The sequence below is a fragment of the Xanthomonas albilineans genome, from assembly GCF_002939705.1.
GTDB classification, from domain to species: domain Bacteria; phylum Pseudomonadota; class Gammaproteobacteria; order Xanthomonadales; family Xanthomonadaceae; genus Xanthomonas_A; species Xanthomonas_A albilineans.
Genome location: NZ_MDCB01000004.1, coordinates 53981 through 111651, shown reverse-complemented (window position 1 = coordinate 111651; position 57671 = coordinate 53981). Strand labels below are relative to the sequence as shown.

The following is a 57671-nucleotide window of genomic DNA, read 5'->3' as shown; positions in this document are numbered from 1 at the left end:
TCACCGAACACGGTCTCCAGCGCGCGCTGGGCCTCGACCAGGATGCGATCGAGTGGAGAATGCTGGCGGCTGTCCGTCATGCGGGAGGCCCTGAAGCAGTGGAAGTGTCGATTCTCGCCTTCGGGCTGGCGCACTGCCAAGCATGACGGGTCATTCGGCCGCTAGCGCTGGGAAGAACTTGCACGCAACCCAAGTCGCGCGTAGAATTCCGCCTCTTGTGTTTTTGCAATATCACAACGCGTGGCAAAGTTCCGGCGGCTCGCCGCAGGAATCCGCCCGACCAACCGAGTCTTTCAATGAGCACCTTCACTGCTAAGTCCGAGACCGTCCAGCGCGACTGGTATCTCGTCGACGCCGCCGGCAAAACGCTGGGTCGGCTTTCCACCGAACTGGCTCGCCGTCTGCGCGGCAAGCACAAGCCGGTCTACACCCCGCACGTCGATACTGGCGATTACCTGGTGGTGATCAACGCCGAGAAGATCGTCGTCACCGGCAACAAGCTAAAGGACAAGAAGTATCACCGCTTCACCGGCTACATCGGCAATTTGAAGACCGAGAGCCTGGAGCAGGCGTTGGAGCGCCATCCGGAGCGTGTGATCGAGATCGCGGTCAAGGGCATGTTGCCCAAGGGGCCGCTGGGCCGTGCGATGTACCGCAAGCTCAAGGTTTATTCCGGTGCGCAACATCCGCACGCCGCTCAGCAGCCGCAGGTTCTGGATATCTAAATCATGGCTATCACGCAAAACTACGGCACTGGCCGCCGCAAGTCCTCCACCGCTCGCGTGTTCCTGCGCAAGGGCACTGGCAATATCTCTGTCAACGGTCGTCCGCTGGACGAGTTCTTCGGCCGCGAGACTGCGCGCATGATCGTGCGTCAGCCATTGGAGTTGACCAAGAACACCGAGAGCTTCGACATTGTTGTCACCGCCTCTGGTGGCGGCACCACCGGCCAAGCCGGTGCGATCCGCCTAGGGATTGCCCGTGCGCTGGTCGAGTACGATGAAACGCTGAAGTCCGAGTTGCGCAAGGCTGGCTTTATGACCCGCGACGCCCGCGAGGTCGAGCGTAAGAAGGTCGGTCTGCACAAGGCGCGTCGCGCCACCCAGTTCTCCAAGCGCTGATACCATCGCCCCTGGCGTGGAATCCTGCGGATTCCACTGGGGTGTACAAAAGCCCGGCTCCGGCCGGGCTTTTGTCGTGTTGGGGCTTTGCTCTGCGCTTTGCTGAGCGATGACGATTGCGGGGTATGGATGCGCGTGATCGCAGCGGTTTTGGGTTGCGCGCGTTTGACGCAGTGCCGCGTGTGGTTCGTTCATGCTGGTTCGAGGCGAGGCGCCGACTGTGTATCAATGTGTGCTGAAAAGTCCCCTGGAGTTCAAGGGTGCTGCGTGGTGGAAGGTGTTGGGCTCGCATCTTGTGCGCGGTGTGGAGCTCAGGCGCAACGGGCCCGTCGCAAACTAAACGCTGGTCAAATAAAAAGCCGATCTCTCGATCGGCTTTCTTTTTTATTTGGCTGCCCCGGATGGATTCGAACCACCGAATGCCTGAGTCAGAGTCAGGTGCCTTACCGCTTGGCGACGGGGCAATGCGAAGCAAAATTATTGCACGCCTTCAGCGTGGATACCATGGTGGCTATGGGTGGACTCGAACCACCGACCCCAGCATTATGAGTGCTGTGCTCTAACCGGCTGAGCTACATAGCCTCGGTGAACCGTCAATTCTTATAGAGAATGGGGGGACTGTCAACGGATTTCTGCCCCGCTTGTGGCTTGACCGCCACCATGGCAGAGTCGGAGCCAGTAGATTTTTCAGGAGTCCGCATCGTGATCGATCCGGACGGCTATCGACCGAACGTAGGCATCGTGCTGATGCGGCCAGATGGTCAGGTGTTCTGGGCACGCCGGGTGCGCCGGGACGGCTGGCAGTTCCCGCAAGGTGGCATGAACACCGACGAAACCCCGGTCGAGGCTATGTACCGCGAGTTGCGCGAAGAAACCGGGTTGTTGCCCGAGCATGTGGAAGTGCTCGGCGCCACGCCCGGTTGGCTGCGCTATCGTTTGCCCAGCCGGGCCATTCGCCGCAATGAGCGCCAGGTCTGTATCGGCCAGAAACAGGTCTGGTTCCTGCTACGCATGCAATGCGACGAGAGCCAGCTGAATCTGGAGTTGACCGAGACACCGGAGTTCGACCACTGGCGCTGGGTCGATTTCTGGTATCCGGTCGAGCATGTGGTGCTTTTCAAACGTGGTGTGTACGCGCGTGCATTGCGGCATCTGGCGCCCTTGGCCCAGAACATCGCCGGCAGTGGCATCCGCGCCATGCCGGCGCTGGCGCAGGAGGCCTGGTTACCGGGTAACACCGCTGGTCACGAGCGCCCGCGCAAGCGGCCGCGCAAGCGTGGCGGGCCATGGGCGGCACGGGTGAATCACGATTAACGGGTGGAATTGACAACCATTCTCACTTCAGGTTGAATGATCCCGGGCGTAGTCCGCGCCGTCCACAGCCAATCTTGCCGTGTACGTCTGCATCTGCAACGGGGTCACCGATCGCCAGATCCGCGAAGCCGTCGAGGCTGGCTGTTGCAACGTGTCCGAATTGACCATGCGCACGGGCTGCGGTGCCACCTGCGGCTCCTGTCTGGAGATGGCCGCCGATCTGCTGGAACGTTCGCTCACGCGTGAACTGCCGCTCCCGGTGCTGGTCGGTCTAGCCCGCGCTGCCTGAGTCCTGCGCCGTCATGCGGCTGGATGATCACGATTCGCGTTCCCTCACGGTGGCGCTCGATTCGCTAGAGTCTGCACTTTCCATCTTCCGCGAGCGATGCGATGAAGGGTGACAGCAAGGTCATCGAGTTCCTCAACAAGGTCCTCTACAACGAACTGACCGCAATCAATCAGTATTTTTTGCATGCCAAGATGCTGAAGAACTGGGGCCTGAAGGAACTGGCCGAGCACGAGTACAAGGAATCCATCGACGAGATGAAGCACGCCGACAAGTTAGCGGACCGTATCCTGTTCCTTGAGGGGCTGCCCAATTTCCAGGCGTTGGGTAAGTTGCGCATCGGCGAAAACCCGAAGGAAATTCTCGAATGCGATTTGGCTCTGGAGCAGGACGGCACCGCCACCTTGCGCGAGGGCATCGCCTACGCCGAGTCGATCCAGGACTATGTCAGCCGTCAGTTGCTCGCCGACATCCTTGAGTCTGAGGAAGAGCACATCGACTGGCTGGAAACCCAGTTGGATCTGATCGCACGCATCGGCGAGCCGAACTACCTGCTGACCAAGCTCGAGGACTGAGTCGCGTCGCTGACCGCCACATGGCGCGGCCTTGCGCCTGTGCGGCGGCCGATGTTCCGAGGAAGCACGCTGCGCTTCTTTTTTCGTCACATCCCTGATCTGTGGTGGATCGGCATGGCCCAGAGGCGTTGATCTGTTGCACAACGGTCCGCCTACCCCGCTGCGACGAAGCACCCACGATGTCAGAGTGCGATGGCTTAAGCGTTGCGCAAAGTGGTGAGGTAGCCCTTCAAGGCCAATCGCGCTTGTGCGAACTCGGCGATGACCTGGCTGACCTCGACGGTGGGATGCTCCAGCGTCCCGGCCCGCACGCCGGCTTCGATGCGTCGGGCTGCCGCCGACAGGGCCTGGGCACCGACGTTGGCGGCCGATGATTTCAGGGTATGTGCGGCATCGCGCAGCAGTGCGTCCTGGGTGGTTGCGACGGCTTGTTCCATGCGCTGGATCAACTGTGGCGCATCGCCCAGAAAGGTGTCGACGATCTGCGCAGTGTTGGCGTTGCCAACGACGTCGCGTAGTTCGTCCAGCACCTCGATCTCCAGCACTTGCTGCGCCAATGCCAGGGGCTTGGTGCTCTCCGTAGCTGCCGATGCTGGCGTCGGCGTGGCCGCGATGGTGGCGGTCGGCTGTTTCGTGGGAGGTGGCTGCGTGCTGCTGCTGGCGTTGTGAACAGCACTCGAATCGTCCATGGCTGCGCCCATGCCAGGGACCATTGTTGTAGGTACGTGCGCCTGCGCGCTCATGGAAGGACGGGTCGGCAGCCAGCGTTGCAGGCAGGCTTTTAGCCGAGTTTGGTCGATTGGCTTGGATAGGTAATCGTCCATGCCGGCATCCAAGCAGCGCTGGCGGTCGCCGGCCATGGCATTGGCGGTCATCGCCACGATCGGCAGACGCGCCTGCGTCGCATTGGCTTCGGACTGACGCCATTGGCGGGTTGCGGCGTAACCATCCAGTACCGGCATCTGGCAATCCATCAACACCAGGTCGTAAGCCTGTTGAGCCAATTGTGTCAACGCCGCTGCCCCGTTTTCGACAGTGTCGGCACGATACCCCAGGGCCTCGAGCAACCGTTGCGCTACCATCATATTGACGGGGTTGTCTTCAACCAGCAGCAGACGGTATTGGCTGGGCGTGGTCTGTAGGTTCGATTTGCTGGTCATGGCGTCCGTGCGAGGCGTGTTGTCCGGTGTACCGCGGCCCTTGGCACGCTCGCTTTCGATCTCCGTTTTGGTGTCCGTGGCAGGCAGTGTATCGACGGCGGTGTATTCTTTCGGCATCCCCGCGTTCACGGCCGTCGCAGGTGGGTCCAGGGCGAGCATGCTGCGCAGATCCAGGTCGGCCGCCTGCCGCGACAGCAGTGCGCCGTGCGCGCGGATTTCCTCGGGAATCTCCATGTCGCCGTAAAGCCAGATCAGGCGTGTGGTCTGCGGCGCCGGCAGCCGCGCTACCGCGCGCTGCAGCGCGCGGGCGCTGTGGCGCATGCCGTCAAGATCGCCGATCACCAGGTCGTAGGTCGAACGTGCGCTGTTGCCATTGCGTAGCCGCTCCAGCGCTTCCTGGGTGCAATCGACCTTGCTGACCTGTACTCCCCAGTTCGGCAGCAGCCGATTCAGTCGTTGGTACAAGCGCGGGTCCGCGCTGACCAGCAGGGCATGCAGGCACGGCATCTGACCGTTGCCCTGCGATAGGTCGCCGATCACCTTGAGCAGTGGAATCTCGAACCAGAAGATAGCGCCATGATCGAGCTTGGATTCCAGGCCGATGCGTCCGCCCATCAGCTCGACGATGCGCTTGCAGATCGCCAGGCCCAAGCCGGTGCCGCCGTAAAGGCGGGTCGTGGATGCGTCGGCTTGGGTGAAGGCTTGGAATAGCCGTTCCTGGCGCTCGGCGCTGATGCCGATACCGGTATCGCGCACTTCGAAGCGCAGCACGTGTTGCGCCGGACTCTCGCCGAGACGACGCACATGCAGGTCGATGCCCCCGCGTGCGGTGAATTTGATCGCGTTGCCCAGTAGATTGCTCAGCACCTGGCGTAGTCGCACCGGATCGCCGCGTACCGGCAAGCGCACTGCCCGGTCCAGTTGCAGTGCCATGCGCAGGCCCTTGGCCTCCGCGGCGCGCTGCATCAGTTGCAATACGTCGTCGAGCAGTTCGCGCAGATTGAAGGCGGTGGTCTCCAACTCCAGCCGGTTCGCTTCAAGCTTGGAGTAGTCGAGGATGTCGTCGACGATACGCAGCAATTGCAGCGAGGAGGTGTTGGCTGCACGCAGCATCTCGCGCTGGTCCAGGTCGAGTGGACTGTGTGCGATCAGTTCCAGCATCGGGATGATGCCGTTGAGTGGCGTGCGGATTTCGTGGCTCATCGTAGCCAGGAACTCGCCCTTGGCGAGCACGGCGGCCTCGGCCGCCTGCTTGGCCTGGACCAGCTCGCGCTCCAGTCGTTCGCGCAGGTGTACATCGCGCTGTAGCGCGTTACGTTCGGATTCGGCTAGGTCGGCGCGGGTCAGGGCCGCGTCGAGCTCGCGGATTTGTTGCTGTGCGCGCCAGCCGGCGGTCGCGGCCAGTATGGCCGCGGCGATCATGCACGCTGGCGCCAGCCAATGCCATGGTGCCGGCAGCGCCATCGGTGGCAGCGCTAGGATCGCACTACCGATGGCGCTGCCTGTGCCCAGCACAGCCAGCCATGGTAGGGGCTGGCGTTTTTGTGCGGACATGGGCTACAGCACCGCGTTTTGGAAGTCGAAGTTCAATTGGTCGCCTGCCGATTGCACCAGATTGCCCTGGATGAAGTCGACCCCGCCCATCCACATGGCCGCGGCTGCCTGTGCCTGCTCGATTTGTTGGCCGATGATGAGCAGACCGGCGCGGTGCGCCAAGTCGATCGCGGTGCGTAGTTGGTCGCGCAATTGAGGGTTGCCGTGGGCATTGGCGAAGCGCGCGGATAGTCGCAGATACCCCAGTGGCAACTGTGCGATCAGTGCTTCGGCTTCGGCGCCGGGTTCGAACTGGCTGATACAGAACTGCACGCCCAGCGGCATCAGGCGTGCGCAGAACTGCTGCAGTGTCGCAGTGTGAATCAGTGCATCGTCCAGACGCAGGTCGATCACCAGCGAGGTGCCGGTGACGCCACGTTGCGCGATGGCGTCGATCAGCCAGTCGGTGAAGGCGCTGCGGGCCAGGGTGCGGCTCGACTGCGAGACGAATAGGCGCAGCGGCGGCGTGGCGTTCTGGTAAAGCTGCAGTAGGCCAAGTGCGTGGTCCAACACCTGCTGGTCGAGATCGGCGATGAGTCCACCGGCTTCGGCCGCCGGCAATAGTTTGCCGGCGGAGATCAGGGTGCCGTCGCGTTGGCGCACGCGCAGCAGCACCTGGTATTGCGCGATGTCGCCGCCGGCGACGGCGACGATCGGCTGGTAGGCGGGTTCTAGCTGGCCTTCCAGCATCGCGATGCGGGCCAGGTCCTCTTCCGTGCGGGTGGGGACGTATGCGACCACGCTTTGCGGATGCAGGCGTGCCTGCAGTGCAGTGCGCTCCACTGCTTCGAGTGTGGCGCCGGCGTCCTCGAAGCCCTGCATCAGATCGGCATATCCGACCGCGCAGCGCAGATGCAACGTTTCGTCATCGCGCAACGGGAAGCCGTGGCCTGTCAGGGTGTCGCGCAGCGCCTGTGCGCGCTGCAGTTGTGCGTCGGCGTCGCTATCCTCGGTCAGCAGCAGGAAGCTGTTGTCGTTAAGCCGTGCCAGTGGCAGCGGTGCGTTGGCCCCGGCCAGGCGTTGTCCGGCTTGGGTGACCAGACGTTCGAACGCGGCGTAGCCGTAGCGCTCGCGCAAGCCAAGCGCGCTGGCGATCTCGATGAAAAACAGGCTGCCGGGGCGGCGTGCGTGTAACGCTGTTTCAAGCAAATGCAGCAGGTACGCGCTGGTCGGCAAGCCGGTCTCGGGATTGTTCAACGGTATCTGTTCGGCGCTGCCCTGCTGACTCTGTTGGGTTTGCTGGGCTTGCTGACGCGCGCGGCGGATACGGTTGGACACGGCGGCGATCAGATGTCGCGGCCGGATCGGTTTGGTTAGGAAATCGTCGGCCCCACTGTCGAGTACTTCATACGGTAATTCCGGATTTGCATCGCCGGACAAGAACACAATCGGCAGTAGCTGATGTTGCGGTTGTTGACGGATCAGCGTGGTCAGACGCATGCCGTCGAGTCCGGGCATGTGCAGGTCCATCAGGATCAGATCTGGTTGGTACTCGGCGATCGTCTGCTGCACCTCTTCTGCCTGCAACTGCACCTTTGCGTCCATGCCTGCACCGTGGAGGACGCTCTGCGCAAATAGAGCCTGCGAGCGGTCGTCCTCGACGATCAGGATGCGGTAGGCGTTGTCTTGTCGCTGTGGCGAGGTGTCATGTGCGGCATCAGCCCCGACGGCGTCGGCTTCGGGCGTGCTGGCTGCCGTTCCGCTCAGGCTGTCGGCAGTGCCGTCGCTGGCGAGCGGTCCAGGCGCTAGGTCCGCCGTGGGCGGTTCGGCCACGGTATCGGCGGCCCAGCGCTGCCAATAGTGGGGCGGCGGGGTCTCGGCACGGACATCGTGCGTGCGCGGTTGCTCGTGATCTGGAAATGGAGTGGTGTCTCTGGTCGCCATCGCGTCTTGTTCCTGGTGCGCGCCCCATTATGCGTTGAAGTGAGCAATGGCAGGGAAACGGTCTCAGCTGGCTCAGCGATGACGTTGCCTGCTGGCGCCTGATGAAGCGGTGCATGTGACGTTATAGCAAGCGCCACGTCCGCAGTGTGCCTGAGCTTGCGGCCAGTAGCGGCGATAGAGGGTGGCGCTCAGGAAGATCCCGACGCGGGTATCAGGGTCATGGGGCGCGGTCCCAGGCCGAATCCAAGTAGGGCCACTGGATTGTCGGCGAGGAACTCGGCCAACGCCAGTGCGCTGGTGCTGCCGAGCCCGGACCAGGACTGGCGTGTCTGCAGACTCGGCGGTTCGGTCAATCCTAGCGGCCACGCCCGTGGCGATGGTCAGCTGGCGTGGGCGATACCGGCAGCAATCCGCCGTCGATCATGGGTCTGGATTACAATTTGAAAAACCAAGCAGGCCGACTACCCAGAATCGACGTCGGCGCCGCTCCGGTGGCGCCGTTGCATGCATGAACCGACCCGTTCCCCGTTTCCAGATCGTGCCCAATGGCGTCGCGCTACGTCGTGGCCGTGCAGTCTGGCTGTTGTTCGCTGTGCTATGGCTGCTGTCGATGGGTCTGACCTGGTGGTTCGCCAGCCGTCAGGCAGCGCCGCGGCTGGGCGCGGTCAGCGCGCAATTGCGTGAAGCCGAACACAAGCTGCTGTCACAACAGCAGCAGATCCAGGCGCTACATCAGCATCAGGCCACCCTGGCCCGTTCCGACCAGATCAGCCGCGCCGCCAACAATGAAGTGCAGAGTTCGCTTGCCGAGCGCGAGGAGGAGATCGCCAGCTTGCGCGCGGATGTCGCGTTCTACGAGCGTTTGGTCGGTGCCACCAGTCAGCGCAAGGGCTTGAGCGTGCACTCGGTGGAGTTCTCGGCCGAAGTCGGCGGCACCTGGCGCTACAACGTGGTGCTGACCCAAAACCTCAACCGTGGCGCGATCAGCCAGGGACAGATGCGCCTGACCGTGGAAGGGGTGCGCGGTGGCAAGCTCGCCAGCGTGGGCTGGGACGAATTGCATCAGAAGACAGGCATGCCGGGACAGGACTATTCGTTCCGATATTTCCAACAGTTGGATGGCAGCGTAATACTGCCCAAGGGATTCACCCCGCAGCGGGTGCGCGTCTGGTTGAGCGGTGGTGGGGCACCGGTCAACCAGACCTTCGATTGGGCATTGGCCGGCAACAGCAACGGCAAAGGGGAGTAGAGCGATGTTCGGAAACAAGAGCGGCCGCAGCGGTCAGACCGTGGTGGACACCCTGATCGGCGCCCAGGTGGTGATCCGTGGCGACTTGGTATTCAGCGGTGGGCTCTACGTGGAAGGGCGCATTCTCGGCAAGGTGATGGCCGAGGAGGGCGTGCCGGCGATGCTGACCCTGTCCGAACACGGCACCATCGAAGGCGAGGTGCGTGCCCCGGTGGTGGTCATCAATGGCCAACTGATCGGCGACGTACACGCCACCGAGCGGGTGGAACTGGCGCCGAAGGCGCGGGTGCAGGGGAATGTGCATTACCAAGTGGTGGAGATGAACGCCGGCGCGCAACTCACCGGGCGTTTGATCCATGCCGGCAGCATCGCCGCGCTGGCGCCGCCGCAGGTGCCCAACGCCATCGCCTTGGGCGACCGCGAGTCGCCGCCGCCTGCGCTGACGGTGGACCAGGCTTGATTCGGCGCCCGTCCGTCCCCATGCTGCTTGCATGAGTACCCTCGTCTCCCTTCCCGGCGCTGCGCCGACGCCCGACTACCAGTCGCTGGAGCGGCCGCTGAACTTCACCTCGGCCGCCGCGGCCAAGGTCCGCGAGTTGATCCGCGAGGAAGGCAACGACGCGCTGGCGTTGCGCGTGTACATCCAGGGGGGGGGCTGCTCCGGCTTCCAGTACGGCTTCGAGTTCGACGAAAACCGTGCCGAGGACGATCTGGCGGTGCAGACCGACGCGGTCACCCTGCTGGTCGATCCACTCAGCCTGCAGTACCTGATGGGTGCCGAAGTTGACTACAGCGAAGGTTTACACGGTGCGCAGTTCGTGATCCGCAATCCCAACGCCAAGACCACCTGCGGGTGCGGTAGCAGTTTCAGCGTATAGACACGCTGCGGCTTGCGGTACGCCCGGTTTGCCTGCACCCTGCGGCGCATGCCCGAACCGATGCCGATGCCCGTTTCTTTCGCTTTCGCCACAAGCACGCTCGACCGTGCCGATGCTCTACGCAACGATCCGGCCGCGCTGCGTCGTGCCTGGGAACAGGCGCGGGTGTTGGTCTTGGATGCCGATGGCCATGCATATGCCGACGTCCAAGGGTGTCTGTGCGTCTATGCCAGCGCGATGTTGGGCGATGCGCTGGAGCGTGCGGTGTTTCTCGGCCTGGACGATGGGCAGGCGTGGTTCGCGCTGATCGCCGATGTGCTGCCGCACGATCTCGCACCGGCGCAGCGCCTGGACTTGCGCCGTGCCGCTGCCGAGTGGCCAGTGGCTGTCGCTGGCGTGTTCGCCTATGCCCGCGCCATGCTTCATTGGCAATCGCGGACCCGCTTCTGCGGCGTGTGCGGTGGCGTGATCAAGTTTCTGCGCGGTGGTTTTCTCGGCCAGTGCACCCAGTGCGGCATCGAACATTACCCACGCGTGGACCCGGCGGTGATCGTCGCGGTCAGCGATGGCCAGCGCCTGCTGCTCGGGCGCCAGGCCAGTTGGCCGGCGCGACGCTACTCGCTGATCGCCGGTTTCGTCGAACCAGGCGAGTCGCTGGAACAGACCGTGGTCCGCGAAGTGGCCGAGGAAACCCGGGTGCGGGTGCAGCCGGGCAGTTGCCGTTATTATGCCGCGCAGCCATGGCCCTTTCCTGGCGCGCTGATGCTCGGTTTCACCGCGCTGGCGATGCCGGATGTGCCGCAGGTGGATGGTGAACTGGAAGACGCGCGCTGGTTCGACCGCGAGGACATCGGCGCTGCCCTGGAGCGTGCAACGGCACAGGGCGACAGCGCCGACGATGGCCATGGACTCCGCCTGCCGCCGCGCATCTCCATTGCGCGTGCGTTGATCGAGGACTGGCACCGGCGCGGCTAGCCGCGGCTCTGCCGGTCAAGCGCATCCGTTTCAGAACGGTCCCGGAGGACCTGCATGTTTACGACCCTCGTCGCTGTGATCGTTACGCTGGTGCTGAGCCATGTCGCGCCTGGCATGGTGGCGTCCTTGCGTCGCTTCGACGCCTTCGGCGACTGGCTGTCATGGTTAGACGCGCATGCCGGCGATGGCAGTGTGTGGCGCGGCCGCGATGGCATGCTGCTGGCGTTGCTGCCGGTTTTGCTGCTGGTGGGCTTGGTGCAGTGGCTGTTGGCGGTGCCGTATCTTGGCTTGTTCGCTTTGTTGTTCGGGATCGCAGTGTTGGTCTTCAGTTGGGGGCCGCGTGACCTGGACCGCGATGTGGAAGCGGTGATCGAGGCCGACGACGCAGCGACGCGACGCTTGGCGGTGGCGCAATTGCGGGCCGATGGTGGGCCGCTGCGCGAGGACCCGGCGGGCCTGGTCCAGACGGTGGCGGTCGCGGCGCTGCGGCGTTGGTTCGCGGTGCTGTTTTGGTTTCTGCTGCTCGGGCCATTCGGTGCGCTGGGTTACCGTCTGCTGGCGCTGTCCGTGGCCGGCCCGTATGCGGCGCGGCTACCGCCTGCCACCGCTGCCGGTGCGCGCCTGCTGCTGGGGGCGCTGGAATGGCCGGTGGCCCATCTGATGGCATTTTCGTTGGCGTTGGTCGGCAATTTCGAGGCGGTGTTCGGCGTCTGGCGTGCGCTCGGTGGTGGCCGTTGGCGTCTGGACAGCGGTTTCATCGGGCCAGTGGCTTGCGCCAGTGTGCGAGGCGAACTCGATGCCGAGGCGCACGACTACAGCGACGCGGGCATGCTTGTACCTGCGTTGCGACCGCTGCCGGAATTGCGCGATGCGATGAGCCAGATGTGGCGGGTCTTGCTGCTGTGGTTACTGCTGCTGGCAATGTTGGTGATCGCCGGCTGGGTCGGCTGAGCCGACGCGCCGCGATTGCATGGGGCGCGAGCAAGATTAAAAAAGCCAGGCCTGTTATGCACGGGCGGCTGCCGTGCCCGGCTCACTGTTCTCGATCCTTGATGCATGGACGCCATGGTGCTTATGCGGACAGAGCGGAGTTGCGCCCAGCGTGCTTGCCTGTACGCATCGCCCCGAAGCCATCCATGCTGGCTTGACTGCGTTTATGCGGCTTCGCCACGCAGTCGTCGCACCTGTGCTTCCAGCACCTCGGCGCTGGCCTGGCTGCCGGCAATCGGTGTGTCGGCGATCACCTCGATCGGAGCGCGGAAGCGTCGCGGTACACGCATGCGTCCCAGCCGCGAATCGCGCCTGCTCCACATGCTGCTCCACATGTTGCGCAGGGCCATCGGCACGACCGGCACCGCGCGGCGGGCGAGGATTTTCTCCACCCCGGACTTGAATGCGCCGATTTGCCCGTCCTTGGTCAGCGTGCCCTCGGGGAAGATGCATACCAGCTCGCCCTCGGCCAGTGCCGCATCGATAGCGTCGAAAGCACGCTCCAGCAGCATCGGATCCTCGCGCGCGCCAGCGATCGGAATCGCCTTGGCGGTGCGAAAAATCCAACGCATCACGGGCAGATTGAAGATGCGGTAGTACATGACGAAGCGCACCGGTCGTGGGAGCGAGGCGGCCAGCACCAGCGCGTCCATGTAGCTGACGTGGTTGCATACGATCAGCGCCGCGCCCTCGTCGGGTACGTGTCGCTCGATACCGTGCACGCGCAGCCGGTACAGCGCCTGCACCATCACCCAGCTGAGGAAGCGCATCAGGAATTCTGGGACGATGCTGAAGATCCACAGCGCGACCAGCGCATTGGCGATGGCCAGCGCCAGGAAGACCTGCGGGATGTTCAGCTCAGGCATCGGGACGCGCAGGCCGAACAAGCTCAGGTGCGGCAACTGTAATGCGATGCCTATCGCTGCGGCGAGGACAATGAACAGCGCGTTCTGGATATTGAGTCCGGCGATGACCCGCGATATTTCCGCCTTCGGCGTGCGGCTTTGGATCAGCGCAAACAGCGGCACTACGAACAAGCCACTGCACAGACCGATGCCGATCAGATCGAGCATGAGCCGCCAGCTTCCAGACTGGTGGACGAACCCGCCGATCTCCAGGCCGGTGTGCAACGCTGCGCCAGGCCGGGCGAAGTACAAGTCGAGCATGAAGCCGCTGATACCGAACGCGCCCAGCGGCACCAGGCCGATTTCCACGGTGTGTCCGGACAGTTTTTCGCACAGCAGTGCGCCGGTGCAGGTGCCGATCGAAAACAGCGCCAGCGCGAAGATGTAAAGCTCCTGCGTGCCACCGAGGTTGACCTCGGCATAGGTAGGCAACTGCGCGGTGAGCACGGTGCCGAGGAACCAGAACCACGACACGCCCAGCACGGCGTTGCGCACCGCCAGTTGTCTACGGGTCAGGCGCATGATCGCCAGCGACTGCGGCAGTGGGTTCCAATGGATTTTCAGTTGCGGTGCGCCGGCATCGACCTTGGGCATGCGGCGTGCGACCAAGTTACCGGTGAGCGCCAGTGCGATCACCGCGGTGGCGGCGGCGACTGGACCGTGGTTGCCGGCGATCTGGAAGATCAACCCGCCCACGATCATGCCGCACAGGATCGCCAGCGACGTGCCCATCTCGACCAGGCCGTTGCCGCCGGTCAGTTCCTCCGGCTTGAGCACCGATGGCAGGATCGAATACTTCACCGGACCGAACAACGTGGCTTGCAGGCCGCTGCAGAACAGCGCCAGCAGCAGCAGTGTGATGTGCTCGGTCATGAAGCCGACCGCCGCCAGCGACATGATCGCGATCTCCATCGTGGTGGTGATGACGACCAGACGCGATTTCTCAAGCTTCTCGGCGATCTGCCCGGCGAGCGAGGAAAACAGGAAGAACGGCAGAATGAACAGCGCGGGCGCCAAGTTGGTGTACAGCGTGCGCTGTTGCGGGGTGACACCGAGATAAAACAGCAGGCCGATGATCGCTTGTCGGTACACGTTGTCGTTGAACGCGCCGAGCGCCTGGACCACGAAGAACGGCAGAAAGCGGCGTTGCCGCAGCAGGGCGAACTGGTTGTGGGCAGACATGCAGACTCCTTTGCGGACGCCGGCAGCCTAGCAGCTTCGATGCGGATCAAGGTTGCTGGGGAGCATCAGTTCGTGCAGGACGAGCTTGTCGCGTGCGGCGAAGCAATCCCCTGGCGCGGTTGATCGAGCTGGCAACGCATGTCAGCCTGCGTTTGGCACGGTAAGCGCGGATGCTGATGCCGACGTCGCCATATCAGTAACCGCCCGCGCCGCTTCGCGTAGTTTGGGCAATAAGCGCAGGGTCAGTGCGAGTTGGTTGCGCACCAGTCGGCGCTTGCTGTCGTCGATGCCATCCTCGCGTTCCAGCGCATCGGCCAGCGCGATCTCGGCCGTGGTGTCGGCCATGGGCAGGTCACGTCGCTGACTCAGCGCGTCGGCCAACGCACCCAGTGTCTCCTGTAGGTAGGCGCCGGCACGGTCGATGTCCGGATCGGCTTCGCCTGCCAGTGCGGCGCGGTGCGCGCCCAGCGCCGACAGATAACCGAGCAGGGTGTTGGACAGTGCCAGGAAGCGGAAACCCGCGTCCAGGTTACGGCGGTAGCGGCCTGGTTCGCGCAGCATGTTGGATAACGCCACCGACAGGGCCGCGTCGGCGTTGTGCATGTCGCGCCGGGCGATGCGGTACGGCAGGTCGTCGCGCATGCCGCTGCGATATTGCTCCAGCACCTGCGCCAGGTAGCGTGCGCAACTGGTCAGCACCGTCGCCATCACCTGATTGAGGCGGCGGCCCTGCCAGTCCGGCAGGATCAGGAACGCGGCGGCGGCGGCGATTGCGCAGCCGATCAGCGTATCGAGCAGGCGCGGCCAGATCAGCACGAAGCCGTCGCCGATCAGGTTGAAGCAGAACAGCGCCATCACCGTGATCGCCGCGGTGGCGAGCATGTAGCGGTCGGTGCGGGTGACGAAGAACAGTAGCGTGGCCAGCAGGGCGAACAGCAACTGTACTTCGGTGCTGGGAAAAAGTTGCATCAGCGCCCAGGCCGCGCCCAGCCCGATCAGTGTGCCAGCGATGCGCTCGGCCAGGCGCAGTCGGGTGGCGCCGTAGTTGGGCCGGCAGACGAAAGCGGTGGTCAGCAGCACCCAGTAGCCATTGCGGGTATGCATGGCCTGGATGATCGCGTAGCCGATTGTCAGCGCGATTGCCATGCGCAACCCGTGTCGGAATAGCACCGAGCCGGGGGTGAGTTGTTGGCCGATGCGTACCAACATCTCGCGCAGGGTATGCGGCGAAGCGTCGCGCAGGCGAGTATCCAGGGTGTCGCTGTTGGCGTCCGATCGCGCGGCCTCGGCTAGGCGCCGCTCGATGCTTTGCAGATTGGTCACCAGCAACTCTAAAGAGCCGAGCAGGCGCGTCTGCTGCGGATCGGCGTGGGCATGCAGAAAATCCAGCGATTGGCGCAGATCGGTGGTGGCCTGCTGGGTCTGCTCGCCGTAGTCGAACGGCTTGCTTAGTCGGATCGCTTCGCCCAGCGCCGCACAGGCCTTACCCTGCAACGCCAGTAGGCGCTGGCAGCGGTACAGCACGTCGCTGTGGAAGAAGGCGTCGGTCAGCGCCTCGTATGGATAGTGCGAGGAGCTGGCGCGCTCGTGGAAGTCCTGCGCCATGTAGTACAGGCGGAAGTACAGGCCGGACTGCACGCCGGGCCGGCCGGAACGGCCGAAGCGGCTCATGATCGCGGTCTTGGCTGCGTTCAACGCCGCCACCACTTGCGCGTTCTGTTCGGCCAGTGCGAGCCGCCGCGCATGCAGGTCGCTTTGCCGGATCGGCTCGAACAGCGCGGCTTTGAGCCGTAGGTAGCGGCCGAGTTCGACGAACAGCCGCGACAGCCGTTCGCGCACCGGGCGGTTGGCGAACAGCACGGTCCATAGCACCGACAGCACGCCGTACCAGCTGGCGCCGAGCAGCAACAGCGCCACGCCATGCCAGGCGCTGGCACCGAGATGGCCGCTCGGGTTGCCATGTTCGATGCCGATCATCGCGTAAATCGCCAGCGCCACCGTGCCTTGGGCGATGGACGCATAGCGCTCGCCGAGCGCGCCGAGTAGGGTCAAGGCGAAGGTGGACAGCGCCAGACCGGCAGCGAACGCCAGCGGATACGGGAATAGCACCACCACGCCGGCGGCGGCCGCGGCGAAGCACAGTAGCGACAGCAGCACCGACTTGATCCGTCCCAGCCAGTTGTCGTCGGTTTCGGCGATGGCGCTGGCGATGGTGCCGAGGAAAATCGCCGGCAGCGCATCCAACTGCTGGCGATGCCAGCACAGACCCATCGCCGCGGCCAGCGCGATGAACACGCGCAGGCCGTAGCTGGCCTTTTCATGGGCCCAGAGGCGGCTGAGGTGGGATTCGAGCGAGGCTGTGTGCACCGCAACAAGATAGCGCACCCGTGGTTGGCGCGACGCGATCACCGTCACCGGGTGCGGCAGTGAATGGGAGGCATTGGCGTGGCGATCCAGCGCCTGATTTTTTGAGCTGCCTACACGGCAGTGAACACATTCGTCCGTTTCTTGAGCTTGCGCCAGCGTTTCTGAGCTGCCTACACGGCAGTGAACTTCCGCGCCCTCGATGACATAGCGCTTGCCGATTTCTGAGCTGCCTACACGGCCGCTAGGCGCCGCGTTCGCGCGCGATGGCGCGCCAGCCGATGTCGTGGCGGTGGAAAGCGCTGGCCCAGTGGATCCGGGCCACGCCGGCATAGGCGCGGCGCTGCGCATCGGCCACGCTATCGCCCAGCGCGGCGACGCACAGCACGCGGCCGCCGGCGCTGACCACGCGCCCCTGCGCATCCAGCGCGGTGCCAGCATGGAACACTTTGGCATCGGCGGGCACCGCCTCCAGGCCGGTGATCGGCTCGCCGGTGACGGGTGTGTCCGGATATGGTGCGGCGGCCAGCACCACCCCCAGCGATGGGCGCGGGTCCCACTGCGCTTGGGTCGCATGCAGATGCCCATCCAGCGCTGCCTCGACCAGATCGAGCAGGTCCGATTGCAGGCGCAGCATCACCGGTTGCGTTTCCGGGTCGCCGAAGCGCACGTTGAATTCGATCACCTTCGGCGCGCCACTGGCGTCGATCATCAGCCCTGCGTAGAGGAAGCCGGTGAACGGCACGCCGTCGGCCTGCATGCCGCGCACGGTCGGTTCCACCACCTCGCGCATCACCCGCGCATGCACCTCGGCGGTGACCACCGGGGCTGGCGAGTAGGCGCCCATGCCGCCGGTGTTGGGGCCGGTGTCGCCGTCGCCGACGCGCTTGTGGTCCTGGCTGGTGGCCATCGGCAGCGCGCTGACGCCGTCGACCATGGAGATGAAGCTGGCCTCCTCGCCGTCGAGGAATTCCTCGATCACCACGCGCGCGCCGGCGTCGCCGAAGGCGTTGCCGGAGAGCATGTCGCGCACGGCGGCCTCGGCCTCGGCCAGGGTCATGGCCACGATCACGCCCTTGCCGGCGGCCAGGCCATCGGCCTTGATGACGATCGGCGCACCTTTCTCGTACACGTAGGCTAGCGCGGCATCCACTTCGGTGTGCACGGCGTAGAACGCGGTCGGAATGCCGTGGCGGTGGAGGAAATCCTTGGCGTAGGCTTTGCTACCTTCCAACTGTGCGGCCGCGGCGGTGGGGCCGAAGATGCGCAGGCCGGCGGCGCGGAAGCGGTCCACCACGCCCAGCACCAGCGGTACTTCCGGGCCGACCACGGTCAGCGCCACGCCTTCGGTCTGCGCCAGCGTCAGCAGCCCGTCGAGGTCGGTGACCTTGATCGCCACGTTGCGGCATTTGGCTTCGCCGGCGGTGCCGGCGTTACCGGGCGCGACCAGCACCTCGCTGACACGGGAGGATTGGGCCAGTTTCCAGGCCAAGGCGTGTTCGCGGCCGCCGGCGCCGATGACGAGGAGTTTCATGGGGTCGAGTTATCCATACGAATCGGGAGGAAGGCCAAGCAGAGCCGCCATGTGATAAAGCCGAGCCAGATTTTGCATCTGTGAATCTGCTCGGCCGTTTCAGTGCGGTTGCCACGATGGTCAGTACAACGCAGCGTGCGATTTGTTGTCATGGTCAGTTCCTGCAATGGCTCTGACCGGACAAACGAAACAGCTTCCATGCGCGATCAACGGGCGGACGTTGCAAAATTCCGCCCGCAGCGGCCGTGCCAGGAGCAACGCGCCTCAATGCCGGAAATGCCGCACGCCGGTGAACACCATGGCGATGCCGTGTTCGTCGGCCGCGGCGATGACCTCGGCGTCGCGCATCGAACCGCCGGGCTGGATCACCGCCTTGATGCCGGCGGCGGCGGCGGCGTCGATGCCATCGCGGAACGGGAAGAACGCGTCGGAGGCCATCACCGCGCCTTCCACTGTCAGGCCCGCGTCGGTGGCCTTGATACCGGCGATGCGCGCCGAGTACACCCGACTCATCTGCCCGGCGCCCACGCCGATGGTGTGCTGATCCCTGGCGTAGACGATGGCGTTGGACTTGACGTACTTGGCGACTTGCCACGCGAACAGCAGGTCGGCGAACTGCGCCTCGCTCGGCGCCAGTCGGGTGACCACCTTGAGCGCGTCGCGGGTCACCACGTGATCGTCGGCGGTCTGCATCAGCAGGCCCGAGCCGATGCGCTTGGTGTCGATGAAGCCATGGCAGGCCGGTGCCAGCGGGATGCGCAGCACGCGCACGTTGGCCTTCTTCTTGGCGTATTTCAGCGCGGCGTCTTCGTAGTCCGGGGCGATCAGCACCTCGACGAATTGGCGATCCAGGATGAGCTTGGCCGTGGCCGCATCCAGCGTGCGATTGAAGGCAAGGATGCCGCCGAAGGCGCTGGTCGGATCGGTCGCATAGGCCAGTTCGTAGGTGTCGCCGCAGCCCGTGCCCACCGCCACGCCGCAGGGGTTGGCGTGCTTGACGATAACGCAGGCCGGCGCGTCGAACTGGCGCACGCATTCCCAGGCCGCGTCGCTGTCGGCGATGTTGTTGTAGCTCAGCTCCTTGCCCTGCAGTTGCTCGAACGTCGCCAGCGAGCCCGGGGCCGGGGACAGGTCGCGATAGAACGCGGCTTGCTGGTGCGGGTTCTCGCCGTAGCGCAGGTCCATTACCTTGACGAAGCTGCTGTTGCTCTGCGCGGGAAACGCGCTGCGGCACACGCCGGCCTTGGTGGGTTCGACCACCGCCGACAGATAATTGCTGATCGCCGCGTCGTACTGGGCCACGCGGTTGAACGCGGCCACCGCCAGGGCGAAGCGCTTGGCCGCCGACAGCGCGCCGGCGTTGGCATCCAGCTCGGCCAGCAGGTCGGCGTATTGCGCCGGATCGGTGGCCACCGCCACGCGGGCGAAATTCTTTGCCGCCGAGCGCAGCATTGCCGGGCCGCCGATGTCGATGTTTTCCACCGCCACGTCCAGGGTGCAGGCCGCATCGGCGGTGACCTGTTCGAACGGATACAGATTCAGCACCAGCAGGTCGATCGGCGCGATGCCATGTTCGGCCATCACCGCATCGTCGGTGCCGGCACGGCCCAGCAGGCCGCCGTGTACCCGTGGGTGCAGGGTCTTGACCCGTCCGTCCATCATTTCCGGGAAGCCGGTCAGTTCGGAGACGTCCTGCACTGTCAGCCCGGCCTCGCGCAGCGCCTTGGCGGTGCCGCCGGTGGACAGCAGTTCCACCTGACGCGCGGCCAGCGCACGGGCCAGGTCGATCAGGCCGGTCTTGTCGGAAACGGACAGCAGCGCCCGGCGCACGGGCAGGAAATCGGAAGACATGAGGGCAAGGCACACATCGAAGCGAGGGAGCGATATTGTAGGCTGCGCCGTCGCCGGCATGGACCTTGGCGCCGCGCGATGGCATGGATCTACGCGATCATTGGTCGCTGCCAGGATCGGTTGCGCTCGGCGGAGTGGATCCTGCCTCGGTGTCACCGCCATCGGGTCTGCATTGCTCAGGATTCACTAGGTTTCTCACGGCCATGAAACCCCCTCCATCCGCGGCTCAGGTCAACGACGGGCCGTTGATGTCGAGCCCGGCGCTGCCACGGATCAATGGGATTGAAGCCATGGTGAGGACAGCGACCAAAAGATGATGTGCGCTCCCAGGTAGTCCGTCGCGAAAGTGGACTGCTCAACCTTGCCCACGACTTGACCGGTACGCGGATCGCGATAGTCGAGATCGGGTTCCTGAACGGCCATCGCGACCAGATCCAGCCGTCCCTTGTATGCGTGGAAGAACGGATAGGCGTTATGCATTTGGGCATTTTTGTTGGGCAGCACGTCTGGTCCGCCGATGCCGATGTGATGTGCTACAGCGAAATCGAAGGCGCGCTGCATGTAGCGATGGTCGTTGTTCCATTCGCAGGGCCAGAAGTTGATGTATTGGACGACAGCGCTGTGCTTGAAAACTGCCCGCGCATATGCAGCGTTTTCCAAGGTGGCTTGAAAGTAGCCGTCGCAGCTGAAACCTCCAGCGGAGTCTTTGGGCTTGTCCAGATCAATCGCCGATTCGGGCAAGTTGATGCCACGGATGCGGCCGTCGAAGCGCTCGGCCAGTGCCTTGAGCAGCGCCTGATAGCGTTCACGCACATGGGAATTCCATTGCATGGACACCCAGCCTTCGCCGCTGGTGCTATCGCCCTGTTTCGCCAGACCTCCGCCGTAGATGGGATCTTTCAACAGATACTCGGGGATGCGGCGGGCGTCGGCGGAGAAAAAGCGGTCCTGCAATTGCACGAAGAGCGGTTTGTGCACCGATTGCAGATAGGCCAGGTCATGTTCGATCGCCGTAAAATCGTAGATGCCCTTCGACTTTTCCAGCATGCGCCAGGGATAAATAACCTGAGCGCCCTTGATGTCGCTGCGCGCTAGAAGCGGTTTGGCCTTGGCGAAATCTCCGGTGGAAAGATAGAGGTAGTCATCTGCAGTTTTGGCATGTTTCGCGAATGCAGGAAGTGCAAGAGCCAGTAGGCAAAGCAACATGGTCTTGTTCATTTTTGCGCATTTCATTGTCAACAACACAGCGCAGGCGCTGAGCGTGTGTTGTCCAATCGATGGATGGTGCGTCGGTCATAGTGACCGGCCAGGCGATGCGGCTGGCTTGCGCCGATCCAAGCCGTCAGGCAATCGCGAAAGTATCACTCTACGAATCGACTTTACACCCCATCGATATGCCTGTGATCGAGAGTGCATCGGCCTGGTGAATTGCAAAGACGTTCCCTAAAAGCGCTGTGGCAAAAAGCGATTGCCCCTGGAGCTGGTGTTGCGGTGTTTGGGCGCCACGGCGGGCATCGCATTGGGCGAGGAGGACGTGTCTTCGGCGCGCATGTTGCGTGCGCCGTATTCTTCAGGCCAGCCCGTATTCCTTCAGTTTCTTCCGCAGCGTGGCGCGATGAATGCCCAGCAGCGCCGCAGCGCGGCTCTGGTTGCCTTCGCAGTAGTTGAGCACTTCCACGAACAACGGAATTTCCATCTCGCGCAGCACGATCTCGTATACGTCGTCGGCGTCGCAACCGTCGAGGTCGCGCAGGTAGCGGCGCACAGATTGCGCCACGTGTTCGCGTAGCGGTGGCTTCGGTGCGCCGCGACTGGAGTCAAGACGTGTGGTGGCGGCGTTCAAGTTCGATGGATCCCGGTAAGACGACCGCGCCGGGAGACTGAGTGGCGCGGAGCGATGAGTCTAGCGCGTGGCCCGCGTCGCTGTCATGGCGACAGGCGGTAATCAGTGCGGTTTTAGTAGAAATCGAAGCTGAATGCTGCTGTTTCCGCCGTTGGTTCGCGGACCTGGAAGGCGATTTGTGCGCTTTGTCCAGGCTCTAGTGTGTCGTTGTCTGGACGGGTACTGCCCAGGTAGTCCATCGGGCGCAACACGCGGCTGCCGATGGTGCGTCCATCGGCGTCGGCCAGCGATAGCTGCAGCAGCGGCCAGGCTTGCGCCCAGCGTGCATCGTTGCGAAACGTGGCGTGTACCAGGAGGATGCCGTCGCTGCCAGGCAGCGGCCGTACCTCGCGGCTGAGCATGGTGAATGCGTGCGGTTCGCGCCACGCCGGCACGCTGCAGTGCAGCACTTTGCAGATTCCGGTGACCCATGGCCGCCAGTGCGCGTCCGCACTCAGTTGTTGGCGGTCGGCGATCAGAGTCTGCATCGCCAAGAGGGCGCTCAACCCGAGTAGGGCGATCCATTGCCAGGGTCTGGAGCGCAACACCGGGCGTCTCAAGAAACTCGGCGCGGCGTTGGCTGCTGTCTCTAGCGTGTGCGCCGCCGCGTCGGTGATTGCCTCCGGCATGTCCGGTGTAGTGTCGGCCGTATCGGGTTCGGTCTGGAGCGTTGATGCGCCATGTGCGGGTACATCCGCTACGGCGCCGGGCTCGGACGTGGCCGCGGCATCGGTGTGTGTGGCCGACCGATCCGGTTGACGTAACAGGGTCGCGAGGCTGGGACGTGGTGGTGTGGGATCGGACATGCGCAAACGTAGCGACGGCGAGTACGCTATTCAAGCATGCGCGGAGAGGTTGTGCAGCGCGACACTTCTGCTGCGCGCTTGGCGCGCCCGTTCTTACAGTTTGTTGCTCACGTTTATTTTGCGCAGAAGGCGGCCGGCAGGACGGATGGCGCGTTGCGCTATCCGGGTCCTGATGCCATCGCTATGCTATGCGCTGCCTGTGCAGTGCGCGTGGTGGGGAGGGGGAGGCGAAGTGGTCATCGTCGAGCACACCGTCCATCTAGGAGGCGATGGCAGCGGATTCAGGTGCGGCGCACGCCGTCGATGCGTATCCAGTCGCTGTCCTGCTCGGTACGCAATTGTTCGAACCATGCTGCATAACGCTGCAATAGGTCCTGCTCCTGGCCGTGCAGGATTCCGGAGAGCGCGATGCGTCCGCCCGGCGCGACGCGGGCTGCCAGAGTCGGCGCCAGCGCGTCCAGCGCCGAGGCGAGGATGTTGGCGACGACCACTGGATAGGTCGCGGTTGGTTCGTCGGCGGGCAAGTACACCGCCAGCCGGGCGCCGACGGCGTTGCGCTCGGCGTTGTCGTGGCTTGCCAGCAGCGCTTGCGGGTCGTTGTCCACGCCGACGGCTGCCGCTGCGCCCAGCTTCAGCGCTGCCAGCGCCAGGATGCCCGAGCCGCAGCCGAAGTCGAGCACCCGTGCCTGCGCCAGCGCGCCGTCGCTGGCCAGTGCGTCCAGCCAGCGCAGGCACAGCGCGGTGGTCGGGTGGGTGCCGGAGCCGAATGCCAGGCCGGGGTCCAGACGCACCACCGCGGCGTCGGCGCCGCTGGCCTCCTCCGGCAGCACGTGGTTCCACGGCACGATGAAGGTGCGCGCGCCGAAGCGCATCGGCTGGAATTGATCCAACCAGGCGCGTTCCCAGTCCTGGTCGTCGACCTTGCGGAAAGTGGCCTGGCTCCAGTCCAGTCCGGGGTCGAACGCGTCCAGCGCGGCCAGCAGCAGCAACGCATCCTGCTCCTCAGGGAACAGCGCGCTGAGTACCAGTGTGCCCCACAGTGGCGTCTCGCCCACGCCCGGTTCCAGGATCGCGCGTTCGTTGCTGGTGTCGGCATCGGCATCGAGCAAGGTGACGGCCAGCGCGCCGACATCCTCCAACGCAGTTTCGTAACGGGGCTGGGTGGTGTCGGTGCAACGCAAGGTCAGTTCGAGGAACGGCATCGGTCGGCGGGCGATCAGGTGAGTGAGGGCGAGTCGCGGACTCGGGATTTGGCGTTTTCCACGTGTAAGCCGCATGTGTTGCTGTCATGGCGGCGGCGTTATACAGGGCCAACGGCATGTTGCGAATTGCGATGGCGGCAAGACGTCGCCGTTTTTTCGTCACGGCACTGGATCGCGATTTGACTCCGGAGCGCATGCGCCGCCATCCGGAGCCAGGGGCTTCGTCACACCAACGCAATCGACTTGTTCTTGCGCTCGGCCAGGCGCTTTTCCAGGTAGTGGATGTTCTGTCCGCCGGCCTGGAAGCCCTTGTCGCGCATGATCCGCTGCTGTAGCGGAATGTTGGTCTTGATGCCGTCCACCACCATCTCGCTCAGCGCCACACGCATGCGCGCGATCGCGGTCTCGCGGTCGGGGCCATGCACGATCAACTTGCCGATCATCGAGTCGTAGTTCGGTGGCACTTTGTAGCCGCTGTAGATGTGGGTGTCCACGCGCACACCGGGGCCGCCGGGCGGGTGGAAGCCGGTGATCAGTCCTGGATTGGGCATGAAGGTTTCCGGATCCTCGGCGTTGATGCGGCACTCGATCGCATGGCCGCGCAGCACGATGTCTTTTTGCTTGATGCTCAGCTTGTGCCCGGCAGCAATACGCAATTGTTCGCAGACCAGGTCGATGCCGGTGATGCGCTCGGTGACAGGATGCTCCACCTGGATGCGGGTGTTCATTTCGATGAAGTAGAAGCGCCCGTTCTCGAACAGGAACTCGAAGGTGCCGGCGCCGCGATAGCCGATGCGAATGCAGGCGTCCACGCAGACCTTGCCGATTTCGTTGCGCAGTTCCTCGGTGATGCCCGGTGCCGGCGCTTCCTCGACCACTTTTTGATGGCGACGCTGCATCGAGCAGTCGCGCTCGCCCAGATGGATGGCATTGCCCTGGCCGTCGGCCAGCACCTGGATCTCCACATGGCGCGGATTCTCCAGGAATTTCTCCATGTACACCTGGTCGTTGCTGAAAGCGGCCTTGGCCTCGGACTTGGTGGTCTCGATCGCCGCCTTCAACGCCGCTTCCGAATGCACCACACGCATGCCGCGACCGCCACCACCGCCAGCGGCCTTGATGATCACCGGATAGCCGATTTCGCGCGCGATCTTGGTGTTGGCGACGATGTCCTCGCCCAGTGGACCGCCCGAGCCGGGCACGCAGGGGACGCCGGCAGCCTTCATCGCGCGGATCGCTTCCACCTTGTCGCCCATCAGGCGGATGGTGTCGGCCTTGGGGCCGATGAAGATGAAGCCGGATTGCTCCACGCGCTCGGCAAAATCGGCGTTCTCCGACAGAAAGCCGTAGCCAGGATGGATGGCTTGCGCGTCGGTGACCTCGGCCGCGGCGATCAGTGCCGGGATATTGAGGTAGCTCTCCGCCGACGCGGCCGGGCCGATGCATACCGACTCGTCGGCCATGGCGACGTGCTTGAGGTTGCGGTCCACGGTGGAATGCACCGCGACCGTGCGGATGCCCAGCGTATGGCACGCGCGCAGGATGCGCAGGGCGATTTCGCCGCGATTGGCGATGACGACTTTATCTAGCATGGGAAAGGATTCCGAACGCGGGATGTGGTTCTGGACACGTGATCCGGGGCGCGGGGCGCGGAAAAGCAAATCGGCGCGTGGGGCGCTTGCTTTTCCGAGTCACGGGTCTCGGTCCCGAGTCCCGGCGCTTCAACCGATCACGAACAGTGGCTGGTCGAACTCCACGGGCTGGCCACTTTCGCCCAGGATCGCGACGATGGTGCCGGCGACGTCGGCTTCGATCGGGTTGAACATCTTCATCGCTTCGATGATCGCCAGGGTCTCGCCGATCTTCACCGTCTGGCCGACGCTGACGAACGCGGGCTTGTCGGGGGACGGCGAGGTGTAGAAGGTGCCGACCATCGGCGCACGCAGCACGTGGCCCTCGGGCAGGGCGTTGCCGGGCTTGGCGCTGCCGCCGGTGGAGGCCTCGGTCGGCGAATGCATCGGCATCGCGGCGGTCGGTGCAGGCACAGCCGCCGGCGGTGCGGAGACGTACTGCGGCGCGCTGCCGACCATGCCCTTGGGCGTGCGCGCCAGGCGCACACTTTCCTCGCCTTCCTTGATCTCGATCTCGGCGAGATTGGATTCTTCCAGTAGGTCGATCAGCTTCTTGATTTTGCGCAGATCCATAACGGCCTCGTGAGGTGAATCGGAATAAAGACCGGGCGCGTGGCCCGGCGACTTAGACAGGAATGCTGCGTGCCGGGATGGCGCATGCGCCCGCTCCCAGCCGCGTCAGCGCCGCGTCCATCGCATAGCGGTAGCTGTCGGCACCAAATCCGCAGACCACACCGACCGCGCGATCGCTGAAATAGCTGTGGTGGCGGAACGGCTCGCGGCTGTGCGGATTGGATAGGTGGATTTCGATGAATGGGACCGCCACCGCCACCAGTGCATCGCGCAACGCCACCGAGGTGTGGGTGAACGCGGCCGGGTTGATCAGGATGAACGCGGTACCATCGTCGCGTGCGGCCTGCACGCGCTCCACCAGCACATGCTCGGCGTTGGATTGCAGGCTGTCCAACTGGTGACCAGCGGCATCGGCTTGTGCCAGCAGTGCCGCATCGATCTGCGCCAGCGTGGCGTGCCCGTACACGTCCGGTTCGCGGCTGCCGAGCAGATTGAGGTTGGGACCATGCAGTAGCAGCAGTCGCGCCATCGGGGACACAGCAGTGGAAAGGGCGGCAGTCTGCGCGAAGCCGGCATTGCTGTCCAGTTCGGCGAAGTTGCAGATGTTTTAAGCATGCGTTTGACTTTGCGGATTCCCCCCTGCGCTGGGCTAGGCGCGCGTCCAAGAGCATCTTGTCGGCGTTGTGGTGCCACGGTTCCAATCCGTGCCGGATCGCCTGCGTTGTGCCGCTCAATACGCTGGCGAGCTGCTGTCGCGTGTCCAGCGCTCGGCCTCGCCTGCGGCGAACGGACCGAGTTTCTGTTTCACAATGCGGCCATCGGCGTCGATCAGCACGCTATAAGGCAATAAGCCCCGAGTGTCGCCCAGGCGCACGCTGGCGTCGGTCGGGCCGGGGGTCTCCAGCGCGATCGGGTAGCCGATCGGCACCCGTTGCAGGAATGCGCGCACGTCCTCGACCCGGTCCAGGGCGATGCCCAACACCTGCAAGCCGCCTTTGCTTGGCCTGCGCGCCAGACGCTCCAGTTCCGGCATTTCACGCACGCACGGTTCGCACCAACTGGCCCAGACGTTGATCAACAGCGGCCTGCCGTGGAACTGCGCCAGGGTGATGCGTTCGCCATTGAGCTTGGTGAGGCGCAGCGTCGGTGCGTGCTCGCCGGGCCGTGCGGCGAGCGCGTGTGCGGCGGGATCGTCGACGGGCGCCGCAGGAATTGAGCGCGTCAGCCGCGTACGTTGCCATCCCTGCGCGGCGATCATCCCCAGCACCGCCGCGACCGCCGCGACCACAAGCAGGCGTCGCGGCGTGGCGGTCATCGTGCCGCGCGTAGCAGCGCGTCTTCGACTACGGCCTGGGTCAGCACTGGTGGCAGCACGGTCGGCGGCGCACCGGGGCCGTAGACTACGTACAGTGGCACGCCGACCGCTTTGTGCTCGGCGAGGAAGGCACTGATGCGCTGGTCCTCGTTGGTCCAGTCGCCCTTCATGTACACCGCGTCCACGCGTTTGAGCGTGTCGCGAAACGCGTCGCTGCGGAAGACGTTGCGCTCATTGGCCTTGCAGGTGACGCACCAGTCCGCGGTCATGTTGACGAACACCACGCGGTTGTCGGTGCGCAGACGGTCGAGCAGCTCCGGCGAATAGGCCACGGTATTGCCCTCTTCTATCGTGGCACTGGGCGGAGGCAGTCGTGTCACGCCCCAGGCCGGCAACAGCGCCAGCAGCAGCAATACGCTGGCCGCGCGCATCCCCAGCGCATGGCCGCGCCAGCGTGCGCGCTCGAACCACCACAGGCCCAGGGCCAGCAGCGTGGCGCCGATCAGCAGCAGCGCCACCGCGTCCACCCCGCGTTGCTTGCCCAGCACCCAGAGCAGCCAGATCGCGGTCAGGTACATCGGGAACGCCAGCACTTGCTTGAGCGTTTCCATCCACGCACCCGGCTTGGGCAGCCGCGTGGCCAGGGACGGCACGAAGCCGATCAGCAGGAACGGTAGCGCCAGGCCCAGGCCCAGGGTCAGGAACACCAGCATGGCCGTGGCCGGCGGTGCGGTCAGCGCATAGCCCAGCGCCGGACCCATGAATGGGCCGATGCAGGCACTGGACACCACGCAGGCCAGCACGCCGGTGAAGAAATCGCCGACCGGTCCGCTGCGTGCCGACAGCGATTGGCCCAGGCCGCCGAGATTGGTGCTGAGGGTGAACACGCCGGACAGGCTGAGCCCGACCACGAACATCAGATACACCAGCACTGCGACGAAGCCCGGGCGCTGCAATTGGAAGCCCCACAGCAGACGCGCGGCGACGGCGATACCGCCGACCACGGCGAAGGAGGTCAATACCCCCAGGGTGTACCAGAGCGCATGGTGGCGAGCGCGGCTGCGGCTTTCGCCGCTTTGTGCCAAGCCCAGGACCTTCAACGACAGGATCGGCAGCACGCACGGCAACAGGTTCAGCACCAGACCGCCTCCCAGTGCTAGCAGCAGGATCCACAGCAGGTTTTGCGGTGCGGGCGGCGGCGGGGCGCGGTGTGCGTCACTGTGCGCCGAGGCAGCCGGCGTGGATTTGGGCGCAGGCGCTGTCGCTTGACTGGCAGCGGTGGTCGCGTTGTTGGCGTCGGTCTGGCGGCTGTCCAGTGGGCTCACCAGTAGCGGCGTCACCGTCGCTTGATCGGGCGGAGTGAGCGTGCCTTTGGGAAGCGACAGCTTTACGCGCCGCGTCATGGGCGGATAGCAGATGCCGTCAGTCTGACAACCCTGGAAGGTGGTCACCAAGGTCGCCTCGGCGGCATTGGTGCGCTGCCGTTGCAGCGGTACGGTCACCTCGCTTTGGCTGAAGTAGACCACCACGTTGCCGAAATGCTCGTCCTGGTGCGAGCGGCCCTGCGGCCAGCGCGGCATGCCTGTGCGGATGCCGGGGGCGCCTTCCAGCGCCAGCGCGGTGCGGTCCCGGTACAGGTAGTAGCCTGGCGCGGGAGTGAAGCGCAACAGCAAGGTATTGCCGTCGCTGACGATGGCTTCGAAGCCGAAGGCCTGGTCCGACGGCAGCGGCAGGCCTTGCAGCGCGTCGGTAGCGCCACTGGCGCCGAGCAGCGGTTTTTCCTCGCCACCTGAGCGGTTGCTTGGCAGCGCAGACGTGGTCGGCGGCGCCGCATCCGCGGCAACGGCCGCCGGTAGCATCACCTCGAGCATGCGTTTCTGCGGCGGGTAGCACACGCCGGCGTCGGCACAGCCCTGGTAGCGCACTTCCACTTGCAGGCGTGTGGTGCCGGGGGCGGCGAGGCCGCTTTGCACGGCGGTCAGTTCGTTACGGTAGGTTTCCACTTCGCCGAAATACGGATCGGTCTTCTTGTGTCCGGCCGGCAGTTGCAGCGTTGGATTGGCTTTGAAGCCGTCGATCACCCGTACCGCGATCCGGTGCCGATACAGGTAATAGCCCTTGGCGATGTTCCAGTGCAGCACGATGCGGCCGGGCTCGGGCGCCTGCGCGCTCAGCACGAAGGCCTGGTCCACCGGCAGCAGGTCTTTTTCGCTGATCGCTAAGGTGGGGAAGGCGGCTATGGCCAGCAGGCACAGGGCGGTGACACGATGGAGCAAGTTCATCGGCTTATGGTTCTTCTAGTTCTTCACGGGTTTGGGCATGTAGCCATTGCAGGTAGGCGGGCAGGCCATCTGTAACCTCGACTTCGACCAGTTCGGGGACCTCGTAAGGGTGCAGGTCGCATAGCCGCTGCCGTAATGCGGGCAGCCGGTCGGCAGCGGTTTTGATCAGTAGCAGTACTTCGTCGGTCTGCTCCACCGTACCCTGCCAGCGGTAGGTGGAGTGCAGGCCGGGCAGGCGACTCACGCAGGCGGCCAATCGTTCGCCGACCAGTGCTAGCGCGATCCGAGTGGCGCTGGCCGCATCGGGGCAGGTGCTGAACAACAAGCGTAGCGCGGGCGAGGCCATACCTCCAACAGTATAAGGACGTCGCCGTGGCTTTGGCGGGGTGCCCAGGGCGCTGCCTGGAGGTTGGTGTGTGTTGTGGAACAGCCTGAGCGAAATTTTTTTGCTTGCGGCCCTTGAAAGATCTGGTCGTGGCACTACATCTTGCGCATCCCGGCGTGCCGGGTTTTTTCGCGAGCGTTGCTGGCAGTCGTCATGCGCGAGTGCTAATACCGCCGAAATTTTTTAGACCAGTCAATTACTTAAGAGGTCTCTCTCAATGAGCATCAAGCCGCTTTACGACCGCGTCGTAGTCCAGCCGATCGAAGCCGACGAAATCTCCGCCGGCGGCATCGTGATCCCGGATTCGGCCAAGGAAAAGTCCACCAAGGGCAAAGTCGTGGCTGTCGGCCCCGGCAAGCCGCTGGACAACGGCAGCGTGCGCGCGCCGGCGCTGAAGGTTGGCGACAAGGTCATCTACGGCCAGTACGCCGGTTCCAGCTACAAGTCAGAAGGTGTCGAGTACAAGGTGCTGCGCGAAGACGACGTCCTGGCCGTCGTCGGCTAAAAGCCTCAGCGCGGGGTTGGACGCGGGACGCGCAGTGCGCTCCCTGTGCTCTCAGCCCGGCGTTGCCGGTCGATTCCTCATCCCCAAATCACGCATTCCGGAGTTACCCATATGGCTGCCAAAGATATCCGTTTCGGCGAAGACGCCCGTTCGCGCATGGTGCGCGGTGTCAACATCCTCGCCAATGCCGTCAGTGCCACCCTTGGCCCGAAGGGCCGCAACGTCGTGCTCGATAAGAGCTTCGGTGCCCCGCACATCACCAAGGACGGCGTCTCCGTCGCCAAGGAAATCGAACTGGCGGATAAGTTCGAGAATATGGGCGCACAGATGGTGAAGGAAGTCGCCTCCAAAACGTCCGATAACGCCGGCGACGGCACCACCACCGCCACCGTGCTGGCGCAGGCGCTGATCCGCGAAGGCTCCAAGGCTGTGGCTGCCGGCATGAACCCGATGGACCTCAAGCGCGGCATCGACAAGGCGGTTGCGGCCGCCGTGGTCGAGTTGGAGAAGATCAGCAAGCCCGCCGATGGCGACGAGGGGATCGCCCAGGTCGGCACCATCTCCGCCAACTCCGATAAGGAGATCGGCAGGATCATCGCCGATGCGATGAAGAAGGTCGGCAAGAAGGGCGTGATCACGGTCGAGGAAGGCTCGGGCCTGGTCAACGAACTGGATGTGGTCGAAGGCATGCAGTTCGACCGCGGCTACCTGTCGCCATACTTCATCAACAACCAGCAGAGCCAGTCGGCCGACTTGGACGATCCGTTCATCCTGCTGCACGACAAGAAGATCTCCAACGTCCGTGACCTGCTGCCGTTGCTGGAAGGCGTGGCCAAGGCCGGCAAGCCGCTGCTGATCGTCGCCGAGGAAGTGGAAGGTGAGGCGCTGGCAACCTTGGTGGTCAACACCATTCGTGGCATCGTCAGGGTCGTGGCGGTCAAGGCTCCTGGCTTCGGCGACCGCCGCAAGGCGATGCTGGAAGACATGGCGGTGCTGACTGGCGGCACCGTGATCTCCGAGGAGGTGGGTCTGTCCCTCGAGAAGGCGACCCTGAAGGATCTGGGCCGCGCCAAGAAGGTGCAGGTCTCCAAGGAGAACACCACCATCATCGATGGCGTCGGCGATACGGCCGCGATCGAGTCGCGCATCAAGCAGATCGAATTGCAGATTGCCGAGACCTCCTCCGACTACGACAAGGAGAAGCTGCAGGAGCGCATGGCCAAGCTGGCCGGCGGCGTGGCGGTGATCAAGGTCGGTGCTGCGACCGAAATCGAGATGAAGGAAAAGAAGGCACGCGTCGAAGATGCCCTGCACGCCACCCGTGCCGCGGTGGAAGAAGGCGTGGTCCCCGGCGGCGGCGTGGCGCTGGTGCGCGCGCTGAGCGCGATCGGTTCGCTCACGGGCGACAATGAAGATCAGACCCACGGCATCCAGATCGCGCTGCGCGCGATGGAAGCGCCGCTGCGCGCGATCGTCACCAACGCTGGTGAAGAACCGTCGGTGATTCTCAATAAGGTCAAGGAAGGCACCGGCAACTTCGGCTACGACGCTGCTAAAGGCGAGTTCGGCGACATGGTCGCGTTCGGTATCCTGGATCCGACCAAGGTGACCCGTTCGGCGTTGCAGAACGCCTCCTCGATCGCCGGCCTGATGATCACCACCGAGGCGATGGTGGCCGAAGCGCCGAAGAAGGAAGAGCCGGCCGCGCCGGGCGGCATGGGCGGTGGCATGGGCGGCATGGGCGGCATGGATTTCTGATCCAGCCGGACTTGGCCGAACCTGCGTCACGCAGTCAAAAGAGCCCCGCAGCGATGCGGGGCTCTTTTTTGTCCGTTGCCGGCCACGGTTGCGATGGTCATCGTGGCCGGCATGTCGATGTGCTAAACGCTGTACTTTCACAGCGCGTGCGAGTCACCAGGGCTGCCCTGGTCTGCCAACTCGATCAGCACATTTTCTGGACAGCACCGGCTGGCCGATCTTCGGCCGCAGCGATACGTCGTTTCGCTGCAATCGAGGATGAGGCGGACACCGTGCTGGCGGTACACGGACCGTCTCCCGGCAGCCGCCACGCTACGGCGGGAATCCATCTGCGCGATGGCGAATCACGCACAATGTCGAAACCGTCTACAGCTCTCCCGTGTCAGTGTGTTGACAGGGTTGTCGACGCCATGCAGCTTAGGGAGTACGGGTATCAGGGGAGCTGTAGGCCCGTATGTTCGTCCTTTTTCTGTGCGCCGTGGTCGGCGCAGGGTGGCGTGTGCCGGTGGCATGCGCTGCGCTGCCGTGGGCGCGAGGTGGCGAAAAGGACGCTGCACGCCGTCGCGTTGCGACGGCACCTCCATCTCTAGCCGCAGGGGACAGCGCATGCACATCCGGTCTTTCACCACCCTCGCGTTCGGCATCGTGCTGGCGCTGTACGCCGTCCCCGACGCGCGGGCGCAAAGCGCCAGTCCGGACGCCGATGCCACCGATCTCGGTCAGGTCGTGGTCACCGGTTCGCGGATCAAGCGCGCCGAGGTGGAGGGTGTCGAGCCGGTGGTGGTGATCAGCGCGCAGCAGATCCAGCAGGAAGGCTTTTTGACCGTCTACGACGTACTCAAGACGCTCAACCAGCAAGGCAGCGTCGAGGCCGACACCAAATACGGTTCGCATACGCCCAACGCCGCGCCGATCAATCTGCGCGACCTCGGCCCCGGGCGTACGTTGTTGTTGGTCAACGGCCATCGCGTCGCCGACTATCCGCAGCCCTATGCCGGCGAGAGTAACTTCGCCAACTTTGCCAACATTCCTTCTGCGGCAGTGGAGCGGATTGAAATCCTCACCGGCGGCGCATCGGCGATCTACGGCTCCGATGCCGTGGCCGGCGTCATCAACGTGATCCTGAAAAAGGGCTACAAGGGTAACCAGCTACGTGTGCGTGGCGGCACCGCGACCGAAGGTGGGCGCGACGTGTTCGACTTGTCCTGGGTCGGCGGTCACGGCGGCGACAAGTGGAATCTCACCTACGCATTGCAGTGGACGCGACGCGATCCGCTGTCGGTGGGCGAACGACCGAAGGTGGATTCTCAGAACGACGAGTCGTACAGCAATTGGACCGCGCAGGCGCGTAAATACGGCTTCAATCCATTCACCGGCTTGAGCCTGATCGATGCCGACAGCAATCAACGCCTGGCTCCGCCCAGCGGCACCTGCGCGCGCTTCGGTGGCCAGTTCATCGATGCACAGCGGCTGAGTTACGACTACAACAGCGATACGGTGCGCAATCGTGGTCGCTATTGCGGGATGGCGCATGACTACGCCGACTGGCTGGCCGCCAAGGGCGGCGACAACGGCTCGGCGTATCTGTACGGCACGTTCGATTTCGACAATGGCGTGCAGGCCTGGAGTACGCTGTCGACGACCAAGAGCCGTGGCTACTGGACTTATGATCCGCCCTACGTTTACCTTGGCCCGTTCCACGACACCGATAGTGATCGCAACCTGTATGCGATCCGCCAGTTGACCCGCTACGAATCCGGCGGTTGGAAGAACCTGGCCAATATCACCAAGGAATTTTCCTGGGATCTGAGCGCTGGCCTCAAGGGCCGCCTCGCCGACCGCTTCGATTGGGAAGTGGCGATTGGCCGCGCGCGCTATACCGTCGACGAGTACGTGCGGACGGTGGACACCCAGAAGGCCACCGACTACTTCCTTGGCCCGCAGTTGGGCAGTACCGCCGACGGAACGCCGATCTACGCGCTGAACGAAGACCGCTGGTACCAGCCACTCACCGGTGCCCAGTACAACGCGTTGGCGGTCAAGGCGGACAACCGCGCCGATTCGTGGGTCAACCAGGCCAGCGCCAACATCACCGGTGAACTGATCCAGGGATGGGCTGGGCCAATCAAGTTCGCCGCGGTCGGCGAAGTGGCCAAGCAAGGCTACCGACTCGTGCCGGATCCCTGCGCCAACAACTGCTATCCGCTGGACGTGGTCGATCATGGCGGTGGCGAACGCCTGCGTTATTCCGGCGGCATCGAATTCAATGTGCCGCTGCTGTCCTCGCTCAATGCAAGCCTCGCGGCGCGTCACGACCGCTATGGTGACTATCGCTCCTATAGCAGCGATCTCGGCACGGCCATCGGCACGCAGAGCGACACCACTTGGAGCGCAGGGCTGGAATGGCGACCGCTCAGCACGCTGTTGTTGCGCGGTAGCGTCGCCACCAGCTTCCGTGCCCCGGATATGCAATACGTGCTCGGCGAACCCAGCTCGACCCAGCAAACGGTGATCGACCAATATCGCTGCATCCAGAAAGGGTATTACCTCACCGGTGCCTGCAACGCCGAGAACAGCGACGTCTACTACCTGATGCAGGTCAATCGTCGCGGCACCCCGGACCTTGAATCGGAACACGGACGCTCGGTGACCACCGGTTTCGTCTGGGATATCACCGAAGGCCTGTCGCTGACCACGGACTACTACAAGATCCGCCTGCAGGACATGATCAAGGACCTCAATCGCGACGAGGTCCTCAGCGCCGAGGCGGGGTGTCGCACCGGCCTGACCACTGCTGGCGGCGTGTGGGTCAATCCCGGTGGCGCCGAATACTGCACGCGCATCGTTTCGCGGGTGTCGCGCGATGCCGCCGGCCGCGTGACCGGCATCGAACAAGGGCCGATCAACATCGCGCAGATGCGTGTGTCCGGTATCGACGCCGCACTGAAGTACCGCCTGACCACCGCGCGCTGGGGCAACTTCAACTTCGCGCTGGATTACAACAACCTGATCGGCTATCACGAACAGACCTACCGCACCGACGACGACAAGAACCTGCGCGATCAAAAGGTCCGCACCAAGCTGCGCGGCAGCGTGCATTGGGAGAATGGCGGCCCGCTGGATCTGACCGTGTATGCCAAACGCTTCGGTTCCACCGAGGCGGTGAATTGGGGGACCTGCACGCGCTTCGACGACGGCTATCAGCCTAGTCCCTCGGCCGAATGCCGGGTCACCGACAGGGGGAACCGCCACTTCGGCGAGAGCACCATCCGCTACTTCGGCCGCGTCGGCCCGGCGCTGTACTGGAACCTCACCGCCGGTTACCGCATCACGCCGAAGATGAAGGTCAACCTGTACGTCAACAACGTGTTCAACACCGTCGGCTACGACAACAAAGAGCGCTACTACGGCTACCAGTTCTACAACACCACGCTGTACGACGCGGTCGGTCGCGAAGTGGCGGCGGAGTATGTGTTCGATTTTTAAGTGCCATAGCGGGCAGTTCGGTAAAGTTACAGTTGCCGATGGTTTACGTTTTCTTCCGCGTGACCGGTCGCGGTGCCCGGCAATGCGATGGAAGCGATGCTTTTTATGCTGCGCATGTCCAGTCCTCCGTGCCTGCTTCACGGCCGTATCGGTTGCATCGGCAACTGTGGTGTTTTCTCCAACCCTGTGCTATCACTGTGTCCATGATCGCTTCCTGCCGCAGCTTTTACTTTTGGTATTACGGCTTTCCGATGCCGCTGGCGGAGGAAGGATGGCGTTCAAGCTGAAGGACACTTCAGCCGCATCCCGAAAGCCGCCAGCGAACCTGGCGGCTTTTTTCATGCCGCTGGATCTGGCACCACCCAGCCACCCGATGAGAAATGCCCATGGCTCCCCATACTGACGATTTGCGCATCCGCAAGATCGAACCGCTGACCCCGCCCTCGCAACTGCTGGCCTTGTTGCCCTGCGATGAGAGCGCCTCGCAGACCGTCGCCACCGCGCGCGCGGCGCTGCACGCGATCTTGCATGGCCAGGACGACCGCTTGGCGGTGGTGATCGGTCCCTGCTCGATCCACGACCCGTTGGCGGCGTTGGAGTATGCGCAGCGTTTGCGCCCGTTGCGCGACACCTATGGCGATGCGCTGGAGATCGTGATGCGGGTGTACTTCGAGAAACCACGCACGACGGTTGGCTGGAAGGGCCTGATCAACGATCCCGATCTCGACGGCAGCTTCGACATCAACAAGGGCCTGCGTCTGGCGCGGGGCCTGCTGCGCGATATCAACCGCCTCGGCCTGCCGGCCGGCGTGGAATTCCTCGACATCATCTCGCCGCAATACATCGCCGACCTGGTGGCCTGGGGCGCGATCGGCGCGCGTACCACCGAAAGTCAGGTGCATCGCGAGATGGCCTCCGGCCTGTCGTGTCCGGTCGGTTTCAAGAACGGCACCAGCGGCGACGTCAAGATCGCTGTCGATGCGGTTGGTGCGGCCTCGCATCCGCACCATTTCCTGGCAGTGACCAAAGATGGATACACCGCTGTCGCGGCCACTGCCGGTAATCCGGATTGCCACGTGATTCTGCGCGGAGGCACGCAACCCAACTACGACGCCGATAGCGTCGCCGCTGCCGCGCAGTTGCTTGAGAAAGCCGGGTTGCCGGCGCGGCTGATGATCGATGCCAGTCACGCCAACAGCGCCAAGAATCCGGATAACCAACCCAAAGTGATACAGGACATCGCCAGCCAGCTCGAAGCCGGGCAGCCTCGCATTGTTGGCGTAATGATAGAAAGCCATTTGCGTGGTGGTCGCCAGGATCTGCGTCCCGGCCAGCCGCTGGTCTACGGTCAGAGCATCACCGACGGCTGCATCGATTGGGACACCTCGGTACAGGTGCTGGAACGCTTGGCGCAGGCCGTGCGGGCGCGGCGCCGTGCGGGAACGGCGCAGGCGGCCTGAGTGCAGCATCGGCATCTGGCGCCGTGCTCGGTACATGCGTTAAACAATAGAGCCGGCCGCGCCGCCGATGTCCAAGGGAGAGAGCTTGGGCATCGGCGGCTGCGCGCCGGTGGTGACCTTATCCGCCTGTGTGGTGACTGCGGTATGCCGGTGTGTGTCATGCGCTGGCAAGGGGGTGGTTTTGCGTTAAAGATCGGATGCAAGCGGTTCAGCGCCACCGCTTGGTCGGCATAATGCAACCATGGCCGTGTCCACACCCTGGTTCCTGTATCTGCTCGAATGCCGCAACGGTAGCTACTACGCCGGCATTACCCCCGACCTGCAGGCGCGCTACCAGGCGCACCTGCGCGGCAGCGGCGCCAAGTACACCCGTGCCAATCCGCCGTTACGGTTACTGGCAAGCCGGCTCTACCCGGACCGTGCCGCCGCTGCCCGCGCCGAATGGGTGCTCAAACGCCTGCCGCGTGCACGCAAGCTGGCGTTCCTGTGCGCGCCAGAACTGCTCGCTGGATCCGACAGTGCGCCATGATCCCTGATAGTGGTGATTGTGGCGCGAGGGGTGTTCTCCGCTGGAGTGCGATTGAAATTGCTTCAATGATGGCTCGGCCACATCGTTGGCGCACAGTACCAGACGTCCTCATCTCCAGGTTGCGCAGACATCGGCATCCATTATTCATGAGTGCATCCTGCGCTTCGGTCCGATTCGTCATAGGACGCTGTGTGCTGGAAAATGTAGACAGAAAGCGCAGTATCCAAACAAAATGAACTATGCAGTTTTATTTTGCACTGCAGCGTGCATTCTTCTAAAAACGCGCTCAAGATCATGCCGCATCCCGACGTGGGGGATGGGAGCAAAGCCCGCTGGCAGTTCGCTGCCAGTGGGTTTTTTTAACGGCGATATTTTCTCTGCCCCACCTCCCTCGAAATCCTACGGAATAGTGCCGACGAACAAAAGCTCGCCCAAGTGTGGCTCTGAATGCTCGGGAGCGTGGGCTGACTCGTGTGGATCATTTGCACTTCAACGCCGACAAAAGCGGCATTGTGGCCGAGCAAAAGAGCAACGGCTTCGGCATGTCGCATCAGTTCAGCGGCACGAACATCCAGCACGCGATGCAGACTCTTCCGGCGCTCGGACATAGTGCCTTGGGGCGATGGTCGGTTATGCGCGCATGTCGACGATAAGGCCGCAAAAGTCGGCGGCAAAAAGTAGTATCGATTGGTCAAACCCAGACCATAGCGACGATGCTGTCATGACCTGTTGCAGGTGGTAGGCTCGGGGATTGGTTGGTCGAGCTGAAATCTCAGGTTTGATGCTGTCCCCTCGGAATCGGGGACGTCGACTATCACGCCGTCTCTTTTATTGCGCCCTTGTCGTTGGTTCTGGCCGACTGTGCCGCATATGCTGTCTATGCCTGTTGTTGCTGCGCTGGCGTTAATACGTAGAGGCTGTCTGCGCGCACGCGACAATGCCAGAATCTGCCGATGTCCACTGTCGCTCAATCGGTCCCCGCAGTTCTCCAGCCCACGCTCGCCCGTCAGCTGGCGCGGTTGCGCCAAGCCGTGGCGGCACAGCCATGGCCGTCCTGTCCCGATTTCGATGCTGACCTTGCGCGTGCCCTGCTTGCCAGCGATTTTCTGCTCGACACGCTGTGCCGGCAGCCAGCGTTGCTCGCCCATCTTGCGCAACCGGATCCGGCGCCGCTGCCGTTGCCGGTGCTGGACCCGGCGCAACCGGCGACGTGGCCTGCGCTGCTGCGCCGTTATCGTGCCGCCGCCTCGGCGTGCCTGGTGTGGCGCGACGTGGTGGGACTGGACGACGTCGAGACGACCCTTGCCGGCAGCACGCAGCTTGCCGAAGACTGCCTGGCGCTTGCATTGCAGGCGCTGGAAAGCGAGTTCGCCGCGCGCCACGGCGTAGTCCGTGCTGCCGATGGCAGTGTGCAGCGGCTGGTGGTCTTTGGCCTGGGTAAGCTCGGCGGCGGCGAATTGAATTTCTCTTCCGACGTGGATCTGGTCTATGCCTATCCGCAGGGAGGCGATTCCGATGGCGCGCGTCCGCTTGCCGCCGAGGAGTACTTTGCGCGTCTCGGCCAGCGCCTGGCTCGGCTCCTCGACGAAACAACCATCGATGGATTCGTGCACCGCGTGGACTTGCGTCTGCGCCCATTCGGCAATGCCGGCCGGGTGGCGTTGTCGTTCGCCGGCATGGACCAATATTTCCAGCGTGAAGGCCGCGACTGGGAGCGCTATGCATGGCTGAAGGCGCGCACGGTGGCCGGAGATGTCGCCGCTGGCGAACACTGGCTGCAGTCGCTACGTCCGTTCGTATACCGACGCTATCTGGACTACACCGCGCTCGATGGTCTGCGCGCGATGAAGGCGGCGATCATCGCCGAAGTGGCCCGCCACGATCGCCTGGACGACATCAAGCGTGGTGCTGGCGGCATTCGCGAGATCGAGTTCTTGGTGCAATCGCTGCAACTGATTCGCGGTGGCCGCGAAGCGACACTGCGCGAACCCCGCTTATTGCCTGCTTTGCACGCATTGATCGCGGCCGGTCAGGTTGCGGAAGCTCATGGAGCAACACTGGCGCAGGCGTATTGTTTCCTGCGTCGGGTCGAGAATCGCCTACAAATGCTACGCGATGCGCAGACGCATGCGTTGCCGGAAGATCCATTGGACCGCGCGCGCATCGCCTTCGGTCTCGGCTATGCCGACTGGGCCGAGTTGTATGCGGCGTTGCAATGCCAGCGCGACCGTGTTGCTGCCGAATTCGCCCAATTGTTGGCGCCGCGCGGGCGCACGCCGGCGTCGGACGCGCTAGCCGATTACTGGCGCAATATGGTTGCCGGCGATCGTGCGCAGGTGTTGCGCGAGGCCGGCTTTGCCGCGGCCGAAGCGGCCGATCAGGCGTTGCGCGGGTTTGCGCAGTCGCAGGGGGTGCGTCGTCTGTCCGATGCCGCCCGCGCGCGTCTGGATCGTGTCGTACCGGCGCTGCTGCATGCCACCGCGCGCGCGGCGCAGGCCGATGCCGCGCTGCACCGGGTGCTCGGCTTGCTACAGGCGGTGCTGCGTCGTGCAAGTTACCTTGCCTTGCTCGACGAGCAACCCAGTGCGCTGGAACGGCTGGTCGATGTGCTGGCACGTAGCGCCTTCCTGTCCGAGCGTCTGGTCGCACATCCGCTGCTGCTCGACGAATTGCTCGACAGCCGCGTGACCGCGCCAATGCCGGAGCCGACCGCAATGCAGCAGTTATGCGATAGCGCCGTTGCCGCTGCCGACGACGATCCGGAGGCCGCACTGCGCAGTCTCAACGAAGCGCGTCAGGCGTTGAGTTTCCGCATTGCGTTGGCCACGCTGGATCGACGTCAGCCTGTGCTCCACAGCACCCGTCAGCTCGCGCAACTGGCCCAAGCGGTGGTGGTGACGGTGCTGCGTCTGGCGCATGCCGAGCTTGTCGCGACGCATGGTCAGGTACCAGGCGGCAGCTTCGCGATCATCGGCTACGGCAGTCTTGGGGGGCTGGAACTGGGCATCGGTTCGGATCTGGATCTGGTGTTTCTGTACGACCATCCGTCCAGCGTCGAGGTCTCCAATGGACCTAAGGTAATGGAGAGCGGGCGCTGGTTCGCACGGCTGGCACAGAAGGTGATCGCGCTGCTCGGTACGGTCACCGGTGGTGGGCGTCTGTACGACATTGATGTGCGTTTGCGTCCGGATGGGGGCAAGGGCGCACTGGTGTCGTCGTTAGCGAGCTACAGCGAGTACCAACGCGACCGTGCCTGGACGTGGGAACATCAGGCACTGGTACGCGCGCGTGGCGTCGCCGGCGATACCGCGTTGTTGCAGCGTTTCGAACAGGTGCGGGCGCAGACTCTGGCGCGCACGCGCGAAGCTGGGGCCTTGTGCGAGGACGTGCGTGGCATGCGTGCGCGCATGCGGGCCGAGCTGGACCGCAGCGATGCCGCGCGCTTCGATCTCAAGCAGGGCGCCGGTGGATTGATCGACCTGGAATTCCTGACACAGGCAGGCGTGCTGCTCGGTGCCGCGCAACAACCGGCGCTGCTACAGCCGCGCGATACCGCGACGCTGATCGACGTGCTGGCGCACGCCGGCTGGCTGGAGGCGACGATGGCTGCGCGCCTGCATGCCGCACATGCAGTGCTGGTGGAGGCTGGCCTGTCCTGCACGCTGGACCGGCGTGCGCAATTGACCGCCCCTAGTGTCGAAATCGAAGCCGCACGTGCGACGATCCGCGACGTGGCTGCGCGCTTGGGCCTGTCGTTCGTTGAGGGCCGCGGGAGCGATGCTGCCGAGCGCTGAGCGGAACACGGCGTTGGATAGGCTGTCAGACAACCGTCGGCATCGCGACGTCAACGCGTCGGTGGCGGGGTGCCATCCACCGCTGCGCGCCCCACTGCCGGGTCGTCGGTGAAGAAGCCATCGATGCCGGCGGCGAGCAATGCGTGTATTTCGGCGATGCTGCCGGCGACGTTTATCGCGGCAGGGCCGCGCGCGTCCTGCAGTTGTTTGGGCAAAAAGCTGTTTTCGGGACGGAAGGTATAGGGCACCACCTGCAAGCCAACCGCATGTGCATCGGCGACGAAAGCCGTTGGCCCGGCCAAAGCGCCATCCGCATCCACCGGCACGATCGCGCGCAGGTTCGGGCTGACCCATTGTGCGTATTTGGCGATTGCGCGCAGCCCCTGGGCAGTGCCCATCTGCGCGTAGGTCGGACCGTCGTTCAAGCGATCGCCTGGGCGCGCGTTCGGGTCGCCTAGCAGCTGCACCAGGCGTACATTCGGATGCGTGCGGCCAAGTGTGCGATGCAGTGCTTTCAGGTTGCCGATTTCGAACGACTGGATCACCACCGGCGCGCGGCGCGTGTAGGTGTGTGCGTCCAGTGTCTTCAGCAGCCTGCCCTCCATTGCCAGGCCGTGCGTGCTGAAGTAGGTGCCGTGCTTGATTTCCGGGATCAGACCGATCAGGCGTCCGCGCGTGGCCGACTCGGCCGCGGTGAAATCGATGATCTCGTCGAGAGTGGGGATCTGAAATTGGTCGTCGAAGGCGGTGCTGCGCAGTTCTGGCAGGCGCTCGCGTGCGCGTAAGGTCTTCAGTTCGGCCAGGGTGAAGTCTTCGGTGAACCAGCCTTCCACGCGCTGCCTGTCGATCTGCTTGACCGTCTTGCGCGCGGCGAACTCTGGATGGGTAGCGACGTCGGTGGTGCCGCCGATCTCGTTTTCGTGGCGCGCCACCAGCACGCCGTCCTTGGTCGAGACCAGATCCGGTTCGATGTAGTCGGCGCCGTCGGCGATGGCCTTGGCGTAAGACGCCAGCGTGTGTTCCGGGCGCAGCGCGCTGGCGCCGCGATGGCCGATCACCAGCGGTTTGCTCTCGCGCGATGCGGCCATCGCCGTGACCGCTACTATCGCCATTGCACAGCCCAATAACCAGGGGGGAGTTTGAATCATCGCATGTACTCTGCAGTGTGATTGGACAGAATGTACACGTTCGCAAGTGTGCGTCTACGGTTAGGAACATCTGCCGTGGCGTGATGGTGTCAAACAGCGGCGAGCGCTCGTTTGAGCGCTGTCGTTGAAAGCGATCAGGTTCGGGACATGGCGCATGTTGATGAGGACGATGATGCGCCGTGCCTGTTGGATCTGGTTTTGTCCATTTATTAAAATGGGATTCATGCGTGGCGTAGCGAGCAACGCATAGGGTTTATGAGCAGCATCGGCGAGGCGACGAGTGGAGCGACAACAACGCGGCGAGGATCGGTAAGCCATGTAGGGGCACGCGGTAAATTCGCGGAGAGAGTGCATCGACATTGCGTTAACGACGTTTCAGCTAGCGGCATTTCAGGTTTGCTGCGCAGGCATTGTGTTTTACGCGGAATTAAGGCGCGGGATGGTAAGGGGCCTGGCGTGACGATGTGCATGTGCGATTAAGTTGATGCGCGGCGTTTCATCGTTCGAACAGCGGAGTATTTTATTTCCAAAATCTCAAATATGGGATGGCGTCAAAGTTTTGGATGCAATAAGCAGTAACTTATGCATTGCAAATGTCCATAGTGGTTTTTATCGAATCAAGCGCAATGGCGATGGATTTTTTCTGTCATCGTCTAAGTCGTTCCTAATCCCCTGCTGTCAGTAAAATTTTGTGCCAGGCTGTGTGTGCCGCTTCAGGCTTATGTACACCTGCCGCGATGCATCGCGCACCTGCTCTACCCAATGGAGAGATTTCCCATGATTGATCGTATGCTCCAACAGCGGTTGCTGATCACCGCTTTGTCCGCTGCCATGCTCGTGTGCAGTGGTGCTCAAGCGGTCCAGAACCAGAACGGCGCACTCCAGAACGTCAACCTGGACGCGATGACCAGTGCGTTGCGCGCTACACCCGTCAACTTCGATGTGTATCTACCGTTGCGCGATGAGGCAGGTCTGGACGCGTTGCTGGCGGACAGACAGGATCCGCAATCGAAGAACTACCATCATTGGTTGACGACTGACGAATTCGCGAGCAGCTTCGGCCCGTCGCCGGCGCAATTAGCGAAGGTGCGTGCTGCCCTGCAGGCCGCGCATATGAACGTCACCCAAGAGGGTGGAACCTTGCACGTCAGCGCCAGCGCGGACAGTGTCGAGCGTTTGTTCGCTGCACCTTTGACCTTGGAGCTGCAAGCGGGCAAGCAGGCTCGCCTGACGGCTGCCAGCCCCTTGCAATTGCCGCCGGCCCTGCGCAATAGCGGTGCCGTCGTCACTGGCCTGCAACGCGGCTCGGTGCCGTATCATCTGGATTCCAAGCAAATGCCGCTGGTCAATCTGGATAACCGCCGTGGCCCCACCGGCATTTATACCTACAACGATCTGAAGCAGGCCTACGGCTATCCGTCCTACCAAGCGACGATCGGTCCGGCTGGCCATCACCAACGCCTCGACGGGACAGGCACGACCATCGCCATCTTGATTCCCAGCGATGTGTTGGACTCGGACGTGGACATGCTGTTCGACGAGGAAAAGTTCAGCGTCCATGGTGCCGGCCATGTCAATCCGAAGCTGTACGCACGCCGTTATGTGGCCGGTGCCAAGCCTGGAATCCAAGAGGGAAACGATGAGGCAGGGGGCGAAGCGGCACTGGATGTGGAAATGGCCCTGGGTGGTGCGCCGGGTGCGCATGTCATTCTGTACGTGATACCTGATATCAGCGATGCATCGATTCTCGCCGGTTATCGGCAGATCGTGCAGGACAACGAGGCCGATGTGGTCAGTGTTTCGTTCGGTGCTTGCGAGTTGTACTTCACCCCAGCCTACAACGGCGGCAAGGACGGCACCCCGGTACTCCGCATCTACGATGCGCTGTTCCGGCAGGGCAACGCGCAGGGCATCACCTTCATTGCTTCCAGCGGCGACAACGCCGGCTTGAGTTGTGCGGACACGAATTACGCTGTCGATGGCAAGGACGGTCGCTTTGTGGCGGGTGTCGACCATCCCGCAGTCAATCCGCACGTGACCGCGGTCGGTGGTGGCAATCTGTTCACCGCCTACAAGAAAGGTAGCGGCGACTCCAGCTACGTGCGCGAGACCGCCTATGCCGATCCTTTGATTTCCAAGGATTATTACAATGTGGGCGCGATGCTATCCGGTGGTTACTGGGGGGCTGGTGGAGGTGTTAGTACGATCTTCAAACGTCCTGTCTATCAATCGCGGGCGCTGGGCGGCGGTTCCGACCAGATGCGGCTGTTGCCCGATGTCGGTATGTTGGTCGGTGGTTGTCCCGATAATGCGACGCAGCCGTGCCAGGAAGGCCGTGTGCCTTTCGCCAGTGCGGTGGTGGCGGCCTACAAGGGTAAATTCCATGGGTACATCGGCACCAGCGTCGCTGCGCCCGAGTTCGCCAGCGTCGCCGCGCTGCTGGTTGAAAAGCAGGGGCGTCAGGGAAATCTCAACTTATACCTGTACCGGCTGGCGGCTAATTATGCGAAAGCGTTCCACCGTAACATTCTTGGTTACAACGGCGTGGTCAGCAACGATGTGCCGCTCCAGGGCAAGTACAACTACACGGTGGGCCTGGGCACCCCGGACGTGCGTCTGCTGATCGGGGCGTTGGATGCGGCCCCGGCGGGCGTGCCGCGTTCTGCCAGCAATCCGTAAGGCCGCGCTGTAAAAGCACGCGCCCGCGTCGCAGCGTCGACGTGGGCGCGATGCGGATCTGGCATCGCGGCAGGTGTGCATAAGGTTCACCTGCTCTATTTATATATTATATGAAGATATCTCCCATGATTAATCGTATGCCTCACCAGCGGTTGCTGACCACGGTCTTGTCCGCTGCCATGCTCCTGTGTAGTGGCGCACAAGCAACCCAGAACCCCACGCTCCAGAACCGCACGCTGGATGCGATGACCACCGCGCTACGTGCTGCCCCGGTCACCTTCGATGTGCATCTTCCGTTGCGCGATCAAGCAGGCTTGGACGCGTTGCTGGCGGAGATGCAGGATCCGCAATCGCCGCACTACCATCAGTGGTTGAAGCCTGAAGAATTCGCGAGCCGCTTCGGCCCACTCCCGGCGCAGGTGGCGCAGGTGCGTGCCGCTCTGGAGGGCGCGCATATGACCGTCACCCAGCAGGGCGAGACCTTGCACGTCAGCGCCAGCGCGGACGATGTCGAGCGTCTGTTCGCTGTGTCTTTGACTGCGGATCTGCAAGCGGGCAAGCGGGACCGCCTCGCCTCCGACAGTCCCCTGCAATTGCCTGCGCCCCTGCGCGACAGTGGCGCTACCGTCATCGGCCTGGACCGCGGTCTGCCGCCGTATCAGGTGAATTCGATAATAAAGCAACTGAATCAGGCACAGCTGGACAACCTCAATAGCCCCACCGGCCCTTATGCCTACAACGATCTGAAACAGGCCTACGACTATCCGTCCTACCAGGCGATGATCGGGCCGCCCGGCCATCACCGCCGCCTCGACGGGACTGGCACAACCGTCGCCATCCTGATGGCCAGCGATGTGCTGGACTCGGACGTGGATCTGTTTTTTAACCAGCAAAATTTCAGCCGCAATGGTGCAGGCCATGTCAATCCGAAGTTATATGCGCGCCGTTATGTGGCCGGTGCCAAGCCTGTCATCAATGATAAAAGCAGCGCAGCGCCCGAGGCGGCGCTGGATGTGGAAACGGTGCTGGGCGGTGCGCCGGGGGCGAATGTCATTCTGTACGTGATACCTGATTTCAGCGATGAATCGATTTACGCTGGTTATCGGCAGATCGTGCGGGACAACAAGGCGGACGTAGTCAGTCTCTCGCTCGGCGGCTGCGAATTGTACAGAACTCCAGCCTACAACGGCGGCAAGGACTTAACCTCGCTATTGCGCGCCTACGATGAACTGCTTCGGCAGGGCAATGCGCAGGGCATCACCTTCATCGCTGCCAGCGGTGACAACGGCGGCTTGGGTTGTGCGGACACGAATTACTGGGTCGATGGTAAGGACGGTCGCTATGTGCTTGGCGTCCAATATCCCGCCGCCGATCCGCACGTGACTGCGGTCGGTGGCGGCAATCTGTTCACCGCATACAAACAGGGCAGTGCGGACTCCAGCTACCTGCGCGAAACCGCCTATGCCGATCCCTTGACCGCCAAGGATTATTATGGCAAGGGCGCGATACTGGCCGGTGGCTATTGGGGGGCTGGTGGAGGCGTCAGTACGATCTTCAACCGTCCGCTCTATCAATTGCGGGCGCTGGGCTGCCGCTACGGGCAGATGCGGCTAGTGCCCGATGTCGGCATGCTGGTCGGCGGTTGTCCCGGTTCGGCGACGCAGCCTTGCCAGGAAGGCCGCAAGATTGGCGCCAGTGCGGCGTTGCTGGCCTACAATGGTCAAATGCATGAAGCCATCGGCACCAGCGTCGCCGCGCCTGAGTTCGCCAGCGTCGCCGCGCTGCTGGTGGAAAAGCAGGGGCGTCAGGGAAATCTCAACCCGTACCTGTACCGGCTGGCGGCCAATTATCCGAAAGCGTTCCACCGCGACATTCCGGGTTACAACGGCGTGGTCAGCAACGATGTGCCGCTCCAGGGCAAGTACAACTACACGGTGGGCCTGGGGACGCCGGACGTGCGCCTGCTGATCGGTGCGTTGGATGCGGCGCCGGCGGGCGTGCCGCGCTCTCCCAGCAATCCGTAAGTTACCGCGCGTAAAAGCATTCGCCCGCGTCGCACCCTCGACGTGGGCGTGCTGTCGGGTGTTGCTGTTCAACCCGCTCGCAGATGCTCGCGAATACACGCTGCGATGCGTGCGGTCTCGCGGAGTGGTTCGATGCCGGCGGCAGTAGCGTCGCCGGCATCATGTGTACTAGTGAGTCGTCCGCGCTCGTGCAGCGCACGATGAAAAGCCTGGGCACGACCGCAGGCTAGTTCGGGCATCAGCACGCGTACCGGCGTGCGCGTAGCACACGCTTCGGACAGCAGGTTCACCGAGTCCGGCGTGCAGGCCAGGCGCTCTGCCCAGCCAAGAATGCCGGCATAGGGATTCGCGCCGTCGCGCTCATCGCACCAGATCACGCCCGGTAAATCGGCAAAGACACGCCGCAGGGCGGCAGCGACTTTCGCTGGTGTGCGCCGCGAGGCGCTGGCCAGGATGCTACCGCCAGTTGCACGCAGGTGCGTGGCAATCGCGTCGAAGGCGGCGCTGGCCTGTGCGCTGTTCCACGGTGCTAGGCCCGCAGGGCCGCCGACCAGCAAGCCGGTGCGCGGCGAGGGCAACATTCCCAGTTCGGGAAAGGCCGCGCGTCCCTGCGCCAGCCAGCCATCGTCGACCGGATGCAGGCTGCCGAGCAGGGGGAGCACATTGTCCCCGCGCAGGCGGTCGTGCTCCGGCACGACCAGCATGTCCCAATGTCGCGTTGGTAGGCGAGGGTCCAGCACTTGGACCACCTGGCTGCCGCGCGTGCGCAATAGGCGCGTGGCCAGCGCGGCTTGGCGGCCGCAGCCGATTGCCAGCGCTGGCGGATGACGCAGCAGATCGGCGAAGTCAGGGCCGTAAGCGCGTGTCGCGCCGGGGAGACGCCGCGGAGCCAACCAGCGCCATGGCATGTGCGGTTGCAACACGAGCGTCTGTGGCGGTTGTGCCGGGTTCACGGCCAGTGCCGCGGCCAAGGCCTCGGCCTGGCGAGCGTTACCGGCATGTCCGTCGCTTATCGCCCAACACTCATCCAATCGTTTCACCTTTGGTAGTAATCCATTGCAGCGCGATGGGCTGTTGCGAGAGTTGCTTCACTCTACACTGGCCACCTCGCGTCGGGATGGCGCTTCATCCGTCATCTGGCGCTTTTGTCAACACAGGAGTATCCCGCATGTCCGACGCCTTGCACGCCGCCGCCCTTGACCAGTTGTTTCGCACCGCCCGTACCCAGAATGCGTTTCTGGACAAACCGGTCGACGAAGCCACGTTGCGCGCCCTGTACGACTTGGTGAAGTGGGGGCCGACCGGCGCCAATGGCAGTCCGGCGCGGTTCGTGTTCGTGACCTCGCCGCAGGGCAAGGAAAAACTCAAGCCGGCGCTGTCCGAAGGCAACCTGGCCAAGACTTTGGCCGCGCCGGTGACGGTGATCGTGGCCCACGACGAAGACTTCCACGAAAAGCTGCCCTATCTATTCCCGCACACCGACGCCAAGAGCTGGTTCGATGGCCCGCGCGAAGGCCGCAGCGAGGTTGCGTTCCGCAACGGTTCGTTGCAGGGCGCTTACCTCATCCTGGCCGCGCGCGCGCTGGGCCTGGATGCTGGCCCGATGTCCGGCTTCGACAACGCCAAGGTCGATGCGGCATTCTTCGCTGGTACCACGATCAAGTCCAACTTCCTGGTCAACCTCGGTCATGGCGATCCCAAGGGTCTGCACCCGCGCTTGCCACGCCTGAGTTTCGACGAGGCCGCACGGATTGCGTAAATCGGGCCCGGCCATTGTCCGGGCGGTCGCAGGCTCCCTGCCTGCTGCAATGCCATTCGTCATTTCAACCAAGAGAGCCTCTCCATGAAGACCCGCAATCTCCTGCTTCCGCTCGCCCTGTCTCTGGCCGTCGTCGTCGCCGCGCCGGTCAGCACGGCCTTCGCCGCGCCGGCCGCCGCCGCCGCATTCAAAGGTGTTTCCGGCACCTACAAACTCGATCCCGCGCATACCGACGTGCTGGTGCAGTGGAGTCACTTCGGTTTTTCCAACCCGTCCGCCAATTTCGGCGACATCGACGGCACCCTGATCTACAACGCCCAGGACGTGAGCAAATCCAGCGTCAACGTGACCCTGCCGCTGTCGGGTCTCAACACCTTCACCGCCAAGCTCGACGAGCATCTGAGGAGCGCCGATTTCTTCGACGCGGCCAAATTTCCCACCGCCACCTTCAAGAGCACCAAGGTCACCGCGGCTGGCGCCAACAAGTTGAAGGTGGCCGGCGATCTGACCATCAAGGGCACGACCAAGCCGGTGGTGCTGGCGGTGACCCTGAATGGCGCCGGTCCGCATCCGATGCACAAGGTGCAGGCGCTGGGCTTCGACGCCACCACCACGGTCAAGCGTAGCGATTTCGGATTGAGCGCCTACGTTCCCAACGTCAGCGACGAGGTCAAGATCCGCATCACCACGGAAGCGTTGCTGCAAGAAAAGTAAGCCGACGCATGGACGAGGCGGCGCCGCGCTGGCGCCGCCTCCGGCAACGCGAACGCCCGCCGAACCGCGGGCGTTCGCGTTTTCAAGCGCAATCGGGCGTGGCGATAGATGCTTACAGCGCTTGTTCGATCGACAGCGCGTAGACCTGCACGCCGTGGCGGGTGAAGGTCGCGGTGGTGTCGCTGCCGATATTCATTTCTTCAAGCGGCATGCCATGGGCATCGGCCAGAACCAGTTTGTAGATCGGCCCGAAGCGCGTGGTGATGTCCGTGGGGCTGATCTTCACCCGATAGGTGCCGTTGCCCGCGAGCGTGATCGGCTCGGAGAGTTGGCCAGGGGCAAGTTGCAGGCCGGTCGGTGCTTGGCGCAGATCGCCGAGCACCTGCATCATGAAGGTCTGTGTTTCGGGAAGTGCGCGGCCGTGTGCCGGCGCCTGCGTGGCGACGGGATTGACCGCCGCCGCCGTTGCCACGGGTATGATCGCGGCGATCGCGGTGGCGGCCGTGCCGAGAAGGAAGTTGCGGCGGCTGTCGTTGCTGTGGGTTGTCATGGTGGTCTACCTGTCATGTGTGCATGCATCATGGCCCATGGCCGGGCCCTGGATTCGGAGCGAAACAGCTACCTTTGTTATTGCAGTTGGTGTTGCTGCCCAAAGAGCAATTACTTGTGTTGTTACATGAAGGATTCGTGCCATTGCAAACTTCGTTCGTTGACAATGTGCCAAAACGCTGGCTTGCCAATGCTTCAATCGCGGTCGAGGTTTCCTGCTCTTCAAACAACACTTCTGCGTTTTTTCCCAAGGAAATCTTGTCTGGGTCGATGCGGATCGGCATGCGGATTCACCTTATATAGTGGCCAAGTTTGTCGTGGCCAAGCTCGAGAGCGGGCAGCCCAGCGATTGTTCGGATAGATCCGAAAAGCCATTCATCCACAAGCGTAGTTTGTCGTTTGCAACCTCGATGGTGCCATCGGCATGGAGCTTCCCGAGATCGTTGCGGTCGTCGTTGAGGGCAACGGTGCATTTGCCGATCCGGCCGTTGGCGCGAATCATCAAGGAATTGGGTTTGGCTGCATAGCAAATGTAGCCATCCAGATGCTCTAAGGCCTTGATGCCCTCTACGACCTTGGGTTGCATCCGCCCTGTTGCGAAGTCTTCGTAACAATACGTGCAGCGGAAATTACACTTTTCCGTCGGCAGCAGGATGAGCGAGAAAATGCTTGGGGAAAGCGCCTCGGCGACGATGGTTTCACTGAGCATCGTCTGATTCATCCATTGCCGGGTTGCGGGCTGGGCGAACCGCTGCAAGCGCCAACATTGGATGAACTTTGGCAGTTTCCGCTGTTGCTGCAAATATAGTTAGTGGCGGTGCATGTGTCGGAGTTGGTGCATTTCCCCGCATTCTCGCTCAACGGGCGAATGGCCCTTTTGTTTCCTGAGGAAATCGCTGCTGCCCGCAAACGATGGTTGGCGAAGTTGAGTGATCCGTCGGGATTCAGTGTGATGCAGCAGGGTCTATCTCGTGAAATGCTTTGTCCATTTGCGCAGCCGCCTTCTTTGCATGCGTGGGAATGAGTTGGTCGAAAAATATTGTTTTTCCGAATTTCGTGGTCTAAACATCATCACAAGTTCCATTCTAATCAAGCGGCGGAGCATGCAGCCCAGCGCGTTCGACGCTCATTTTCCGTGGCAATACCCTCGCGCTCAGCCGTCGCCCTGCTCCACCATGCGCCGTTGCATCTCGTCCAGGTAGTCGTCCAGTTCTTGGATCGAGGTGAAGATCTCGTTCAACGGCACCGCCTTGACCAAGTCGAAGACCTTGCGGATTTGCGGCGCCGGGTTGACCACCAGCACCTGGCCGTCGCGCGCGGCCAGCAGCTTGCGCGCTTTGAAAATCGAGCGGATGCCGGCGCTGCTGATGTAGTCCAGTTGCGACAGGTCCAGCACCAGGGTGGTGATCGGTGTGGCCAGCAATGGCGCCAGGGCGTCGTCCAGGGTCTGGTAGGTGTGGGTGTCCAGGCGCCCGCTCAGGGTGATGCGCTGGCGCTTGTCCTGCGCCGGGTCGATTTGCAAGCTCAACGTGGTCATGCGGGAAACTCCTGGGAAGCAGGGTCGAAGGGGTGCAGCAAGGTGATGCGCACGACGTTGCGGCCAGCGTCGTGGTGGTAGTCGATGCGGTCGGCCAGTTGCTTGACCAGGTGCAGGCCCAGCCCACCGATCGGGCGCTCGACGATGTTCGCGTCCAGGTCTGGTATCGGTGCGCTGCGCGGGTCGAAGGCGGGGCCGCTGTCGTGGAATTCCAACACCAGCGTGGCGCGTTCCAGTTCCAGAATCAGCTCCATCGGCGTCTGCTCGCGGCGCAGGTGGCCATGTTCGAGTGTGTTGCAGGCCAGTTCTTCGACGATCAGCCGGGCGCGTTGCACGTGATCGGTGCGCACGCCGTGGTGTAGCAGCGCGGTTTCCAGGGTGTCGGTCAGTTGCGCCAGCGTGTCCAGTGCCGGTGCCATGTATAGCCGTTGTTTCATGCGGTCGTCTCCGCGGCCGAGCCGTGGTGTAGCCGAATCGCCAGTAGGGTGATGTCGTCGGACTGTGCCGCAGGTTCGGTGAACGCCTGCACATCGGTCAGTACCGCTAGGCACTGCGCTTGCGCATCGGCACCGGGTTGCAGCGCGGCCAGCAGCCGCGCCTCGCCATAAGGCCGGTTGTGTGCGTCCATCGCTTCGGTGATGCCGTCGGTGTAGCTCAGCAGTGTGGCACCGGTGGCCAGCCGCCCCTGTAGCACCGGGTAGTGCGATTGTGGCTCCAGCCCCAGTGGCGGGCCCGATTCCAACGACAGCATCTGCGCATGACCGTCGGCGTCGAGCAGCAGCGGCGGCTCGTGGCCAGCACTGGCCAGCCAGTAGTCGCCGCTATGCACGTTGATCAGGCCGCACAGCACGGTGGCGAACATACATGGTTCGTTGCCTTCCACCAGCCGCTGCGATGCTGCGATCAGGATCGCGTCCGGCCGCGTGTGCCGGCGTGCGGCCACTTCCAGCACCGTGATCGCCCGGGCCATGAACAGCGCCGCCGGCACGCCCTTGTCGGAGACGTCGCCGACCACGAACCACAGCAGCCCCGGTTCGGTCTCTACGAACTGGTAAAAATCCCCGCCGACCATCGTCGCCGGTTCCAGCAGCGCATAGGTTTCCAGATGTTTGTGTGCGCTGTCGAAAGTGCGTGCGGCCGGTAGCATGGCGTGTTGGATCTCGCGCGCGATCGACAGCTCGCTCTGCATGCGCTGCCGTGCTTGCGCCAGTGTGGCGATTTCCTCCAATTGCTGTTTGATCGAGGTGCGCGCGCTGTCGAAGGCGCGCGCCATCACCCCCACCTCGTCCTGCCGTTCGATGTGGTGCAGCGGGTAGTCGAACGCGCCCTGGCTCAAATGCACCGCCGAGTCGGTCAGGTCCTCCAGCGGCCCTGCCAGCCGCGCGGTATAGCGGTGCAGCAGCCACAGCCACAGTGCCAACGCGGTGGCACTGACCAGTCCGCCCCACATGACGATGCGGTTGAGCCCGGCCAGGATGTAGCGCTCGGATACGCTCAATGCGAAGGTCCAGCCGGTGTCGCCGACCACCGCGCTTTCGGTCAGATAGCGCTCGCCGTCGGGCGCGGTGTGGACGAAGCGGACCGGTGTGCGCGTCTGCACCGCCGCCGCCAGCGGCGACAGGTCCGGCCGGACGCGCGCCACCTGCGCTTCCAGGGCGCGGTGAAAATGCAGTGTCGGGTCCGGGTGCAGCACGAACAGCCCATCCGGCGACAGCAGCATCGGTTGCAGTCCGGCCTTAGTCGGCAGTTTGGCGACGATGGTCCGCAGCCGCTGCAACGGCACGTCCACACGGACCATGCCGATCGCCCGCGCTTGCGGACCATCGCCGGGCAGGCGCAGTGGCAGGTTGTAGCTGGTGAGGAATGCGCTGCCAGCCGAGACATCTCTGTATGGTTCGGACCACCAAGGTGCCGTTGCCGCCAGCGTGCGCCGATACCACGACATGCGTTGGTCGTCCAGGTCTAGTGCCGTGACGGGTTGTTCCAGCACGTGGTCGCGCGTGCGCTGCAGGCGCCAGGCGAAGCCGCGGTCGTCGCTCTTCAGGGTGCCCGGCTCGATCACCAACATGGTGCCGGCGATGTCCGGGTCGCCCTGTAAGGTGGCCTGCAACAGGCTGCGCAGGTTGAATGGTTGGCGCCCCACGCCGGCCGCGGCCGCGGCCAGCGTGCGCCCGCTCACCTGCACCGAACCGAGTGTGGCCTCCAGGCTGCGCGCGGTCTGCTGGGTCAGCCTGGCCACTTCCTCGCGCGCGTTACGCACCACCACGTGCCGCGCGCCCAGGTAGAACAGCAGGGTCAGGCCGACCAGCAATGCCGCCTGTAGCAGGCTGACCCACAGCAATAGCCGCGTGCGCAAGCTGTGCCGCCAGGCGACCGCAAAGGCGTCCTGGGTTGACGATGAGGCGGCGATGGCGGCACTCCGCAGGGGCCGGGGGCCCGATCATAAGCGCAGCCGCCTCCGTCCGGCGTGTTTGGCCCGGCGCGTGTCCCAGGCTCAATGCGACAGCGCGCCCCATCCATACGCTGGCGTACGAGGCCCAGGCGGGCGGTTGCGCTACACTTGCAAGCTTCAAGAGAACACAGCCATCGCGCGCGTGCGTGCGACCTACGGGAGCGTTATGAATTGGTTGAACGAGGTGCTGCAGAACGATCCGAATCCCACTGAAACCCAGGAGTGGATCGAATCGCTCAAGGCCGTCATCGATATCGCAGGCCCCGAGCGCGCGCATCAGTTGCTGGAGGACATGGTCGAACTGACCCGACGCTCCGGCGCCTATCTGCCGTTCTCGCCGACCACCGAGTACGTCAACACCATTTCTCCCGCCAACGAGGCCAAGAGCCCAGGCGATGCGGCCATCGAGTGGAAGATCCGCTCGATCATCCGCTGGAACGCAATGGCCACTGTGGTGCGCGCCAACCGCAAGCCGGGCGACCTTGGCGGTCACATCGCGTCCTTCGCCTCCAGCGCCACCCTGTACGACGTGGGCTTCAACCACTTCTGGCGCGCGCCCTCGGAGCAGCATCCTGGCGACCTGCTCTATATCCAGGGCCATAGCTCCCCGGGCATCTATTCCCGCGCCTTCCTCGAAGGCCGCATCAGCGAAGACCAGCTCAACAATTTCCGCATGGAAGTGGGCGGGCAGGGCATTTCCTCCTATCCGCACCCGTGGCTGATGCCAGACTTCTGGCAAACCCCCACCGTGTCGATGGGCCTGGGCCCGCTCAGCGCCATCTACCAGGCGCAGTTCATGAAGTACCTGGAACACCGCGGCCTGATCGAAAAATCCGACCGCAAGGTGTGGTGCTTCATCGGCGACGGCGAGAGCGACGAACCCGAGACCCTGGGCGCCATCGCCCTGGCCGGCCGCGAAGGCCTGGACAACCTCATCTTCGTGGTCAATTGCAATCTGCAACGCCTGGACGGCCCGGTGCGCGGCAACGGCAAGATCATCCAGGAGTTGGAAGGCGTGTTCCGTGGCGGTGGCTGGAACGTCATCAAACTCCTGTGGGGCGGTTACTGGGACGCCCTGCTGGCCAAGGACAGCAACGGTGTGCTGCGCAAGCTGATGATGGAAACCGTTGATGGCGAATACCAGAACTGCAAGGCCTTCGGCGGCGCGTACACCCGCGCCAATTTCTTCGGTAAATACCCTGAGACCGCAGCCATGGTCGCCGGCCTGTCCGACGAGGACATCTGGCGCTTGAACCGCGGCGGCCACGATCCGCACAAGGTCTACGCCGCCTACCACCAGGCGGTGAACACCCAGGGCATGCCCACCGTGATCCTGGCCAAGACGGTCAAGGGCTACGGCATGGGCTCGGCCGGCGAGGCGCTGAACCCGACCCACCAGACCAAGAAGCTGGACGACGACGCCGTGCGTGCGTTCCGCGACCGCTTCAATATCCCGCTCAGCGACAAACAACTGGCCGACGCCGAGCAGGTGCCGTTCTACCACCCCGGCCCGGATTCGCCGGAAGTGCAGTATCTGCAGCAGCGCCGCGCCGCGCTCGGCGGCTACCTGCCGCAGCGTCGTCGCAAGGCCAGCCTGTCCATCCCCGCACCGGGCCTGGACAAGTTCGAGCGCTTGCTTAAGGACAGCGGCGAGCGCACCTACTCCACCACCATGGCCTTCGTGCAGAGCCTCAACATCGCCCTGCGCGACAAGGAACTGGGCCCGCGCATCGTGCCGATCGTGGCCGACGAAGCGCGCACCTTCGGCATGGAAGGCATGTTCCGGCAGATCGGCATCTACGCCCCGTTCGGCCAGAAGTACAAGCCGGTGGACGCGGATCAGTTGATGTTCTACCGCGAAGATCAGTCCGGCCAGGTGCTGCAACAAGGCATCAGCGAGCCGGGCGCGATCTCCTCGTGGATGGCCGCCGGCACCAGTTACTCGGTCAGCGACGTGCCGATGCTGCCGTTCTACATTTATTACTCCATGTTCGGCTTCCAGCGCGTGGGCGATATCGCTTGGCAGGCGGCGGACATGCGCACCCGCGGCTTCCTGCTCGGCGGTACCGCTGGTCGCACCACGCTCAACGGTGAAGGTCTGCAACACGAAGACGGCTTCAGCCAGATCGTCGCCGGCGGCATTCCCAACGTGCGCAGCTACGACCCGACCTTCGGCTTCGAGGTCACCGTGGTCATGCAGTACGGCATCCAGCGGATGATGCAGGAGCAGGTGGACGAGTACTACTACATCACCCTGATGAACGAGAACTACGCCCACCCGGACATGCCGGCGGGCGCGGAGCACGGCATCATCAAGGGCATGTACCTGCTCAAGGATGCCGGCAAGCTCAAGAAGGGCGAACTGCGCGTGCAACTGTTGGGCTCGGGCACCATCCTGCGCGAAGCCATCGCCGCCGCTGAGCTATTGGAAAAGGACTTCGGCGTCACTGCCGACATCTGGTCCTGCCCCAGCTTCAACGAACTGCGCCGCGACGGTTTCGACGTCGAGCGTTGGAACCGCCTGCATCCGGAAGCCACGCAGCGCAAGCCCTACGTCACCGAGCTGCTGGAAGGCCGCCAAGGTCCAGCCATCGCCGCCACCGACTACGTACGCGGCTTTGCCGACCAGATCCGCGCCTTCGTGCCGATGGGCTACACGGTGTTGGGCACCGACGGCTTCGGCCGCAGCGATACCCGCACCAACCTGCGCCGCTTCTTCGAGGTGGACCGTTACTACATCGCCCACGCCGCCATCGCCGCGTTGGCGAAGGAAGGCAAGATGACCGGCAAGGACGTGGCGAAGGCGATCAAGCAGTACAAGATCGATCCGGAGAAGGCGAATCCGGTTGGGGTTTGACCAACCCCCGATGCAATAACGTATTGCCCCTCTCCTGCCCAGGCGTGAGAGGGGGGCTGAAATGGAAGGGGGCGCTCTTCCGCTGGCTGGCTGCGCATTCGCAAGGACCGCGAACATGCCCCCGAACATCCGCGAGTGCGGCAACGCGGCAACACCTCAAGCACGCAGGCTGGCAGCAAGTTGGCCAGATTGGCAGCCATCGCCAGTTCAAGCACCCCGTCTACCCGGGCCGCGTGGCAGTGGCCGGCAAGCCGAGCGATGATGTGGCTCCCTGCACGTTGAACAGCATCCTGAAGCAGGCCGGCCTGAAGAGGGAATCGCCATGCGCTACGCCATTGTCATCGAGCAAGCCGGTAACAACGACTCTGCTTACGTGCCGGATTTGCCGGGGTGTGTCGCGATAGGAGCGACGATCGCGGAGGTGGAAGGTTTGATTCGCGAAGCAATCGGGTTGCATTTAGCCGGCATGCGCGAGGATGGCGA

The 57671-nt window shown here is 63.6% G+C and carries 49 protein-coding genes and 2 tRNA genes (2 of these 51 running past the window's edge); 24 read left to right on the top strand and 27 right to left on the bottom strand.

The genetic code is table 11. The annotated features are described in order from the left end of the window. Positions 1-80, bottom strand: partial view of a 2-polyprenyl-3-methyl-6-methoxy-1,4-benzoquinone monooxygenase gene (gene coq7 / locus XalbCFBP2523_RS05150; RefSeq protein ID WP_045765133.1) — the 5' end (the start) only. Its footprint begins 562 nt before the window's first position; the window shows 80 of its 642 coding nt (coding positions 1-80); its start codon is at positions 78-80; the stop codon falls past the left edge of the window. Positions 81-296: 216 nt separating this feature from the next. On the opposite strand from coq7, the gene rplM reads away from it, so the two are divergent. Next, on the top strand, positions 297-725 hold the full coding sequence (rplM, locus tag XalbCFBP2523_RS05145) for a 50S ribosomal protein L13 (protein WP_045726683.1): 429 nt from the start codon (positions 297-299) through the stop codon (positions 723-725). Positions 726-728: 3 nt separating this feature from the next. Next, a complete protein-coding gene (gene rpsI / locus XalbCFBP2523_RS05140; protein ID WP_012914852.1) occupies positions 729-1121 on the top strand; it encodes a 30S ribosomal protein S9 in 393 nt (130 codons plus the stop codon). A gap of 389 nt (positions 1122-1510) precedes the next feature. Here rpsI and XalbCFBP2523_RS05135 read toward each other — a convergent pair. After that, positions 1511-1585: transfer RNA gene (locus XalbCFBP2523_RS05135), tRNA-Gln, on the bottom strand. 41 nt (positions 1586-1626) lie between these two features. Beyond that, positions 1627-1703: transfer RNA gene (locus XalbCFBP2523_RS05130), tRNA-Met, on the bottom strand. Between the two features lie 120 nt (positions 1704-1823). Here XalbCFBP2523_RS05130 and XalbCFBP2523_RS05125 point away from each other — a divergent pair. The 3 genes from XalbCFBP2523_RS05125 (at position 1824) to bfr (ending at position 3296) form a co-directional block, all read left to right on the top strand. Further along, positions 1824-2435, top strand: coding sequence for an RNA pyrophosphohydrolase (locus XalbCFBP2523_RS05125; protein WP_012914853.1), 612 nt, complete (start codon positions 1824-1826; stop codon positions 2433-2435). 79 nt (positions 2436-2514) lie between these two features. Continuing rightward, complete coding sequence (locus tag XalbCFBP2523_RS05120) at positions 2515-2724, top strand: (2Fe-2S)-binding protein (protein WP_045765134.1); 210 nt, start codon at positions 2515-2517, stop codon at positions 2722-2724. Between the two features lie 101 nt (positions 2725-2825). Continuing rightward, positions 2826-3296: a bacterioferritin gene (bfr, locus tag XalbCFBP2523_RS05115; RefSeq protein ID WP_012914855.1), complete on the top strand. Its 471-nt coding sequence runs from the start codon at positions 2826-2828 to the stop codon at positions 3294-3296. A 197-nt stretch (positions 3297-3493) separates the two neighbouring features. Here the strand turns inward: bfr and XalbCFBP2523_RS05110 are convergent, their stop codons facing one another. Both XalbCFBP2523_RS05110 and XalbCFBP2523_RS05105 read right to left on the bottom strand, forming a co-directional pair. Further along, positions 3494-6010, bottom strand: coding sequence for a hybrid sensor histidine kinase/response regulator (locus tag XalbCFBP2523_RS05110; protein ID WP_045765135.1), 2517 nt, complete (start codon positions 6008-6010; stop codon positions 3494-3496). Between the two features lie 3 nt (positions 6011-6013). Continuing rightward, positions 6014-7933, bottom strand: coding sequence for an EAL domain-containing protein (locus XalbCFBP2523_RS05105; RefSeq protein ID WP_045765136.1), 1920 nt, complete (start codon positions 7931-7933; stop codon positions 6014-6016). A gap of 508 nt (positions 7934-8441) precedes the next feature. Between XalbCFBP2523_RS05105 and XalbCFBP2523_RS05100 the strand changes: the two genes are divergently transcribed. Genes XalbCFBP2523_RS05100 through XalbCFBP2523_RS05080 form a run of 5 tightly spaced genes read left to right on the top strand, consistent with a single transcriptional unit; the run spans position 8442 to position 11986 of the window. Further along, positions 8442-9182 carry a DUF6776 family protein gene (locus tag XalbCFBP2523_RS05100; RefSeq protein WP_045765137.1) on the top strand — a complete coding sequence of 247 codons (741 nt, stop codon included), beginning with the start codon at positions 8442-8444 and terminating at the stop codon, positions 9180-9182. A gap of 4 nt (positions 9183-9186) precedes the next feature. Further along, positions 9187-9642, top strand: coding sequence for a bactofilin family protein (locus tag XalbCFBP2523_RS05095; RefSeq protein ID WP_012914859.1), 456 nt, complete (start codon positions 9187-9189; stop codon positions 9640-9642). Positions 9643-9673: 31 nt separating this feature from the next. Continuing rightward, positions 9674-10060 (top strand): iron-sulfur cluster insertion protein ErpA, encoded by a 387-nt coding sequence (gene erpA, locus XalbCFBP2523_RS05090; protein ID WP_012914860.1) that lies wholly within the window; start codon positions 9674-9676, stop codon positions 10058-10060. A gap of 48 nt (positions 10061-10108) precedes the next feature. Then, positions 10109-11035: an NAD(+) diphosphatase gene (nudC, locus tag XalbCFBP2523_RS05085; protein WP_012914861.1), complete on the top strand. Its 927-nt coding sequence runs from the start codon at positions 10109-10111 to the stop codon at positions 11033-11035. 54 nt (positions 11036-11089) lie between these two features. After that, positions 11090-11986 (top strand): membrane protein, encoded by an 897-nt coding sequence (locus tag XalbCFBP2523_RS05080; protein WP_045760354.1) that lies wholly within the window; start codon positions 11090-11092, stop codon positions 11984-11986. A gap of 203 nt (positions 11987-12189) precedes the next feature. Here the strand turns inward: XalbCFBP2523_RS05080 and XalbCFBP2523_RS05075 are convergent, their stop codons facing one another. From XalbCFBP2523_RS05075 to cutA, 14 genes are all read right to left on the bottom strand, one after another. Continuing rightward, entirely contained in the window at positions 12190-14112 is a 1923-nt protein-coding gene (locus tag XalbCFBP2523_RS05075) for an MFS transporter (protein ID WP_045765138.1), read from the bottom strand. 141 nt (positions 14113-14253) lie between these two features. Continuing rightward, positions 14254-16479 (bottom strand): YccS family putative transporter, encoded by a 2226-nt coding sequence (gene yccS, locus XalbCFBP2523_RS05070; protein ID WP_045766594.1) that lies wholly within the window; start codon positions 16477-16479, stop codon positions 14254-14256. A gap of 241 nt (positions 16480-16720) precedes the next feature. Beyond that, positions 16721-18010 (bottom strand): phosphoribosylamine--glycine ligase, encoded by a 1290-nt coding sequence (gene purD, locus XalbCFBP2523_RS05065; protein WP_045765139.1) that lies wholly within the window; start codon positions 18008-18010, stop codon positions 16721-16723. A 264-nt stretch (positions 18011-18274) separates the two neighbouring features. After that, positions 18275-19861 (bottom strand): bifunctional phosphoribosylaminoimidazolecarboxamide formyltransferase/IMP cyclohydrolase, encoded by a 1587-nt coding sequence (gene purH, locus XalbCFBP2523_RS05060; protein ID WP_045765140.1) that lies wholly within the window; start codon positions 19859-19861, stop codon positions 18275-18277. Positions 19862-20134: 273 nt separating this feature from the next. Continuing rightward, positions 20135-21079 carry a hypothetical protein gene (locus tag XalbCFBP2523_RS05055; RefSeq protein ID WP_045765141.1) on the bottom strand — a complete coding sequence of 315 codons (945 nt, stop codon included), beginning with the start codon at positions 21077-21079 and terminating at the stop codon, positions 20135-20137. Between the two features lie 352 nt (positions 21080-21431). Next, positions 21432-21704 (bottom strand): DNA-binding transcriptional regulator Fis, encoded by a 273-nt coding sequence (gene fis, locus XalbCFBP2523_RS05050; protein WP_012914868.1) that lies wholly within the window; start codon positions 21702-21704, stop codon positions 21432-21434. 113 nt (positions 21705-21817) lie between these two features. Further along, on the bottom strand, positions 21818-22549 hold the full coding sequence (locus XalbCFBP2523_RS05045; protein ID WP_045765142.1) for a DUF3426 domain-containing protein: 732 nt from the start codon (positions 22547-22549) through the stop codon (positions 21818-21820). 281 nt (positions 22550-22830) lie between these two features. Continuing rightward, complete coding sequence (gene prmA, locus XalbCFBP2523_RS05040; protein ID WP_045765143.1) at positions 22831-23751, bottom strand: 50S ribosomal protein L11 methyltransferase; 921 nt, start codon at positions 23749-23751, stop codon at positions 22831-22833. Between the two features lie 224 nt (positions 23752-23975). Continuing rightward, positions 23976-25343, bottom strand: a complete 1368-nt coding sequence (gene accC, locus XalbCFBP2523_RS05035) for an acetyl-CoA carboxylase biotin carboxylase subunit (RefSeq protein ID WP_012914871.1) — start codon at positions 25341-25343, stop codon at positions 23976-23978. Between the two features lie 129 nt (positions 25344-25472). Then, a complete protein-coding gene (gene accB, locus XalbCFBP2523_RS05030) occupies positions 25473-25955 on the bottom strand; it encodes an acetyl-CoA carboxylase biotin carboxyl carrier protein (RefSeq protein ID WP_045764212.1) in 483 nt (160 codons plus the stop codon). Positions 25956-26007: 52 nt separating this feature from the next. Beyond that, positions 26008-26484 (bottom strand): type II 3-dehydroquinate dehydratase, encoded by a 477-nt coding sequence (gene aroQ, locus XalbCFBP2523_RS05025; protein ID WP_045765144.1) that lies wholly within the window; start codon positions 26482-26484, stop codon positions 26008-26010. 201 nt (positions 26485-26685) lie between these two features. Further along, positions 26686-27270: a TlpA family protein disulfide reductase gene (locus XalbCFBP2523_RS05020; RefSeq protein ID WP_045765145.1), complete on the bottom strand. Its 585-nt coding sequence runs from the start codon at positions 27268-27270 to the stop codon at positions 26686-26688. After that, positions 27267-29552: a protein-disulfide reductase DsbD family protein gene (locus tag XalbCFBP2523_RS05015; protein ID WP_052687904.1), complete on the bottom strand. Its 2286-nt coding sequence runs from the start codon at positions 29550-29552 to the stop codon at positions 27267-27269. The genes XalbCFBP2523_RS05020 and XalbCFBP2523_RS05015 overlap by 4 nt, the downstream gene beginning before the upstream one ends. A 4-nt stretch (positions 29553-29556) precedes the next feature. Next, the gene (gene cutA, locus XalbCFBP2523_RS05010) at positions 29557-29898 is read right to left on the bottom strand and encodes a divalent-cation tolerance protein CutA (protein ID WP_045765146.1); all 342 of its coding nucleotides are present in this window, start codon (positions 29896-29898) and stop codon (positions 29557-29559) included. Between the two features lie 256 nt (positions 29899-30154). Here cutA and XalbCFBP2523_RS05005 point away from each other — a divergent pair, with 256 nt between their 5' ends. The 7 genes from XalbCFBP2523_RS05005 to glnE all read left to right on the top strand — a co-directional run bounded on the left by XalbCFBP2523_RS05005 (position 30155) and on the right by glnE (position 41469). Further along, on the top strand, positions 30155-30442 hold the full coding sequence (locus XalbCFBP2523_RS05005) for a co-chaperone GroES (protein WP_012914877.1): 288 nt from the start codon (positions 30155-30157) through the stop codon (positions 30440-30442). Between the two features lie 111 nt (positions 30443-30553). After that, a complete protein-coding gene (gene groL, locus XalbCFBP2523_RS05000; protein WP_045765147.1) occupies positions 30554-32200 on the top strand; it encodes a chaperonin GroEL in 1647 nt (548 codons plus the stop codon). A 606-nt stretch (positions 32201-32806) separates the two neighbouring features. After that, entirely contained in the window at positions 32807-35686 is a 2880-nt protein-coding gene (locus tag XalbCFBP2523_RS04995) for a TonB-dependent receptor plug domain-containing protein (RefSeq protein WP_045765148.1), read from the top strand. A gap of 386 nt (positions 35687-36072) precedes the next feature. Then, complete coding sequence (locus XalbCFBP2523_RS04990; protein ID WP_045765149.1) at positions 36073-37146, top strand: 3-deoxy-7-phosphoheptulonate synthase; 1074 nt, start codon at positions 36073-36075, stop codon at positions 37144-37146. Positions 37147-37387: 241 nt separating this feature from the next. After that, positions 37388-37675 (top strand): GIY-YIG nuclease family protein, encoded by a 288-nt coding sequence (locus tag XalbCFBP2523_RS04985; protein WP_012914881.1) that lies wholly within the window; start codon positions 37388-37390, stop codon positions 37673-37675. Between the two features lie 437 nt (positions 37676-38112). After that, on the top strand, positions 38113-38328 hold the full coding sequence (locus tag XalbCFBP2523_RS17395; RefSeq protein WP_369310880.1) for an XVIPCD domain-containing protein: 216 nt from the start codon (positions 38113-38115) through the stop codon (positions 38326-38328). Positions 38329-38628: 300 nt separating this feature from the next. Then, complete coding sequence (glnE, locus tag XalbCFBP2523_RS04980; protein WP_045765150.1) at positions 38629-41469, top strand: bifunctional [glutamate--ammonia ligase]-adenylyl-L-tyrosine phosphorylase/[glutamate--ammonia-ligase] adenylyltransferase; 2841 nt, start codon at positions 38629-38631, stop codon at positions 41467-41469. 50 nt (positions 41470-41519) lie between these two features. Here glnE and XalbCFBP2523_RS04975 read toward each other — a convergent pair whose 3' ends face one another. Then, positions 41520-42581, bottom strand: coding sequence for a glycerophosphodiester phosphodiesterase (locus tag XalbCFBP2523_RS04975; RefSeq protein ID WP_012914885.1), 1062 nt, complete (start codon positions 42579-42581; stop codon positions 41520-41522). Between the two features lie 813 nt (positions 42582-43394). Between XalbCFBP2523_RS04975 and XalbCFBP2523_RS04970 the strand changes: the two genes are divergently transcribed. Further along, positions 43395-45296 carry a S53 family peptidase gene (locus XalbCFBP2523_RS04970; RefSeq protein WP_104629906.1) on the top strand — a complete coding sequence of 634 codons (1902 nt, stop codon included), beginning with the start codon at positions 43395-43397 and terminating at the stop codon, positions 45294-45296. 125 nt (positions 45297-45421) lie between these two features. Then, positions 45422-47320: a S53 family peptidase gene (locus XalbCFBP2523_RS04965; RefSeq protein WP_045765151.1), complete on the top strand. Its 1899-nt coding sequence runs from the start codon at positions 45422-45424 to the stop codon at positions 47318-47320. A gap of 68 nt (positions 47321-47388) precedes the next feature. Here the strand turns inward: XalbCFBP2523_RS04965 and XalbCFBP2523_RS04960 are convergent, their stop codons facing one another. Continuing rightward, positions 47389-48360 (bottom strand): mitochondrial fission ELM1 family protein, encoded by a 972-nt coding sequence (locus XalbCFBP2523_RS04960; protein WP_045765152.1) that lies wholly within the window; start codon positions 48358-48360, stop codon positions 47389-47391. Positions 48361-48488: 128 nt separating this feature from the next. On the opposite strand from XalbCFBP2523_RS04960, the gene XalbCFBP2523_RS04955 reads away from it, so the two are divergent. Both XalbCFBP2523_RS04955 and XalbCFBP2523_RS04950 read left to right on the top strand, forming a co-directional pair. Next, positions 48489-49079 (top strand): malonic semialdehyde reductase, encoded by a 591-nt coding sequence (locus XalbCFBP2523_RS04955; RefSeq protein WP_045765153.1) that lies wholly within the window; start codon positions 48489-48491, stop codon positions 49077-49079. Between the two features lie 84 nt (positions 49080-49163). Continuing rightward, the gene (locus tag XalbCFBP2523_RS04950) at positions 49164-49793 is read left to right on the top strand and encodes a YceI family protein (protein WP_045765154.1); all 630 of its coding nucleotides are present in this window, start codon (positions 49164-49166) and stop codon (positions 49791-49793) included. Between the two features lie 112 nt (positions 49794-49905). Here the strand turns inward: XalbCFBP2523_RS04950 and XalbCFBP2523_RS04945 are convergent, their stop codons facing one another. The 6 genes from XalbCFBP2523_RS04945 to XalbCFBP2523_RS04925 form a co-directional block, all read right to left on the bottom strand. After that, positions 49906-50343, bottom strand: a complete 438-nt coding sequence (locus XalbCFBP2523_RS04945; protein ID WP_230599011.1) for a hypothetical protein — start codon at positions 50341-50343, stop codon at positions 49906-49908. Between the two features lie 28 nt (positions 50344-50371). After that, a complete protein-coding gene (locus XalbCFBP2523_RS16275) occupies positions 50372-50626 on the bottom strand; it encodes a hypothetical protein (protein WP_146084038.1) in 255 nt (84 codons plus the stop codon). 11 nt (positions 50627-50637) lie between these two features. Continuing rightward, positions 50638-51063 carry a radical SAM protein gene (locus tag XalbCFBP2523_RS16810; RefSeq protein WP_211286558.1) on the bottom strand — a complete coding sequence of 142 codons (426 nt, stop codon included), beginning with the start codon at positions 51061-51063 and terminating at the stop codon, positions 50638-50640. A gap of 432 nt (positions 51064-51495) precedes the next feature. Further along, positions 51496-51879, bottom strand: a complete 384-nt coding sequence (locus XalbCFBP2523_RS04935; RefSeq protein ID WP_045765156.1) for an STAS domain-containing protein — start codon at positions 51877-51879, stop codon at positions 51496-51498. After that, positions 51876-52316 carry an ATP-binding protein gene (locus tag XalbCFBP2523_RS04930; protein WP_045765157.1) on the bottom strand — a complete coding sequence of 147 codons (441 nt, stop codon included), beginning with the start codon at positions 52314-52316 and terminating at the stop codon, positions 51876-51878. The genes XalbCFBP2523_RS04935 and XalbCFBP2523_RS04930 overlap by 4 nt, the downstream gene beginning before the upstream one ends. Continuing rightward, a complete protein-coding gene (locus XalbCFBP2523_RS04925; RefSeq protein ID WP_045765158.1) occupies positions 52313-54304 on the bottom strand; it encodes a SpoIIE family protein phosphatase in 1992 nt (663 codons plus the stop codon). The genes XalbCFBP2523_RS04930 and XalbCFBP2523_RS04925 overlap by 4 nt, the downstream gene beginning before the upstream one ends. A gap of 193 nt (positions 54305-54497) precedes the next feature. Here XalbCFBP2523_RS04925 and aceE point away from each other — a divergent pair, with 193 nt between their 5' ends. The 3 genes in view from aceE to XalbCFBP2523_RS04910 are tightly spaced (at most 44 nt apart) and all read left to right on the top strand, a layout consistent with a single transcriptional unit that may run on beyond the window. After that, a complete protein-coding gene (gene aceE, locus XalbCFBP2523_RS04920; protein ID WP_012914896.1) occupies positions 54498-57188 on the top strand; it encodes a pyruvate dehydrogenase (acetyl-transferring), homodimeric type in 2691 nt (896 codons plus the stop codon). A gap of 44 nt (positions 57189-57232) precedes the next feature. After that, positions 57233-57592: a type II toxin-antitoxin system HicA family toxin gene (locus XalbCFBP2523_RS04915; RefSeq protein WP_230599236.1), complete on the top strand. Its 360-nt coding sequence runs from the start codon at positions 57233-57235 to the stop codon at positions 57590-57592. Beyond that, positions 57511-57671: the 5' portion of a type II toxin-antitoxin system HicB family antitoxin gene (locus tag XalbCFBP2523_RS04910; protein ID WP_045765159.1), read on the top strand. The gene runs 52 nt beyond the window's last position; only the first 161 of its 213 coding nucleotides appear in the window; it begins with the start codon at positions 57511-57513; the stop codon falls past the right edge of the window. Before XalbCFBP2523_RS04915 ends, XalbCFBP2523_RS04910 begins: the two co-directional genes overlap by 82 nt.

Coding starts and splice junctions, on each gene's coding strand:
- rplM (WP_045726683.1), top strand. CDS start 297: ATGAGCACCTTCACTGCTAAGTCCGAGACCGTCCAGCGCGACTGGTAT.
- rpsI (WP_012914852.1), top strand. CDS start 729: ATGGCTATCACGCAAAACTACGGCACTGGCCGCCGCAAGTCCTCCACC.
- bfr (WP_012914855.1), top strand. CDS start 2,826: ATGAAGGGTGACAGCAAGGTCATCGAGTTCCTCAACAAGGTCCTCTAC.
- XalbCFBP2523_RS05110 (WP_045765135.1), bottom strand. CDS start 6,010: ATGTCCGCACAAAAACGCCAGCCCCTACCATGGCTGGCTGTGCTGGGC.
- XalbCFBP2523_RS05105 (WP_045765136.1), bottom strand. CDS start 7,933: ATGGCGACCAGAGACACCACTCCATTTCCAGATCACGAGCAACCGCGC.
- XalbCFBP2523_RS05100 (WP_045765137.1), top strand. CDS start 8,442: ATGAACCGACCCGTTCCCCGTTTCCAGATCGTGCCCAATGGCGTCGCG.
- XalbCFBP2523_RS05095 (WP_012914859.1), top strand. CDS start 9,187: ATGTTCGGAAACAAGAGCGGCCGCAGCGGTCAGACCGTGGTGGACACC.
- erpA (WP_012914860.1), top strand. CDS start 9,674: ATGAGTACCCTCGTCTCCCTTCCCGGCGCTGCGCCGACGCCCGACTAC.
- nudC (WP_012914861.1), top strand. CDS start 10,109: ATGCCCGAACCGATGCCGATGCCCGTTTCTTTCGCTTTCGCCACAAGC.
- XalbCFBP2523_RS05080 (WP_045760354.1), top strand. CDS start 11,090: ATGTTTACGACCCTCGTCGCTGTGATCGTTACGCTGGTGCTGAGCCAT.
- XalbCFBP2523_RS05075 (WP_045765138.1), bottom strand. CDS start 14,112: ATGTCTGCCCACAACCAGTTCGCCCTGCTGCGGCAACGCCGCTTTCTG.
- purD (WP_045765139.1), bottom strand. CDS start 18,010: ATGAAACTCCTCGTCATCGGCGCCGGCGGCCGCGAACACGCCTTGGCC.
- purH (WP_045765140.1), bottom strand. CDS start 19,861: ATGTCTTCCGATTTCCTGCCCGTGCGCCGGGCGCTGCTGTCCGTTTCC.
- XalbCFBP2523_RS05055 (WP_045765141.1), bottom strand. CDS start 21,079: ATGAACAAGACCATGTTGCTTTGCCTACTGGCTCTTGCACTTCCTGCA.
- XalbCFBP2523_RS05045 (WP_045765142.1), bottom strand. CDS start 22,549: ATGTCCGATCCCACACCACCACGTCCCAGCCTCGCGACCCTGTTACGT.
- prmA (WP_045765143.1), bottom strand. CDS start 23,751: ATGCCGTTCCTCGAACTGACCTTGCGTTGCACCGACACCACCCAGCCC.
- accC (WP_012914871.1), bottom strand. CDS start 25,343: ATGCTAGATAAAGTCGTCATCGCCAATCGCGGCGAAATCGCCCTGCGC.
- accB (WP_045764212.1), bottom strand. CDS start 25,955: ATGGATCTGCGCAAAATCAAGAAGCTGATCGACCTACTGGAAGAATCC.
- aroQ (WP_045765144.1), bottom strand. CDS start 26,484: ATGGCGCGACTGCTGCTACTGCATGGTCCCAACCTCAATCTGCTCGGC.
- XalbCFBP2523_RS05020 (WP_045765145.1), bottom strand. CDS start 27,270: ATGACCGCCACGCCGCGACGCCTGCTTGTGGTCGCGGCGGTCGCGGCG.
- XalbCFBP2523_RS05015 (WP_052687904.1), bottom strand. CDS start 29,552: ATGAACTTGCTCCATCGTGTCACCGCCCTGTGCCTGCTGGCCATAGCC.
- cutA (WP_045765146.1), bottom strand. CDS start 29,898: ATGGCCTCGCCCGCGCTACGCTTGTTGTTCAGCACCTGCCCCGATGCG.
- XalbCFBP2523_RS05005 (WP_012914877.1), top strand. CDS start 30,155: ATGAGCATCAAGCCGCTTTACGACCGCGTCGTAGTCCAGCCGATCGAA.
- groL (WP_045765147.1), top strand. CDS start 30,554: ATGGCTGCCAAAGATATCCGTTTCGGCGAAGACGCCCGTTCGCGCATG.
- XalbCFBP2523_RS04995 (WP_045765148.1), top strand. CDS start 32,807: ATGCACATCCGGTCTTTCACCACCCTCGCGTTCGGCATCGTGCTGGCG.
- XalbCFBP2523_RS04990 (WP_045765149.1), top strand. CDS start 36,073: ATGGCTCCCCATACTGACGATTTGCGCATCCGCAAGATCGAACCGCTG.
- XalbCFBP2523_RS04985 (WP_012914881.1), top strand. CDS start 37,388: ATGGCCGTGTCCACACCCTGGTTCCTGTATCTGCTCGAATGCCGCAAC.
- glnE (WP_045765150.1), top strand. CDS start 38,629: ATGTCCACTGTCGCTCAATCGGTCCCCGCAGTTCTCCAGCCCACGCTC.
- XalbCFBP2523_RS04975 (WP_012914885.1), bottom strand. CDS start 42,581: ATGGCGATAGTAGCGGTCACGGCGATGGCCGCATCGCGCGAGAGCAAA.
- XalbCFBP2523_RS04970 (WP_104629906.1), top strand. CDS start 43,395: ATGATTGATCGTATGCTCCAACAGCGGTTGCTGATCACCGCTTTGTCC.
- XalbCFBP2523_RS04965 (WP_045765151.1), top strand. CDS start 45,422: ATGATTAATCGTATGCCTCACCAGCGGTTGCTGACCACGGTCTTGTCC.
- XalbCFBP2523_RS04955 (WP_045765153.1), top strand. CDS start 48,489: ATGTCCGACGCCTTGCACGCCGCCGCCCTTGACCAGTTGTTTCGCACC.
- XalbCFBP2523_RS04950 (WP_045765154.1), top strand. CDS start 49,164: ATGAAGACCCGCAATCTCCTGCTTCCGCTCGCCCTGTCTCTGGCCGTC.
- XalbCFBP2523_RS04945 (WP_230599011.1), bottom strand. CDS start 50,343: ATGACAACCCACAGCAACGACAGCCGCCGCAACTTCCTTCTCGGCACG.
- XalbCFBP2523_RS16275 (WP_146084038.1), bottom strand. CDS start 50,626: ATGCCGATCCGCATCGACCCAGACAAGATTTCCTTGGGAAAAAACGCA.
- XalbCFBP2523_RS16810 (WP_211286558.1), bottom strand. CDS start 51,063: ATGAATCAGACGATGCTCAGTGAAACCATCGTCGCCGAGGCGCTTTCC.
- XalbCFBP2523_RS04935 (WP_045765156.1), bottom strand. CDS start 51,879: ATGACCACGTTGAGCTTGCAAATCGACCCGGCGCAGGACAAGCGCCAG.
- XalbCFBP2523_RS04930 (WP_045765157.1), bottom strand. CDS start 52,316: ATGAAACAACGGCTATACATGGCACCGGCACTGGACACGCTGGCGCAA.
- aceE (WP_012914896.1), top strand. CDS start 54,498: ATGAATTGGTTGAACGAGGTGCTGCAGAACGATCCGAATCCCACTGAA.